This window comes from Vibrio sp. VGrn 2, assembly GCF_009361695.1.
GTDB lineage: Bacteria > Pseudomonadota > Gammaproteobacteria > Enterobacterales > Vibrionaceae > Vibrio > Vibrio diabolicus.
This window is the reverse complement of the sequence record NZ_RBWD01000009.1, coordinates 173,015-230,685: the sequence shown is the minus strand read 5'-3', so window position 1 is coordinate 230,685 and position 57,671 is coordinate 173,015. Positions and strand designations below refer to the sequence as shown.

General features: G+C 43.9%; 43 protein-coding genes and 1 pseudogene (1 of these 44 cut by a window edge). 22 read left to right on the top strand and 22 right to left on the bottom strand.

Annotated features, from left to right (window positions below):
• Positions 1-101 precede the first annotated feature (101 nt).
• Together D8S93_RS16120 and D8S93_RS16115 are read right to left on the bottom strand one after the other, a co-directional pair.
• Positions 102-1,082 carry a GlxA family transcriptional regulator gene (locus tag D8S93_RS16120; RefSeq protein WP_152814243.1) on the bottom strand — a complete coding sequence of 327 codons (981 nt, stop codon included), beginning with the start codon at positions 1,080-1,082 and terminating at the stop codon, positions 102-104.
• A gap of 46 nt (positions 1,083-1,128) precedes the next feature.
• Entirely contained in the window at positions 1,129-4,164 is a 3,036-nt protein-coding gene (locus D8S93_RS16115; protein WP_193621626.1) for a M6 family metalloprotease domain-containing protein, read from the bottom strand.
• 265 nt (positions 4,165-4,429) lie between these two features.
• On the opposite strand from D8S93_RS16115, the gene D8S93_RS16110 reads away from it, so the two are divergent.
• Positions 4,430-6,670 (top strand): M9 family metallopeptidase, encoded by a 2,241-nt coding sequence (locus D8S93_RS16110; RefSeq protein ID WP_152814257.1) that lies wholly within the window; start codon positions 4,430-4,432, stop codon positions 6,668-6,670.
• 179 nt (positions 6,671-6,849) lie between these two features.
• On the top strand, positions 6,850-7,587 hold the full coding sequence (locus D8S93_RS16105) for an EAL domain-containing protein (protein ID WP_152814240.1): 738 nt from the start codon (positions 6,850-6,852) through the stop codon (positions 7,585-7,587).
• 457 nt (positions 7,588-8,044) lie between these two features.
• Here D8S93_RS16105 and D8S93_RS16100 read toward each other — a convergent pair whose 3' ends face one another.
• Together D8S93_RS16100 and D8S93_RS16095 are read right to left on the bottom strand one after the other, a co-directional pair.
• Positions 8,045-10,795, bottom strand: coding sequence for a hypothetical protein (locus D8S93_RS16100; RefSeq protein WP_152814238.1), 2,751 nt, complete (start codon positions 10,793-10,795; stop codon positions 8,045-8,047).
• A 10-nt stretch (positions 10,796-10,805) separates the two neighbouring features.
• Entirely contained in the window at positions 10,806-11,240 is a 435-nt protein-coding gene (locus D8S93_RS16095; RefSeq protein ID WP_152814236.1) for a type III secretion system chaperone, read from the bottom strand.
• An 807-nt stretch (positions 11,241-12,047) separates the two neighbouring features.
• Between D8S93_RS16095 and ylqF the strand changes: the two genes are divergently transcribed.
• Positions 12,048-12,992, top strand: coding sequence for a ribosome biogenesis GTPase YlqF (gene ylqF, locus D8S93_RS16090; RefSeq protein ID WP_005376521.1), 945 nt, complete (start codon positions 12,048-12,050; stop codon positions 12,990-12,992).
• 339 nt (positions 12,993-13,331) lie between these two features.
• Positions 13,332-14,513 (top strand): alpha-hydroxyketone-type quorum-sensing autoinducer synthase, encoded by a 1,182-nt coding sequence (gene cqsA, locus D8S93_RS16085; RefSeq protein ID WP_109169900.1) that lies wholly within the window; start codon positions 13,332-13,334, stop codon positions 14,511-14,513.
• Between the two features lie 102 nt (positions 14,514-14,615).
• Here cqsA and D8S93_RS16080 read toward each other — a convergent pair whose 3' ends face one another.
• On the bottom strand, positions 14,616-16,661 hold the full coding sequence (locus D8S93_RS16080) for a response regulator (protein ID WP_074190596.1): 2,046 nt from the start codon (positions 16,659-16,661) through the stop codon (positions 14,616-14,618).
• Between the two features lie 367 nt (positions 16,662-17,028).
• Between D8S93_RS16080 and D8S93_RS16075 the strand changes: the two are divergent.
• Positions 17,029-17,647 (top strand): annotated as a pseudogene (locus D8S93_RS16075) (HAD family hydrolase).
• Positions 17,648-17,734: 87 nt separating this feature from the next.
• Here D8S93_RS16075 and D8S93_RS16070 read toward each other — a convergent pair.
• A complete protein-coding gene (locus tag D8S93_RS16070; protein WP_005398196.1) occupies positions 17,735-18,283 on the bottom strand; it encodes a GNAT family N-acetyltransferase in 549 nt (182 codons plus the stop codon).
• A gap of 272 nt (positions 18,284-18,555) precedes the next feature.
• On the opposite strand from D8S93_RS16070, the gene D8S93_RS16065 reads away from it, so the two are divergent.
• The 4 genes from D8S93_RS16065 (at position 18,556) to D8S93_RS16050 (ending at position 24,109) form a co-directional block, all read left to right on the top strand.
• Entirely contained in the window at positions 18,556-19,680 is a 1,125-nt protein-coding gene (locus D8S93_RS16065; protein WP_319803019.1) for an acyl-CoA desaturase, read from the top strand.
• Between the two features lie 355 nt (positions 19,681-20,035).
• Complete coding sequence (gene dcuC, locus D8S93_RS16060; RefSeq protein ID WP_005398199.1) at positions 20,036-21,403, top strand: anaerobic C4-dicarboxylate transporter DcuC; 1,368 nt, start codon at positions 20,036-20,038, stop codon at positions 21,401-21,403.
• Positions 21,404-21,629: 226 nt separating this feature from the next.
• On the top strand, positions 21,630-22,220 hold the full coding sequence (locus D8S93_RS16055) for a LemA family protein (RefSeq protein WP_170892618.1): 591 nt from the start codon (positions 21,630-21,632) through the stop codon (positions 22,218-22,220).
• A complete protein-coding gene (locus D8S93_RS16050; RefSeq protein WP_152814232.1) occupies positions 22,220-24,109 on the top strand; it encodes a M48 family metallopeptidase in 1,890 nt (629 codons plus the stop codon). The genes D8S93_RS16055 and D8S93_RS16050 overlap by 1 nt, the downstream gene beginning before the upstream one ends.
• Positions 24,110-24,177: 68 nt before the next feature.
• Here the strand turns inward: D8S93_RS16050 and D8S93_RS16045 are convergent, their stop codons facing one another.
• The gene (locus D8S93_RS16045; protein WP_005398137.1) at positions 24,178-24,534 is read right to left on the bottom strand and encodes a hypothetical protein; all 357 of its coding nucleotides are present in this window, start codon (positions 24,532-24,534) and stop codon (positions 24,178-24,180) included.
• Positions 24,535-25,111: 577 nt separating this feature from the next.
• On the opposite strand from D8S93_RS16045, the gene D8S93_RS16040 reads away from it, so the two are divergent.
• The 4 genes from D8S93_RS16040 to D8S93_RS16025 all read left to right on the top strand — a co-directional run bounded on the left by D8S93_RS16040 (position 25,112) and on the right by D8S93_RS16025 (position 29,189).
• Positions 25,112-26,344, top strand: coding sequence for an OFA family MFS transporter (locus D8S93_RS16040; RefSeq protein ID WP_031780690.1), 1,233 nt, complete (start codon positions 25,112-25,114; stop codon positions 26,342-26,344).
• A gap of 67 nt (positions 26,345-26,411) precedes the next feature.
• The gene (locus D8S93_RS16035; protein ID WP_152814230.1) at positions 26,412-28,025 is read left to right on the top strand and encodes a VRR-NUC domain-containing protein; all 1,614 of its coding nucleotides are present in this window, start codon (positions 26,412-26,414) and stop codon (positions 28,023-28,025) included.
• 165 nt (positions 28,026-28,190) lie between these two features.
• Positions 28,191-28,838 (top strand): AcfA family outer membrane beta-barrel protein, encoded by a 648-nt coding sequence (locus tag D8S93_RS16030; protein WP_152814228.1) that lies wholly within the window; start codon positions 28,191-28,193, stop codon positions 28,836-28,838.
• A 15-nt stretch (positions 28,839-28,853) separates the two neighbouring features.
• Positions 28,854-29,189 (top strand): NirD/YgiW/YdeI family stress tolerance protein, encoded by a 336-nt coding sequence (locus D8S93_RS16025; protein ID WP_104973619.1) that lies wholly within the window; start codon positions 28,854-28,856, stop codon positions 29,187-29,189.
• A 77-nt stretch (positions 29,190-29,266) separates the two neighbouring features.
• Here the strand turns inward: D8S93_RS16025 and yegS are convergent, their stop codons facing one another.
• The 11 genes from yegS to D8S93_RS15970 form a co-directional block, all read right to left on the bottom strand.
• The gene (gene yegS, locus D8S93_RS16020; RefSeq protein ID WP_152814226.1) at positions 29,267-30,169 is read right to left on the bottom strand and encodes a lipid kinase YegS; all 903 of its coding nucleotides are present in this window, start codon (positions 30,167-30,169) and stop codon (positions 29,267-29,269) included.
• A gap of 8 nt (positions 30,170-30,177) precedes the next feature.
• On the bottom strand, positions 30,178-31,083 hold the full coding sequence (locus D8S93_RS16015; protein ID WP_152814224.1) for a LysR family transcriptional regulator: 906 nt from the start codon (positions 31,081-31,083) through the stop codon (positions 30,178-30,180).
• A gap of 173 nt (positions 31,084-31,256) precedes the next feature.
• Positions 31,257-31,682, bottom strand: coding sequence for a bifunctional diaminohydroxyphosphoribosylaminopyrimidine deaminase/5-amino-6-(5-phosphoribosylamino)uracil reductase RibD (locus D8S93_RS16010; protein WP_053806013.1), 426 nt, complete (start codon positions 31,680-31,682; stop codon positions 31,257-31,259).
• Positions 31,683-31,731: 49 nt separating this feature from the next.
• Positions 31,732-33,048 (bottom strand): BatD family protein, encoded by a 1,317-nt coding sequence (locus tag D8S93_RS16005; protein ID WP_152814222.1) that lies wholly within the window; start codon positions 33,046-33,048, stop codon positions 31,732-31,734.
• A complete protein-coding gene (locus tag D8S93_RS16000; protein WP_152814220.1) occupies positions 33,045-34,775 on the bottom strand; it encodes a VWA domain-containing protein in 1,731 nt (576 codons plus the stop codon). Before D8S93_RS16000 ends, D8S93_RS16005 begins: the two co-directional genes overlap by 4 nt.
• On the bottom strand, positions 34,768-35,838 hold the full coding sequence (locus D8S93_RS15995; protein ID WP_152814218.1) for a vWA domain-containing protein: 1,071 nt from the start codon (positions 35,836-35,838) through the stop codon (positions 34,768-34,770). Before D8S93_RS15995 ends, D8S93_RS16000 begins: the two co-directional genes overlap by 8 nt.
• Positions 35,831-36,409 (bottom strand): DUF4381 domain-containing protein, encoded by a 579-nt coding sequence (locus D8S93_RS15990; protein ID WP_134645602.1) that lies wholly within the window; start codon positions 36,407-36,409, stop codon positions 35,831-35,833. Before D8S93_RS15990 ends, D8S93_RS15995 begins: the two co-directional genes overlap by 8 nt.
• Positions 36,410-37,372, bottom strand: coding sequence for a DUF58 domain-containing protein (locus D8S93_RS15985; RefSeq protein WP_085344812.1), 963 nt, complete (start codon positions 37,370-37,372; stop codon positions 36,410-36,412).
• 12 nt (positions 37,373-37,384) lie between these two features.
• Positions 37,385-38,368: an AAA family ATPase gene (locus tag D8S93_RS15980; RefSeq protein ID WP_152814216.1), complete on the bottom strand. Its 984-nt coding sequence runs from the start codon at positions 38,366-38,368 to the stop codon at positions 37,385-37,387.
• 85 nt (positions 38,369-38,453) lie between these two features.
• Entirely contained in the window at positions 38,454-39,755 is a 1,302-nt protein-coding gene (locus tag D8S93_RS15975; RefSeq protein WP_152814214.1) for an anaerobic sulfatase maturase, read from the bottom strand.
• Between the two features lie 114 nt (positions 39,756-39,869).
• On the bottom strand, positions 39,870-41,396 hold the full coding sequence (locus D8S93_RS15970; protein WP_047008268.1) for an arylsulfatase: 1,527 nt from the start codon (positions 41,394-41,396) through the stop codon (positions 39,870-39,872).
• 128 nt (positions 41,397-41,524) lie between these two features.
• On the opposite strand from D8S93_RS15970, the gene D8S93_RS15965 reads away from it, so the two are divergent.
• Complete coding sequence (locus tag D8S93_RS15965; RefSeq protein ID WP_046875995.1) at positions 41,525-42,394, top strand: LysR family transcriptional regulator; 870 nt, start codon at positions 41,525-41,527, stop codon at positions 42,392-42,394.
• Between the two features lie 123 nt (positions 42,395-42,517).
• Here D8S93_RS15965 and D8S93_RS15960 read toward each other — a convergent pair whose 3' ends face one another.
• Entirely contained in the window at positions 42,518-44,065 is a 1,548-nt protein-coding gene (locus tag D8S93_RS15960; RefSeq protein WP_046875994.1) for an arylsulfatase, read from the bottom strand.
• Positions 44,066-44,395: 330 nt separating this feature from the next.
• Between D8S93_RS15960 and D8S93_RS15955 the strand changes: the two genes are divergently transcribed.
• The 3 genes from D8S93_RS15955 to D8S93_RS15945 all read left to right on the top strand — a co-directional run bounded on the left by D8S93_RS15955 (position 44,396) and on the right by D8S93_RS15945 (position 47,421).
• Positions 44,396-44,767, top strand: a complete 372-nt coding sequence (locus D8S93_RS15955) for a winged helix-turn-helix domain-containing protein (RefSeq protein WP_227483998.1) — start codon at positions 44,396-44,398, stop codon at positions 44,765-44,767.
• A gap of 89 nt (positions 44,768-44,856) precedes the next feature.
• Positions 44,857-47,211: a fatty acid cis/trans isomerase gene (locus D8S93_RS15950; protein WP_031780574.1), complete on the top strand. Its 2,355-nt coding sequence runs from the start codon at positions 44,857-44,859 to the stop codon at positions 47,209-47,211.
• A gap of 18 nt (positions 47,212-47,229) precedes the next feature.
• Positions 47,230-47,421: a hypothetical protein gene (locus tag D8S93_RS15945; RefSeq protein ID WP_005376565.1), complete on the top strand. Its 192-nt coding sequence runs from the start codon at positions 47,230-47,232 to the stop codon at positions 47,419-47,421.
• A 49-nt stretch (positions 47,422-47,470) separates the two neighbouring features.
• Here the strand turns inward: D8S93_RS15945 and torS are convergent, their stop codons facing one another.
• Positions 47,471-50,434 carry a TMAO reductase system sensor histidine kinase/response regulator TorS gene (gene torS, locus D8S93_RS15940; RefSeq protein ID WP_152814212.1) on the bottom strand — a complete coding sequence of 988 codons (2,964 nt, stop codon included), beginning with the start codon at positions 50,432-50,434 and terminating at the stop codon, positions 47,471-47,473.
• 43 nt (positions 50,435-50,477) lie between these two features.
• On the opposite strand from torS, the gene torT reads away from it, so the two are divergent.
• A complete protein-coding gene (gene torT / locus D8S93_RS15935) occupies positions 50,478-51,527 on the top strand; it encodes a TMAO reductase system periplasmic protein TorT (protein WP_082244885.1) in 1,050 nt (349 codons plus the stop codon).
• Positions 51,528-51,591: 64 nt separating this feature from the next.
• Positions 51,592-52,047 (top strand): methylglyoxal synthase, encoded by a 456-nt coding sequence (locus tag D8S93_RS15930; protein WP_005376571.1) that lies wholly within the window; start codon positions 51,592-51,594, stop codon positions 52,045-52,047.
• A gap of 77 nt (positions 52,048-52,124) precedes the next feature.
• Here D8S93_RS15930 and helD read toward each other — a convergent pair whose 3' ends face one another.
• Complete coding sequence (gene helD / locus D8S93_RS15925; protein ID WP_152814210.1) at positions 52,125-54,194, bottom strand: DNA helicase IV; 2,070 nt, start codon at positions 54,192-54,194, stop codon at positions 52,125-52,127.
• Positions 54,195-54,517: 323 nt separating this feature from the next.
• On the opposite strand from helD, the gene yccS reads away from it, so the two are divergent.
• From yccS to D8S93_RS15910, 3 genes are all read left to right on the top strand, one after another.
• Complete coding sequence (gene yccS / locus D8S93_RS15920) at positions 54,518-56,671, top strand: YccS family putative transporter (RefSeq protein ID WP_005396670.1); 2,154 nt, start codon at positions 54,518-54,520, stop codon at positions 56,669-56,671.
• Between the two features lie 184 nt (positions 56,672-56,855).
• Positions 56,856-57,086 carry a hypothetical protein gene (locus D8S93_RS15915; protein WP_041853076.1) on the top strand — a complete coding sequence of 77 codons (231 nt, stop codon included), beginning with the start codon at positions 56,856-56,858 and terminating at the stop codon, positions 57,084-57,086.
• A gap of 80 nt (positions 57,087-57,166) precedes the next feature.
• A complete protein-coding gene (locus tag D8S93_RS15910) occupies positions 57,167-57,469 on the top strand; it encodes a hypothetical protein (protein WP_134645595.1) in 303 nt (100 codons plus the stop codon).
• A 159-nt stretch (positions 57,470-57,628) separates the two neighbouring features.
• Here the strand turns inward: D8S93_RS15910 and D8S93_RS15905 are convergent, their stop codons facing one another.
• Positions 57,629-57,671, bottom strand: partial view of a retention module-containing protein gene (locus D8S93_RS15905; RefSeq protein ID WP_152814208.1) — the 3' end only. Its footprint extends 15,332 nt past the window's final position; the window shows 43 of its 15,375 coding nt (coding positions 15,333-15,375); its start codon lies off the right edge, out of view; its stop codon occupies positions 57,629-57,631.

The window sequence follows — 57,671 nt, the reverse complement described above, 5'->3', positions numbered from 1 at the left end:
TATACTCGAACGAAAATATGGATTTAAAACGAATGTAAATATGACTATTCAATTAATAATGTTGTATAGATCATAATTCTGGCCATGAGATATGCTTATCATTAAGCTTTAAGTTGGTTTCTTTTACGATATTCAAGTGGAGAACAATCATTTTCTCGTTTGAATATCTGCCTGAAAAACTGTGTATCAACATAACCAGATCGACTTGCCACTTCATCAATTGACAATTTTGTTGACCTCAACAGTTCTTTTGCAAAAGATAAACGCCCTAACTGAATAAACTTTAACGGACTGATGGATGTCGCCTCTTTAAATCGGCGTTTTAACTGCCGTTCTGATAAGCAAGCTTCATTCGCTAAATCACTGATAGAAACGATGTCTAGATCCGTGGTGAGAATCCATTTTTGGATTTTTAGAATCAGCTCATCTCTGTGTTGCATGTACCGGAAAACATCACAGTATGAATGAGAGTTTCCACTGCTCTCTATTGTACTTAAAAACTGGTTACCAAGGTTTCGAGTGTGCTTTCCAAAATACTCTTCTACTATTTCCAGCATCACACTTGAGTGAGAGTAAGGTCCAGACGAAAGATAGACGTTTCCGTCAATGAGTGCTTTCTGCTCAGTCATGAGCATTATCTCAGGGAACAGTTCGCCAAAGAGGTGGGCGAAGTAAGAATGCATTACAGCTTTGTTTTGCTGCAAAAGACCGGCTTTCGCGACGACAAAAATACCAGTGTCAATTGCAACTATTTTGCTGCCTTTTAGGTGTAACTCTCTGATCCAATCGAACAATGCAGGATCGATCTTATCTAACGATTCTAAAGGATCGCCAATAGAGCCAATGATTAATATGTTTGTAAAATCAAATGATTGCCATTGTGCGGTAGGTTGAACGCTGATTCCCCCTCGACCAATTAACGGCCGATTGTTTGCCGTAACGACGTGTGTCATGAAACCTTGGAACTCTGCAAATTCAGCTGCTGTTTCCAAGATCTCTAATGAGCTTATTATTGATGCAAAATACCTCCCTGTCGGAGCAAGCGCTACGACACGGAGGTTTTTCTTATTGGTTTCCTTCAATCTTCATTCATCCTGCGAATACAAGGCGATGAATTATAATATTTTTCTACCAAATATCATTTCTTATTACGAATATATACAAATTATTAACCTTTGTTCTTAGACTAATCAGGATCATACACAGAATGACCCACAGCCCCATAGAGCCACCTTCTTCACTCTTGCCAGGATCATTTTCCACAACAACTTCTTGCTTAACAACCATAGCAACGTTCTTAGTAATAATTGCACCATCATTGTCGTTTACCGTCACTTCAAACGTCAGCTTTTCACTTTTCTCACTCACTTTTGGTAACGTCACTTCTACACTTATCGTGTCCGTGGTGGCAAACTGGGCTTTAGTCCCAGAAACTTGACGCCATTTGAATGAATGATTGGTTGAATCAACGTCTTTTAAGCCAAGTACAGATAGTGTGACTTTTTCATTTGATAGGCCTTCTTTACGACTCGCTTCGATAGAAAAGATCGGCTCATCATTAACCGCTTCGACCGAAATTACAGCCATAGCTGTATTAGATTCACGTCCGTTCTCTTTAACAATAGAAAACTCAAACTGGTCATTACCAAAGTAGTTTTCCTTGCTTTGGTAGGTATTTCCATCAATCTTGCCGTGCATCGGCGGCTTTTTAATGACGATGGTGTCCCCTTTCTCTAGTCCTTGTTGCTGACGTAAGTTAAGTTCCAGTGGCGTATCTTCTAGCGCTTTGTATTGAAGACTATTGGCGATGATTACTGGAGAATTGATCGTGATGACCACCTCACCTTCTGCTGTCGTCCCAAAATCGTCAGACACTTGATACTTCATTACTGCTCGTTGTTCTGGAATGTCCGAAACAGGAACAGAATAGTGGATTTTTTGTCCTGAGATTTCAGCGCTACCAATCGAAGGCTTTGATGTGATCTTGTCTAGCTTCAGTGTGCTATTCGCATCTGATGAGTGGTCATTCGCCAGTACATCAATCGTAATACTTTCACCGCTTAATACGGTGACGGAATCCGTTTCAACCGTAATACTAGGTTTCGCCTGAGGTTTTTCTAACAACGCAGCAAAAGGATAGTTACGGCCACGCCCTTCGCTTAATCCGCTCGTCTTGTACGAACTGGCATTTCCATAGAACTGCTTCTTTTTCTCTCCGTTAGACAAATAAGCGTCCAAGAATGAATAGCTGTATTCTGGCTTAGCGTTTTCTAGCTCAATGACCAACAACTGCTCACCTTCATCGATATCAAATGGCGATGCAAACATAACTCGACCACCAAACGTAGGAATCACCCCCGATGACACTTCAACTTGAGTGTCAACGTTAATAGCAGCATTCCCCCAACGGTTTGTAGTCAGGTCATATTTAAACATGCGATAACGCATCTCGGAGTTTGGTAGGATTGGCTTAGCAAATAAGTAGAAACCAACCAAAGATTGGTAACCGTCGTTGTTTTCTAACCCAAACCCTATCGTATTGTTGCGGCTGTCTTCATACACGTACGTTCTTGAAAGTGACGTTATCCAAGCCGATTTATTCGTCGATGAAGGAATAGATGCTCGTAACGTGCCGCTTTGATCTGTACTGGCGATATCATTAATCGAGATATTGGTTTCCCGGCCACCGGTGATGAGTTTTAAAGAAGGAGTTGTATCGTCCGAAATAGTGACCACATTGCTTGAGCCCGGGAACACATCACCTTGATCTGACCAACCACGAGTTTGTAGTTCATCCAGACCGTCCGCTTGGAATACCTGAACTTGCATTGGCCCTGTGTCATTGAAACGGTTGTCGATACTTACGGCCGTGATCAAAAGACCTTCACCTGACAACGCACGGTCGTATTCCGTTTTTCTTCTGTTTTCGAAGTAAGCTCTTGGACCTTGCTGTTTCAAATACGGATCGAGATACACCACACCCTCGCCTTGACGAGTCTCGATCGTGCTAGAACCAGACGCTTCAATCACTTTCGGCTTGATGAAACCAGCAGCTTCCTTACTCCATGCCAACATATTGACCGGCGTTTCCCCTGCATACGTATCACCTTGTTTACTTGCCCAGCTTCCGCCACCCATTAATCCCCATTGGCCAACAGAGCCGGAATGTTTGTAGGAGTACAAATCAGGTAGACCAAGCATCAAGTGTCCAAGTTCATGGGCAATCACGCCCATCGTAGATTGATGGTCACCTTGGAAGTCAGCAAACAAGCAGTAATCTCGAATGGTCTTTCCATCGATCTCAATCGCATTATGACTATAACGATGAGGCCAAATGTACGGCGTATTTACTGAACCGGCAGATTTGTCATACCCCGCAAATACAAACATCACAGACAATTCGTCAGGCGTGATTTTGCCGTCGTTATTCAAATCGTAAGTAGACAAGTCCACATAACGGTCTAACTTGTCGTAAGCGGCTTTAAAGGCTTCATTTAACTTACTGTCACAAGTCGCATCATTTTTTGAGTGGCAGTCCGGGTGAGCGATATCCAACGTAAGATCGATGACACCATCGTTCGCCGTACCTTCCGTTTCTTTCGCAGGCTCTACGATGTAACGTCCGTAACTATTCTTACTGAAGTAGTCTTTTACACTTTGCTGATTATCACCAAAAATCACATTGGTGAAGTCATTCACAAAGTCTTGGTTGTTAAAGCTCACCTGAACAACGAGCAAAGGTTGGTGCGTGGGCTCATTTGTTGCGTTTAGTGCTCGAATGGGAGTTTGCTCAAGATATGGCTCATTCATTGGATAAACGTGCTCAGAAGGCAATAAAGAAGACGTCGGGGTGACGCGTTCTTTTAACAGCTCTCTGACTGCTTGTGGCATTTCTAATTTGGCTTCAACCCCAAGAGAAGTGACGACAAAACGCCCATCAACAATTTCATGATTACCATAAAACCATCCTGTCTCTTCATCGTAGACATAAATAATGCCTTCTCTATCTTGATACCAGAAAGATTCTTGATCGCCATAAAGTTTTAATTCTTTCTTTGAACCATCATTTAACTGAAATTGATGCCAAGTTGGCGCAGGCAGCGTATTGGCATGAGCAAAGGAAACCATCAAAGTGCTGATGATTGGAAAATATATTTTTTTCATATACCCGTCGACTAAAATAAAAACCAAGCGTTATGTATATCAAAATCAATTTTTCCTTCCCAATTAACATTTCTACTGAATTTATAAATAATAGTTATTTGTTCAATATCACATAAAAATAGGTGTGTTGAGCATAATACATTTTTATCTAGCCATTAAATTCTATTATTTAACTATGCATCAGTAAAAATATATATTTGACGCCCATTTCAAATACAATACTAATTCTATGAAAAATATTAAAACTGCATGTCTTCTATTATCCATGCTTGGTGTTTTAACTGGATGTGGTGGTGATGATTCTTCCGGTGGAGTCAAGACTGTTCCCGTCGCTGGCGTAGATTCTGGCGACAAAAACGATGATAACGCTGACGTAGATTCAACTGTAGATGACGATACAGATACAGATACAGATACAGATACAGATACAGATGATGACAGTACCGTCGATGATGATTCCACGAAAGACGACGATACCACTGACGATGACACCGTGGTAGATCACGAAACTGAGCTTTTCCCACACAAAGGAAAATGTACTGTTGAAGATTTTACGGTTGACCGAGTCAATATCGCATCAAGAGTCGCAAACAGTGACTACGAGTGCATGAGAACGTGGTTTTCTCCATCGTTAGAGCAAGCAGACGTCGTCTTCAGTACCATGAGCGTGAGTCGAATTACTGGCGGATTAAAAAAGGCAATTGAAGCTTATAAAGGAACAAAAGAGCAAGCTCAGCAAATATACTATTTAGGTGAGTTCATTAAGGCAGCTTACAAAAACCGACACGATTCCTTTGCTAAAAAGTTGCAACCTTTCCCATCCGAATTAAGCGTAAATATTGCCAATACCATTCAACAATTTTTGCGCTCACCACACGCTCTAACTGACGGTCGCGAACAGCAAGAAGCGCTCGCATCCATGTTGATTGTTGTTGATAGTATTCGACAACTCGCCATCGCCGCACCCGATGTTTTCGCTATTCTTGATAGCTTTTCAGCGGATAAAAGCGACAGCTATTACTACCGTAAAGCCATCAACAATATCTTTGTCGCTATGGCTGGGCACTCACAAACCAAAGCGTTTTACGATGTGATTGAATCTGACTCAAGTTATATCCATCGTTTGAGTAGTTTTATTACCAACAACGAATGGGCGATAGGTACGGATTCTGAACAACTACTTGGCAATGCCGCGCGAGAGCTCGCTAGGCTGGTAAAAACTGAAGATGCAGAGACCAGAAAAGTCGTTGTCGACACTTTAGATTCTTTGTTAAAGCGCTACCCGCTAGGCGGTAAGTCAGACAGAATTTGGGTTGGCATCGCCGAAATGGTTGACGCTTATGCATCAGATTATCTTGAGCAGCTAGGGCTAAGTAACTCAAAATCTGTATTAAAGCAGCGAATAATGACATTCAGTTATGATTGTCGCGGACCCGCGCGAATTCTTGCTCAAGAGATGACAGAAGCTCAAGCAATAACAAGCTGCGAAACATTAAACCTCAAAGAAGATGACTTCCACCAAACTGTTAATACCGGATATCAGCCTGTCGCTGATGATCATAGCGATAGTGTCGATGTTATTGTTTTTAAAACCAAAAGTGACTACTCAACCTACTCCAGCTTCCTTTTTGATAACACAACCAACAACGGCGGACAGTTCCTTGAGCGAGACCCATCAAAACAAGGAAATGTACCTCGATTCGTCGCTTATCAAAACGGATGGGACGACGACTTTTCGATTCTAAACTTAGAGCACGAATATGTGCATTATTTAGACGGTCGATTCAACCAATACGGTGACTTCCATGACACAATGCGCGAAGGCAATATTGTGTGGTGGTTGGAAGGTTTTGCTGAATACATGTACTACAAAGAGGGCTACAATGCTGCTCTAGTACTTGGCAAAGAAAAGACGCACACATTGGCAGACGTGTTCAGTACGAACTACAGCGACGGTTTAAACCGTGTGTACCGCTGGGGCTACTTAGCTGTGCGCTTCATGATAGAGAAACACCCTGAAAACGTTACTGAACTGTTAGGTTACTCGCGTACCGGCCAATACAAAGAGTGGGTAAAACTGCTTGAACGATTAGGTCCTGCTTACAATACCGAGTTTCATTCGTGGCTGGATGAGGTGACGAAAGACATTGACGATTCGGATATTTCTCAGCCAAAACCGAAAGAGAAGCCTAAGAAAATCGAACTCAATACCAGTATCCAAGTAAGCGGTAAAAAGTTCTCTGAAACGCTCTTCTTTGTCGATGTTTCAGAAAGTTATAATCAACTGGAAGTGTCTATCTCCGGCACTGGTGATGCCGATCTATACGCTTGTTACGACAAAGTATGCCACTACTTCGAGTACGAATGGTCGAACTACACCCATGGTAGTAACGAAACGATTTCAATCCCAAAAAATGAAGACGGGTCGATCAAAATGGGACAATACTATTTCAGTATCAGTGGTCGTGATGAATTCGACGTAGCACTGTCTGTTGTTGCGAAATAAATTTCTATCATCGTTCATTAGGCACCTGTTTTCACGATGGTGCTTAATGAACATTAAATATTATTTATAGAGGTATTATAATTCTTAATTTCCTGACGTAATAACTTTAGATATAGAATATGAAACGATGTTTAAGTGTGAGTCAAACATAGTAATAGTAAACGGATAAAGTGGATAATATGAAAAGGAATATGCCTTACCTACCTAGCTTCAAATTGACTGACTTTGATATAAAAACGTTAGTACAACCTATCCTCTGTCCTAGAAGCCAAGAAATTCAATATTACGAAACTTTGTCTAAGATAAGCACTTTTGATAAGAGTAACATAAACAACGATGTATTCTTTTCCATTATAGACAACACGTTTATTCAAACTCTCGCTTTACAACAAATTCGATTTTCTCTTGAAAAATACCCTCACCAACTACACTCTTTTAATATTAAACTCTCTTGCTTAGCTGACGAAGATTTTGTCCGTGAGCTTTTAAGCTTCAATGGTGCTAAGTTTGCTCTTGAGATAAGCGAGCTTGATTGTTATACCGAATCAAAAGAAATACGCGAAAACTTATCAGTGTTACAAGCGAACAATATCGAGATTTGGCTGGATGACTATCACCGTAACAACAAGCTGGCTAACATGTCACTTGGCAACATACTTTGGGATCGTATCAAGATTGACAAAAGCTTTCTAAAACACGCCGACCAAGAGTCTATACAAGCACTAGAGTACTTCTTAGCCCCTTTCTGCTTACACGGATTGATCTTCGAGGGTGCTGAGTACATCGAGCATCATAAGATGTTAAAGACAAGCCACTCATTAACTCAAGGTTACTATTACTTTAGACCGTCCCCAATAAATTCTCTCGACTCAAAACCGCGCGCTTCCGCCTCCGGAAAGCTCTCGTATGTAAGATAGACAAAGAGCCCAAAACTTTCAATATAGAGGTCGCACAGGAATCAAACCTTGCATAAACACTGAACTTAAAACGTCTGAACAATGCAACCAACTGATAAATAAAAGCTTAACACTAGATATAATGACTAAAAAACGTGTTTATGAGTAGCTAAAGATAGCTAGGAAAATTTAGAGCTGATGATTTAAAGCAAGCTCTGTAAAATTGTTGATATTTAGACTTTAAAGCTTGCCTAATCACATTCTAAAAGTAGCTCTAATACTCTCCCATTTACCTTACAACTATCCGAACAGGTAGTAAGAATAATGAAACCACTCTCCTTCCAGAGTGTGCCTTATATAAAGACCAAACTGGTTATGTACTTCTTAATTAAAAATAAAGAACTAGAAAACTTTGCCAAAGTAGGACCCTCTTGTCTCTATCGATAGGGCCCTTTTAATTTTTATACAATAAATTAGATTAGCGCTTTTTTGAGTATAGGCGGGATACGGCTTCATCTTTATAGGCGTGATGTTGCCCAGCAAGCACCTTACTGAAACTGTCTAATGCGTTATTGAATGTTGCCTCGGACTTATCTTCAGCCCATTCGCCAATTTTAGAGAGCAGATCGGATTTGAGTGTTTTCATATCCTTCGAGTCTTCAGCCATCTTGGCGAGCTCTTTTGCCGCATTGCTAGAAGGCTCAATCAGTTTATTGAATACCTTCTCCAAACCTTTTTGGTGATTATCGCAATAACGTTGCCAAAGCTGTGGCTCTTGCCCCACTGACCAGCCGTTAAACTTGGTTTGTAAGTAGGTTAACGTGTCATCACCTAACCACTCAGATAAATGCGTATTAGAAGAAACACTCACACCACCACCAAACTTAACAGCACCTGCAGTCACGGAACCTTTGCCACCTAGTGAGCTGGATTCCGTCGCGCGAATGTATTGAATATGGAATTTATTGTCTTCCCCTTTCACCATGTTTAACTCAAGTTGAGCACCGAGTCCAAGTGCACCTTCCAGCCCTAAAGTCGCGTCACTTGGCAACTGAGCTTCGATGGAGTTTCTCGAAAGAAACTGACTAAGCGCCTCCCCTAAAACCGCACGAGCAAAGGTTTTCTTCTCACCTTGTGCTCCCTCTTTTGATGACGGCTCACCTAGCGGGACATTGGCAGTGAAGGCGATATTAAGGTATTCACCATCATTATCGGGGTTGATGTCACCTACAATATTGTTGTATTTGACGACCATTCCAATGTCTTTGCTCACACCCGGAACTTGCACAGATACATTACCACTCAGTTGTACGTTGGTGCTTTGCGCCCCCGACACTAGCGTTAGCTGTTTTTCAATGTCTCGCTTTTGGTCAAGGTTCATCTGAGGGTTACTATAAGCACGGTCGATCTCGGTAAGGAATTGGCAAAAACCTGCTTCGTCTTTATTAAGATAAGGCACCTCTCCCTCAGAGAAGCTCGCCAAGTAAGCTTGGGTTAACGCGACATGACTACAGATCACCGCGCGTAAATACTCTCCTCGACCAACAGCACCGCGGTCACTTTCCATACCATGCTTAATAACGCCCATTTGCTTATCCGCATCGCGGCTTTTACTCGAATCCTTCTGGTTAACGAGGATTGAATAGCTCTCGTACTCTTTGTACAAAGTGGTAATGACGTCTTTGATCTCAGCACGCTTTGCTTTCAAGACATCAGCATTGAGTTCGCCGGTTTTGGGGTTTTGAGCCGTTGGATCTGCTTTTACCTTTTGGGCAAGGTCACTGACCTCCAACGCCGTTTCTTTCATCCACTCTAAACCTTGTGAACCGCTTAGAGTCTGGCGACTGCCAAGAAATTCAGCGTCTTTTGCATATCCTTCAAACGGTACTGAAACAGTAAAATAGTCCGGATTACGAGCCATAAGTCGGACAGGTTGCTGACGCAGTTGTTGGAGCAAATCGGTATGCTTAGTGAAGTAAGTCTCGGTTATCGACGCAGAGCCACCACCGCTGATTTTAGAAAGATCTTTTATCCCTACACCAGCACCGCCAGAAAGACTTCCAGCAAAGGTTTCTGCTTTCACCGGAGCATCGTACTTTCTGCCTTTTACTTCTATTTTGTCGCCTTGTCCTAAGATCCCTTGCTGACGTAAGTCTTGCTGTAGTTTGTGGTTGTTTGCGACAACACTTTCAAGTAATCGGTCAGCTTTACGAGCTTGATGGATACCGCCTAAATTGGTCAATTTCTTAACACCACTTCCTGCAAGCATCGCGATCATATCATTGGCATGATAATCCACAAACGACTTAAGATTCGGGAAGCTTTGTGCTGCGCCCAGCCCCAAATTACCACCAACATGAACGTCTACAGGTACTTCGCCTCCACCCGCTGAGGCATTAACACCAAGAGAGAAGTTATGCTTCGCGCGAATTTTTGTGTCATCACCACCAAACACTTTGAAGTCGTATTTGAGCTCAACGGTTACCGATGCAGCCTCAAGATTAAACAGACCAAGCGCAGGACCTATCTCAAAAGAGGTCGATACGGCTGACTCCGTGCCGCCTTTAGTTAATCCACTGAACTGCTCGGTTAATTGCTGTTTGAATTGATCACGTAGCTGCTCTAGCCCTCCGCTGCGTAACTGTTCTGCTAGTCCGGCAATTCGAGTGTGCTCTGGAGACCCATTTTCCAAGTTTTCGCATATCTTTGCCAGCGCTTGATAAGCATTACTGTAATTTTCTGCGGTCTTGTCGCTCTTTAGTGTGGACACCGCATCACGGGCAATATTGACACTTTCAGATACAGGAAGACGATCCAGCGCTTTAAGTAATAGCGAACTATCGCCAGTTTTAAATACGTTACCAAGCGCCGCGTTGGCAAACAGTTGTAGATTGCTAGAAGAAGAACCTAGATACGTTTCTAAATGTCCTGCCGCAGCAAGCACCTTTCCAAACTCTCGGTTTGATAAGGTATCGCTCTTTTCTTTTAGATAAGGCGTTTCCAATAAAGCCGTTTGGACAGACTGGGGAAAATTAGTGAAGATTTCCCGTTGATTTTGGCTAAACAAGGCTTCAACGCGGTGCGCAGATGATAAGCTAGCATTGCCACTTAGCTGTGGATTGCTCGCTACATTTAGCGCCAACGGACTGTTGGTGTTAGCACCTTCCACTTCCTGTACAGAATTAGTATGAAGAGAACGATCAACGAAAGACGTATTCACTGAAGTCATGGCATCACTCCTAAACAAATAAAGAACTGCGAGGAGAAGAGAAGCCACTCATATCCTGCGCATCAACTGTCGCTGGCTCCGCCTCTAATAACTTTTGCTGCCAGTAGCTAGCTGCATCGACAAACCCGGAAAGAAGTTCAGAAAAACGAAGTTTGTCTTGGTGGCTCACAGACATCGCGAGCAAAACACGCTTCTCATCGAGCAATGAGAGCGTTGCACCATTGGTTGAATTCCAGAGACAGTTCCCTTCAAGAAGCCCCCGCATTTGCCTTTCTTCTATCAGCTCTCCAACCAAGGCATAAATAACAAGTTCATTTACGCGAAGTTCGAAATTGACTATCATTTTAGGCTCTTCAAACATTACCGATGTTAATGAGAATTCGTCGAAAGAGACTGGCTGACCTACTGTGTCACCGAGCACTTTCTCCCACTGCGTTTTTTCCATAACAACTCCAAACTTTTCCGAGAGAGGTTCTGACGCCACGGTTAACAAAATACAGTTTGTTATTATGGCCTCGCTTTTAGCTCATGTTAAAACTCTCAGAAAAAGGGCGTTATCAGTAACAGACTTTTTTTTATCAGTACTCGGCGAAATTTTTTAGGCGTTAAGTTTAGAGCTCTATTTTCTCTTCGATATTTTTTAAATCGGCTTACACTAGTATTTAAGATAACTTACTACTTTATTAATCCTTTATAATAAATATATTTACAGTATGATTACCTTGCCCAAAAAGCATTCCTATAGGAATTTATAATATAAGATATAAAAATGTTATTTATGATGGTCATTTATAAACAACATCAAGCTAACCCACCTAAAACATCAAAAATTAAGAAATTAATAGTCACTTCAAATTGAATCGATATTAGGAGTTCCCTTCGTTAATATGGATACATGATAACGATAGAGTACATATAACTTTATAGGTATTCGGAATAATTCGTTCTACAACTGTGAAATAATTACACTTGATGCATTTAAGTTTTCATCATGATATAAACATGCCTATTTTTTACGCTCACAACACCAATTACTCTGAACTTCAATAGTGCATTTACGCATCATTTTTCGTTGTTAGCAATAGAACTAGAAAGGTTGGCTTAGTAGTTATCAACATTTTAGTACCCAAAATAAAATGTTAAGATGGTCACATCAGTGCTGTTGTAGCTACAAGTGAAGAATAAAATACATTTGGTACCCCACTTGATGCCACACCAGCTTAGCCATAAAAACTAAAGGTATATTTTTCAAATGGTTAATAACTCAATCCAGTGGTTTCCTGGCCACATGCACAAAGCACGCAAAGAGATCGAAGAAGCAATCCCACAAGTGGATGTGATCATCGAAGTACTGGATGCTCGTATTCCTTTCAGTAGTGAAAACCCTTTGATTTCTCAAATCCGTGGTGACAAGCCGGTCGTTAAAGTCTTGAACAAGCGTGATTTGGCCGATCCTGAGTTAACTCAATTATGGATTGAGCACTTGGAGCAAGAGCAACACGTAAAAGCAATGGCGATCACGACGTCAGAACCGCAAGAAGTGCATCGAATCATGGAGCTTTGCCGTAAACTTGCCCCACACCGTGAAGAGATCGGTAAAAACATTCGTACCATGATCATGGGCATCCCAAACGTTGGGAAATCGACAATCATCAATACTCTAGCTGGTCGAACGATCGCGGTGACTGGTAACCAGCCCGCGGTAACACGTCGTCAGCAGCGCATCAACCTGCAAAATGGCATCGTTTTATCCGATACTCCAGGGATTCTGTGGCCAAAAGTGGAAAACCCACACAGTGGCTTCCGTTTAGCTGCTACAGGCGCTGTAAAAGATACTGCGATGGAATACGACGAGGTTGCGTTTTACACCATTGAGTACCTAGCAGCCCACTATGCAGACAAGCTTAAAGAGCGTTACCAAATCGAAGAGCTTCCTGAATCAGATATCGAGATCATGGAAGAGATTGGTCGCCGTCGTGGTGCACTACGCGCAGGTGGACGTGTGGACTTGCACAAAGTATCCGAGATTTTGTTGCACGAACTTCGCCAAGGCACACTAGGCCAAATTACACTAGAGCGCCCAGAAATGATCACTCAAGAGCTGATTGAAGTCGAGATTGAAACCGCTCGTAAAGAAGAAGAAAAAGCGAAGCGTAAAGAAGAGCGCCGCAAGCGCTATCTACGTAATAAGCGATAAACTGATATTATCTTTTCCCAATCATATTTTAAGGCGCGATTTTCGCGCCTTTTTTGTTATTTAATGCGCCCATTTTTCACTTTTCAAACTTTATATTCCTCATACAAAATCCAGACATGAAGCACGAAAAAAGCACCGCAAAATCGCCGTATAAACTTTAAGCACAAACTAGTTTAGACCCCGGGCCCCTATAGAGTTACAGCCACCATCCAACCCTCAAATGTCGAGTTTGCAAGGGTCTGCAAACTTATGCAACCTGGTTAGTGACACTCTCCCCAAAATCCGCAATATGAATAAGTGTCAGCGCTGGCGTTTTTCCATATGAAGAAGAGATTTATTATGAGTGAAACTATACAAAGCAAACCACTTCCTTCCTTTATTGAGGAACGCCTAGATTTTCATATTCAAGATCTAATTGAACCGAACGAGAACAAGAAACACCTTGTTCTTGGTAAACGTCCACCATGTAATGCCGTTGTTATGCAAAGCAATGATTACCTGGCACTGTCTCATAACAAGGAGATTCAAAACGCGCATCGTGATGCGATTTCTCAACACGATGACAACGTCGTGATGTCCGCGATTTTCTTGCAAGATGATGAATCAAAACCTGCATTTGAAACTCAACTAGCCAGTTTTGTCGGCATGCCTAGCTGTCTGCTTTCTCAATCAGGATGGGCTGCGAATGTCGGTTTATTACAGACTATTTGTGCACCGAACATACCTGTGTATATCGACTTCTTTGCGCATATGTCTTTATGGGAAGGTGCACGTATCGCAGGAGCACAAATTCATCCGTTCATGCATAACAACACCAACCACTTGCGAAAACAGATTTCACGCCATGGTTCGGGGATTATTGTTGTGGATTCGGTTTACAGCACTATCGGAACCATTGCTCCTCTACGTGATATCTACGAAATAGCACAGGAGTTTGACTGCGGCTTAGTCGTGGATGAATCGCACTCGTTAGGTACGCACGGTCCGCAAGGCGCGGGGCTACTGCAAGAGCTGGAGTTGACTCATATGGTGGATTTTGTAACCGTAAGTCTTGCAAAGACATTTGCTTATCGTGCTGGCGCGATTTTAGGGGCAGAAAAGCTGGCGAAGACGCTTCCATTTGTCGCGTATCCTGCCATTTTCAGTTCTACCGTGTTACCGCAAGAGATCATTCGGTTAGAAAAAACACTGGACGTCATAAAAAAAGCCGATGACAAACGGGAGATTTTGTTTAAAAGAGCGAAGTCTCTAGCCGTTGGTTTAAAACGTATTGGGTTTACTATTCGCAGTGAGTCGCAAATTATCGCGCTAGAATGTGGCAACGAAAGAAACACTGAGCGAGTTCGCGACTTTTTAGAAGAAAGAGATGTCTTTGGCGCAGTTTTCTGTCGCCCTGCAACAGGAAGAAACAAGAACATCATTCGTTTTTCTGTCAATGCGGACATGACTGCCGCCGAAGTCGATCACGTTCTTTCCGCCTGCCAAGAAGCGTTTGTTCATCCCGATCTAGAGTTTGTATAAGCTAGAGTGTAGGTAAAAATAAAGAGCTCAGCCGTTTGCTGAGCTCTTTATCCGTATTCGCGTGATGATCAACTCGTCTCGAGATAACACAGTTGCGAGTGATTAAATCCAGTTTGCGATTTTGTCGAATAAGCGATTTTTATCCGCTGGTTTCACGATAAAGTCAGACATGCCAGAAGAGCCTATTTTGTCCAGCGTAACAGGTGAGCTATCCCCAGTATGCGCAATAATAGGTACCGACGCATAGTTTTTATCCGAGCTTCGAATTCGCCTTGAAGCTTCTACACCATCCATGATGGGCATCTCGATATCCATAAGAATGAGGTCAACGTTCTCTTGCTCTAATGTATCCAGTGCTTGCTGCCCGTCTTCTTTCTGAATAACTTCAAAGCCCTGCTTTTCGAGTAACATCGCGGTAAACTTTCGCAAAGATTCGTTATCATCCACGACCATAATTGTCCGCTTATTTGACGTATCCAAAGCCACTGAGGCCGTTGGTGTCGACACATAGCTTGAATCATACAAGAGACGGTCAATGGTTGGCTTAGTATTCAATAACCAGGCTTGAGTCTCGACCCAAATAGGCTCATATGCCGCTTTGCATGCTCTCTGTGTCGGGTGATGCTCAAAAAGATAAACGATACGAGCTTCCGTGAAGGACAAAAGAGATTCTAATCTATCTAATTGGTTTGCTCTTGCGTCCAAGCTCTCAAGGTCGATAAAAATTAGGTCGAATTCGAACTCATACTCTTTCTTTTTGAGCACTTGATTAACATCTAAGATCGTTGATTCAAAACCCATAAAACGGCTAATGTCCGTCACTTTCGACACAAGAATATCTTGATTGGTCACCGTTAGGATGGTTTTGAGTTTGGTCAAATCGTTTTTAATTTCAGTCACGATATCAGATGTGATCGGCGGGAAAGTTAACGTGAACTGAGACCACTCACCTAGCTGAGACTGGCATTCAATGTTACCTCCAAAAGAACGCATCACTTTTTTACAAAATGGCAAACCCAAACCATAGCTGCCTGACTTACCAGTTGTGTAAAAGTCCTGAAATATATTACGTAGGACATCAGGAGCAATACCAGCACCATTATCGGTTACAACGATTTGGTTTGAGTGCTCCGTGCTCGTCATGGACACATGTATGTGGAAATCTTCAGATGTGCGATGATGGAAGGCGTTCTTGAAAAGGTTATACATAACGTATTTGAGTAAGGTATCGCTACCAAGAAAATCAAACTCACTTCTCGCATCTAGGGATATAGCAAAGCGATCCGTCGCACGCTTATAACTAAAGCTTTCAATCGCTTTTTCAACCACTGAGTGAGCAGAATGCTTTTGAAAACTGGATCGCGAGACACGGTTTTCGTCTATCGATGTCAGAAGTAAATCTATCGTCTCGTTGCCCGACTGGATGATGTTCATCGCATCCTCACTAACTTCACGCAGCAGGGTGACATCCTCTCCGCTCATTAGATATTGGTCTTTCTCTGCTTCTTTTTTATTGGGTAAGACTGATTGGATAACATCGATTGACGTGCAAAGGCCACTTAAAGGGTTACGCATTTCATGCGCAATTCCGGCCCCGAATGACTTAGCCAACGACACCTTCGCTTCGTGCTCCACTTGGTTCCGAAAATAGAATAAATTGCCAAATACATAAATAAAGAGAAAGATTGGCACATGCGTCCAGTCCATTGTTAAATCGAGATGAAACCCTTTCGCCACCCAAGCAAAGAACGTCGCTAAACCTATTCCGGCAAAAGTTTGAGCGAACATAACTCTTGTGACATGAACCAATAGAATGTGCAAGAAAATCGCGGACATAAAGGACATGACCCAAACATTGGACCAGTCATTCATCAGTAACATATAGAAAAAGAAAAACGGTAAGCAGATCGTTATCGTCACTTGGTAGTAAATATGGATATATTTTCGCCACGTTGACGACAGGCGATTTCTAAAAATGATGCCAAAGAACAATAGTGAACAAAACAATCTGAGCGGCAAGTTTTCATAAGCCTGTGGGAAAACAAAATCCCAAACAAAGTAGTACAGCGGAAAGCCAAGAAACCCCATCCAACCAACGAGAGTCAGGTTGGGTTCTGCATATTGATAAACCTTACGTATCGAGTCCATATTATCTATTTTGCCTACTCCGCCTGACGTCCCAATAGTGTGATTTGCATTCATTCTTATCGTTTTATTATTAAGTAATTATATATTACTTAACGCTTATAAGCAGCGCGAAATGGCGCAAATATTTCGCGACGCTTGTCTTTAATTTCAATCTTTTAAGATAGCGACACTTGATTTACAACCAAATAAATGAAGTTGCATATAGTTTAGTGTAATTTTGCGATAATCGCGTTGTATCCTAAGGGATGTTAGTCTCATATACGTTCGAGACATTTAAACAGCGCCTTTGGCTCGAACTTCCAAAGATTTTACGACAGCACTCACTGTGGATGTAACGCGGTGATGAACAATTGGCTTGGGGTGTGTTATGGAACCTTTACAAATAAAAAACGTAATTTTTGATGTGGGAAATGTATTAGTACGCTGGTCTCCGGTAGAGATTGTTCGCTTAACATTTGGTCACTCAGTAGAAGCGGAAAAAATGGCCCAGTTGCTGTTTTCATCACAAATCTGGAAAGACTTAAACAAAGGAATCATTTCCGAAAAGGAAGCCAAACTGTGCTATCAACGTGAGCATCAGGTGACAGCGGAAGAAATGGACCGCTTTTTTTTACTATGTCAAACATACACAAATATTACTTTACGGCAGTGTCGAACTGCTAAAAAGAGTAAAAAGTGCAGGATATCGCGTTTATGCGCTCACAGACAACGTCAACGAAATTGTCGAGCATCTGCGTGCTACCTATGAGTTCTGGCCGCTGTTTGATGGTGCAATCATCTCTTCTGAAGTGCAGTTACTAAAACCACAAGCTGAGATCTACCAAACCCTACTTTCAACATATCAGCTTCAGGCTGAGGAAACGGTATTTCTTGATGATATGCCATACAACGTCGAAGGGGCCCGAGCGGTAGGCATGGAAGCCATTCAATTTGAAAATGCTCAGCAATGCGAGTCAGAGCTAAAAGCCATGGGGCTTTGCTTTTAAGTCGCCAACTGAAACACGAAACTTTAGGACAGGCACAAAAAAGAGCAGCTTTGATGCTGCTCTTATTGCTGAGCTAAAACGTCAAGACTAGGAGTAAATAACGTTTTCTTCTATCCCACTAACTAATGACTGAGCATTCTTCCAACGGAATACCTTCTCCAATACTTCTGTACCACCTGGCGCACGCCAAGTTCGCTCTTGACATTCTTGACCTCCAATATGGCGGTAGAATTCAATTGCAGAAATGTTTTGCGATACGACTTCTAGATAAAGACCAGTGTCTTTAAAATACTGTTGCTGCCATTCTGCGACAGCAAGTAATAGCTGTTTGCCAATACCACGACCACGGTAGCTGTCATCAACATGCAGTGCGTCAATAAAGGTTCCACGCTCGAAGTCATGGTTGCCAAACACACAAACGAAGCCGAGCAACAAACCACCCTCTTCCGCCAAGACAATGTGCTGGTTGAATGGTGGGTTGGTCAGGCGGGTTTGCCAGATCAGTAGTTTGTCGTCAATCGCCTCTTTATCAAGATAGTTATCACTAAGAATGCCACGGTAATGACGCTTCCAACTATCCGCATGAAGATGCGCAATGCGCTCGTAGTCCTTATATTCCGCTAATCGTAAATCCATTACGTATTCCTATTTTCTTACATTTTTTACTTCTTTATAGAGTCTCGGCATATTCCACCTTTATAACACTTGTTTCTTGGCAGATTTTATACACCTTAAGCCAGAGCTCATTTTTTAATACTACTCATTATTCAATTAAAAGCAAAATATCCCATCAAGTTCCTTAATGTACATCCAAAGGAACAGTCACATTTGTCTAACTTTAATTTGACTTACACGTGTACGCTGATATTCTGGCAAACAGTTGTTAGCTCAAAGTTAGGAATACACCTGTGACTCAAAACAAACCACCCATTATCTGGTTGAATACATTGATATTTTCTTCCAGTTTTGTTCTGACTTTTATTGTAATGCCTTGGTATGCATATCATTTTGGACTGGGTTGGGAGCATCTAGTTTGGGGAGTGATGGCATTCAGTTTTACGAATCTTTCTATTACAGCAGGCTATCACCGACTCTGGAGCCACAAAACATACGAAGCTCATCCAATTTTACGTGCTATTTTTGCGATTGGAGGAGCATTTTCTTTGCAAAATAGTGCATTACACTGGTCTTCTGATCATCGTGTACACCACAAGCATGTCGACAATAACGACAAAGATCCTTACTCAGCGAAACGTGGCTTTTGGTATTCTCATATTGGTTGGATGTTACGCGACTACAACAAATCGCAGGAAAACGAATACACCAACTGCCGCGATTTAAAGCGTGACAAAATCGTCATGTGGCAACATAAGTACTATGTTCCACTTGCTCTACTCACCAATATTGGCTTTCCGGCCGCTCTTGGTGTTATCTACGGCGATATTTGGGGTATGTTATTAGTAGTTGGTGCCGCTCGACTCTTTATGAGCCACCACACGACCTTTTTCATTAACTCACTTGCGCATGTTTGGGGAAAACAGACTTTCACGGACAAAAACACCGCTCGCGACAACGGCGTGTTAGCCTTTTTCACATTTGGTGAGGGCTACCACAATTTCCATCATATCTTCGAGAATGACTATCGTAATGGTGTGTATTGGTGGCATTACGACCCGACCAAGTGGTTGATTAAGTCATGCTCTTGGCTTGGACTCACATCTAAATTACGCACAACGCCAACATTTAGAATAGAAAAAGCTCGCGCAACTCAACTCTTGAAGAAAGCAAAAGAAAAACTGGGAGCAAAACCGAATACGCAGACGATTCTCGATCAGTTACAACACGAGTTTGATGCGCTAGTTCATCACATGCAGGAATATTATGAGATGCGAAAGGAAGTACTCGGTGCAAAAACAGCCAGTGTGGTAAAAAAATACGAGTGTTCTGTGACAAAGATAAAGTATCAGCAAATCAAAGCGGAGTTCGAGCGGCAACAACGCAGTTGGAACCTGATGGTGCGCCGATACGCTTAACTTAACCTATCCTTACGATTTAGCTTCGCTTCGGCGAAGCTTTTATGTTGCAAGGATTATTACCCTCTCCCAACTCACTGAGTTGTTTCTTTTTCTCATTTTGAATCAATTCCCTCACTATTTATTCAAATTTCTGGTCATATTTTCCTTCCTGCAAACAGCTTAAAACCAGCACATAACACTTAGAAAACCAAATTCCAACAATACAATCTAACGAAATTAATTATTAAATTATTATTTGTCTCAGATCATGCAAGCCCCATATTTGTCTCGTGCCACAGTTAAGAATTCTGTAAATTCCTTGTCATAAACTGAAACAGTTTCTTTCTTTTTTTCATAACATTCGGAGATCCCTATGTTAGAGCTCTTAATTGGCTTAGTTGTCACCATTGCTGTGGGTTACTTTATCGTCAAAGGCTATAAAGCAGCGGGCGTGTTACTGACGGCTGGTATTGCTTTACTTCTTATGACTGGCGTATTGGGGCATGACGTGCTGCCCTCAAAAATCACCTCAACCGGTAACATGGTGACAGACGCGCTAGAATACGTTAAATACATGCTACAATACCGCGGCGGCGGCCTTGGTATGCAAATCATGTTGCTATGTGGCTTCGCTTCCTATATGACTCACATCGGCGCGAATAACGTTGTAGTGAAACAGTTCTCTAAACCGCTTTCTGTTATCAAGTCTCCTTATGTCCTTTTGGTAGCGGCTTACATTGTGGCGTGTTTGATGTCTCTTGCAGTAAGTTCTGCAACCGGCCTTGGCGTACTATTAATGGCGACATTATTCCCAATGATGGTCGCAATGGGGATCTCTCGTCCAGCAGCGGTTGCAGTTTGTGCCTCTCCTGCGGCAATCATTCTTTCTCCAACCTCTGGTGATGTGGTGATCGCCGCCGAAAAATCTGGCTTGGCGCTTGATGTGTTTGCGGTACAAACAGTGTTGCCTGTTTCTATCTGCGCAATCATCGTGATGGCTGCCGCGGCTTTCTTCTGGAACAAATACTTAGATAAGAAAGAAAATACGCCAATGGAAAAAATTGACGTATCAGAGATCAAAGCCGATGCGCCAGCGTTTTATGCGGCACTGCCATTTCTACCTATCATCGGCGTGTTCCTATTCAACGGTCGTACCATTCCAGGACTTAGCCTAGACATTTATACTATTGTGGTCGGTTCGATTTTCCTTGGCGCTCTGATCCATTACGTTGTAAATAAGTTTGATGGTAAGAAATCACTAGAAGATTTAGATTCTTGTTACGCTGGCATGGCTGACGCGTTCAAAGGCGTTGTGATGCTTTTGGTTGCAGCGGGGGTTTTTGCGCAAGGTCTAATGTCTATCGGCGCTATCGATAACCTACTTCACCTTGCAGACAATGCAGGTGCAGGCGGTGTTGCTTTAATGCTTATCCTTACTGCATTGACAGTTGCAGCAGCAATTGCAACGGGGTCTGGTAACGCGCCTTTCTATGCATTTGTAGAGTTAGCACCATCTTTGGCTGCGAAAATGGGACTAAACCCAGCGTTCCTAATTATCCCGATGCTTCAAGCATCAAACCTAGGTCGTACTATCTCACCAGTGTCTGGCGTAATCGTTGCGACATCCGGTATGGCGAACATCAGCCCGTTTGAGGTTGTAAAACGAACATCTGTTCCGGTTCTTGCAGGTCTTATCACAGTTATTATTGGTACTATGGTACTTGTTCCAATGAGTGCCTAGCGGCATCGCCAATATTGCTTATCGACAAGGCCCGGCTTCTAGCTGGGCCTATTTCTTTCATCTCTCCAGTGCCATTATTCTTTCTGTATTGCTTTGTAAATGCATTTTAATTGTTACTCAACTCGTGACATATTTCTCGGTTATTACATCGCTTCTTCAGAAGCATTTGCTTAATATCTCAACAGTTTATATAAGAACTGAATACATTAAGAAAATGGGATTTATTATGACTGCATTTATTGTCTTTATCGTTATTGTCCTGCTCATTGTGGTGTACGCCGTCAGTATCTACAACAAGCTCGTTACTCTACAAAACCGTTTCAAAAACAGCTTCGCTCAAATAGAAGTTCAATTAAAACGTCGATACGATTTGATTCCGAACTTAGTTAATACTGCAAAAGGCTATATGGAACACGAAAAAGAAACATTTGAACGTGTCATCCAAGCTCGTAATCAAGCAATTGCTGGCCTGAAAGCAGCCAGTGACGCACCTGGTAGTGATGCAGCAATTAGCCAACTAAACCAAGCGGAAAGCATGCTGCAAAGTGCGTTGGGCAAACTTAATGTGGTAGTGGAAGCCTACCCTGAGCTTAAAGCGAATGAAACCATGAGTCAGCTTCAAGAAGAATTAACCAGCACTGAGAACAAAGTTGCGTTTGCTCGCCAAGCATTTAATGATGCGGTAACCAGCTACAACACATACAAACAAACGTTCCCGCCAGTGTTGTTTTCCAACGCATTCGGATTCCAAGATGGCAAACTGTTAGAGTTTTCTGACAGTGCTGAAATACAAGCGGCCCCGAAGGTTGAGTTCTAATGAATTTCTTTGACCATCAAGATACCGCGCGTCAACGCACTGGGCTTTTGGTGTTCCTGTTTTCCTTAGCAGTTGTCACCATCACTGGTTTGGTAAGCGTATTATCGATTGGTATCTATTACGGAGTAACAGGCGAACACTTTGATCAAGAAACCGCACTTACCTACGTCTTGTTGTGCTTTGCCGGTGTATTGCTGGTTGTTGCGATAAGTTCAACGGTTCGCTTATCCGCCCTCACCTCCAATGGAGGCCGAGGTGTTGCTGAGAGCATAGGCGGCAAGCTGATTTCCTCAAACACCTTGGATGCAAAACATAGACAACTGCTCAACGTTGTGGAAGAGATGGCAATTGCATCTGGTATTCCGGTTCCTCCCGTCTATGTGATGCAGGAAGAGCGCGGTATCAATGCTTTCGCAGCAGGCATGAGCATTGATGATGCCGTCATCGGCGTCACACAAGGCGCACTGGATAGCTTCACGCGAGATGAACTACAAGGTGTCATTGCTCATGAATTCAGCCATATCTTAAACGGAGATATGCGTTTAAATACACGTCTTATCGGCGTACTGTTTGGCATCACTTGCATTGCACATTTTGGACACTTGGTCTTAGATAACACTCATCATACGAGCCGCGTATCAAGAAGTTCTTCCGATTCCGATAAAGGCTTTGCGGTTATCATGCTGATTGCGATTATCTGTTTGGTTCTGGGCTGGATTGGCACCTTGTTTGGCTCGATGATCAAAGCTGCAATCTCTCGTCAACGTGAATTTCTCGCTGATGCCAGTGCCGTTCAATTTACTCGAAACGATCAAGGCATTGCTGGTGCACTCAAGAAAATTGGTAGTCATATGGCGGGTTCTTCATTGAATACAAAAGCAAGCGATGAGATGAGCCATATGATGTTTGGTCAAAGCAAACTCTCCGGCTTTTCTGGCCTATTTGCGACTCACCCTCCACTAGAAGAACGGATTCGCCGAATTGAACCTGGTTGGGATGGAAGTTTTTCTCAAAGTTCGCATCGTCCAACGACAAGCTTTGAGAATGATAACGTTAGTGGATTCACATCAGGGACATCGACACAACCTGAGAAACCAACCACCGCAGAACTCAGCGAAGTAGGTCAACAACTACTTAACCAACTTCCTTCCGAACTTGTCGACATCGCTCGTGAACCATACAGTGCGCGCTTTATTGCTTTTGCCTTGATATTTGATGGCAGTGAACTCCAGCGAGAGATGATAAAAAGTCATATCCCAAAGGTGTCTCAAGCACAATTATTACCATGGCTGGATTATGATTTGCCTCTTCATCTACGCTTTCCATTACTCGAACTCTCCATCCCTGCCTTGAAATCGCTGAGTGAGGGTCAGAAAAACAGACTGTGCCAGGTGCTACGTGAACTCTCTCAAACTGATGACCACTACTCACTCGCAGAATGGTGTGTCATCAACTTATTGGAGAAGCAACTACTCGAATCGTATGGATGTACAAAACAGATCCAATCTTTAAAGCAATTAAAAGAGAGTGTGTTTTGGCTACTGCGCGAATTGGCTTGGGTTAGTCACTCTCAACCGGAAGACGCTCAACGTGCATTTAGCAGCGCCCTAACCTGTTTGGGCTTTAATGATGCAGAGTTACAACCCGCAAATAAGAACTGGGGCCTAAATCGCGCTGCTTTAGAGCTCCTACTGCAACTCAAACCGAAAAGTCGTCGCTTGTTCGTAAAAGCGTGTCGATTAGCGATTGAATCGGATGGAAAGGTTACCGTTGCGGAAGGAGAACTCTATAGGGTAATCGCCTGCTTCTTAGAAGTTCCAGAGCCGCCACTAACAGTATCAGTCAATACAGGACAAACCCTACCGAGCCAAACACAACAAGCTAACTGACTTAGCTTTAAACAAAAACGCCAGCAAAAGTGCTGGCGTTTTTTCATTATGTTTTCTTATTTGACGATTTACGCTGACTTAAATCGATCAGGGATCTTAGTGATACTCTCTCGATAACTAAACCATAAGTAGGTCACGGCGAGAGAGAAGAATAAATACGAAAGTGCGAATACGATTGGAGATGTAATTAATTCAGCCGACATTCCCCACATCACACCAACAACCGTTATCGTCAACTTAGAAAGCATGCCGCAAATTAGTAAGAATAAAGCAAGCTGTGGAAAGCGCGAGCTACGGAATGCAAAGAAATAACAGCTCCCTACCGCTAGAGAAGCAATAGATAGACCCAACATAAATGAATGGATGTGATCTGCAGATGCGACACCAGCAGATACCGAAGCCATGAGTAATAGGAACAGTTTCATAAGTCACCTCACAACAAGTCTAAAAAAGCATCCCTTCATAAATGAAATCTCATTTTTCGCTATATTCTGCTCCTATAATCTGCAATTACAAGTGACTTTTTTGTTCACTTAATGCACAAAAAACCTAATCAGCCCTAGTTATTACAAAAGGTTAACAATTTAAATTTAAGAAACCCTTTACATCCAATACTTACGGCAACAAGACGATATTTCAGTCATTTTTGTTACAGGGAGTTAACACGGTAACATTTTGAAATTTTTTATATGAAATGTGAGCTGTGCACCCAACTGCGCACTGAATTCTCTATTTTGACTAGTTCCTCATTCCCAACAACAAAAATCATCACCTTTTGATAACACTAAAACCACATACAAAACCATGAATTCACATCCGCTTTTAATGTTTCAAATTATTTTATCAGTAACGGTAAAAAGAGATTCCAATCACATATTTATTGGTTATAATCCGCGCTCATTGCGTTAATCGTTGAAAAACGCAAACTAATTTTGAGAAAAAACATCTTTAAACCAACCCTCTTTGCGGCATTGCCAACAAGAGGAAAAACTGAGAATGAAAATGAGCAAGATTGATAAAGCTATGCGCATCCTGTTAGCAGGGTTCTGTATCAACCTTTGTCTTGGCATCCTGTATGCTTGGAGTGTATTCAACAAGGCACTGGTAACTGAATCAGGCTGGAGTGCTGCAGAAGCTTCTGCACCTTACGCAACTGCAACCATCACTTTCTCTATCTGTCTTCTTGTTGCAGGTATTCTTCAAGACCGCATGGGTCCGCGTATGATCCTTATCCTAGGTACTGTTCTTACAGGTCTAGGCATGATCGCATCTGGCTTTGTTGACACTCCACTCATGCTGAACATTACCTTCGGTGTGATCACAGGTGCAGGTATCGGCTTTGGCTACGCATGCCTATCACCTTCTGCAATGAAATGGTTCCACGCTTCGAAGAAAGGCATGGTTAACGGCATTATTGCGGCTGGTTTCGGTCTAGCGGCTATCTACCTAGCACCAGTAACATCATCATTGATCGACAGCATGGGCATTCAAACGAGCTTTATGGTTCTTGGTGTTGGTATCCTGGCAATTGCAGTTCCTCTTGCAGCAACCATCAATAACCCACCAGCAGACTACACGCCTGCAGAACCGAAAGTAAAAGAAGGTCAAGCACCTAAAGCGGTTAAAAAGTCAGATGATCTAACTTGGAAAGCAATGCTGAAGACGCCACAGTTCTACTCTCTATGGATCATGTACGCGTTCGCAGCTTCTGTTGGTCTAATGATCATCGGTAACATCACGACAATCGCAAGCGTTCAAGCAAACTTGCCAAACGCGGTTTACCTAGCGTCCATTCTTGCTGTATTCAACTCTGGCGGTCGTGTTGCTGCGGGTATGCTTGCAGATAAAATCGGCGGTGTTCGTACGCTTCTACTTGCGTTCGTCTTACAAGGCGTAAACATGGTGCTGTTCGCAACGTTCGACTCTGAGTTTACTCTGATCATTGGTACTGCGATCGCAGCGGTAGGTTACGGTACCCTTCTAGCGGTATTCCCTACGCTAACGGCCGAGTTCTACGGTTTGAAAAACTACGGTACTAACTACGGTGTGCTTTACACTGCATGGGGTATCGGTGGTGCAATCGGCGCAGCAGTTGTTGGCTTCTCTATGACGAACGGCGAAGGCTACACCTTGGCTTACACTATTTCATCAGCAATGATGGCAGTATGTATCGTACTTGCGTTCATCACTAAGCCACTGTCTGAAGCGAAAGTAGCGCAGCTAAAAAACGCATAATTGCGAATTGATTTGATAGCGAAAAGGCTTAACCTATGAGTTAAGCCTTTTTTGTTACAGGTCGTTTATGGAAAGCCCTATCGAACTTGCACCAGACTACTATCTAGAAAACTTCTTTAAGCTGACTCACCACGCAGTAACCTGGTACAGCGATTTACTGGCTGAGGAAGAACACGCTTGGCTTTGCTCGTTTGATTCCTTGAGCAAACACGCCCAGTGCCTGTTAGTGCGTTTATACAGCCGAAAAGGGTGTTGGTTTCGAAGTGATAAGCTGAGTTATCAAGAAATACCTTCAATCAATGAAGCACTGGCAGAATTGAGTCAACATGAGTTTGTGGCCCTTTCCCCCCCACTCTCTCATCAAGAGTTAGCGTCTAACTTACTGACGAAACCGGAGATCTCTGCACTTTACCCAGAGCTACCGAAGTCATTAAAGAAAGATGCCTTTGTGGAGCGTTTAAGCAACACGGAATTTGATCGTTTTGAGCAGCTTGAGTTTACGATCATCAAACTCAATTCCGCCCACATGATCGACGTTTTACTCACCCTATTTTTTGCCAACACTCATCAAGACTTAAGTCAGTTTGTGCTTGATGACTTAGGTCTACATCAGTTCGAGCAATACCAATTGAGTAAAGTGCGCCGTTTCTTTGATTCACGTGAGCAAATAGACCGCTTAATTGAACTAAGCCAACTGGCCAACCTGTACTGGCAATTTGATCGAAAAGACAAAGCGAACCTCGACTTATTAATTGAGGCAATGCCTCATCCAGTTAGTCACCATTACGTAGATCGTAAACGCGAACACATGTTGAATGACATTGCGCGAGACTATGAGCGTATTAATGAGCTAGAGACCGCCCTATCTCTATTTAGCCAAACTCAGCTCGCTCCGAGCCGAGAACGACGAGCACGTATCTATGACAAACTAAACCAAGATGATTTATTTAGTGACATTGTCACAGAGATGCTGCAGTCGCCATTTGATGTGTCTGAGCTCGAAGTCGCACAAAAACTTGAGCAACGGTTGAAGCGAAAACAAGGCGCGAAAGTACCAAGAGTAGCGAAGCCACTCTGCTCCGAATATCATATTGAACTGGATTTATCTCAACAACGAGTCGAGCTTGCCAGTAAAGCGTATTTTGAGTCCTTAGGCTGGAATGTGTTTTACGCTGAAAATGCGTTGCTCAACTCGCTACTGGGGCTTACATTCTGGGATGCGATTTTTGCTCCTATTGAAGGGGCATTCATTAACGCTTATCAACACCGTCCTTTAGATTTATATCACTCAGATTTTGTTACCAAGCGCCAAGCTTTGATAGACACCGCTTTTGCCGAACTAGAAGCGGGCAACACCCAGACGTTATTGACAAAATACGATGAGAAGTTTGGCATTAGTAATCCATTTGTACATTGGAATTTAATAAGTAAAGAGCTACTCGAAACAGCGCTCAACACCATCCCAACCAATATGCTGATGGCGCTGTTCAAAATACAATTGAGCGACCTTAAGCTTTACCGTAATGGGATGCCGGATCTCATTGCTTTTAAAGAAAATGAGTTCGAGTGGATTGAAGTGAAAGGCCCTGGCGATAAACTCCAGGATAACCAATGGCGTTGGATCAAAGAGTTTACTCGCCTTAATGTCCCGTTTGCGGTGTGTTACGTCGCAGCAACTTAACTTACTCTATATAAAGAGCTTGGTGTTTGTTCACTCAAACCGCCCCTCGGTTATCGCCCCTTGCTCTTTTTTCTAAACATTTTTTCGTTTCTTCACGATCGCTTCACGCTTCTTCACACAAAATGCGCTTCTACTCACTAAGTTGATTTGAAGAGGCAAAATAAAATGAACAAAACACTTCTTGCGTTACTTGTTACCTGCTCAGTTTCGGTATCTGCGGCTCCTTATGTAGGTCTGGAATATGGACTAGGCACCACTGACCATGATTTGGAACCTCACTTTTCAACTGACAACGTAACACTCAACCCTGAGCTTGAAGACGGTATTTTCTCAGGTTTTGTCGGTTACGCGTTCAATGACAACTGGGCGCTAGAGTTGGGCTACAGCCAATTTGACCTTGATGATAATCGTTCAAAGAACCTTGGTATCAAACAAATTGATGGCAAAGATTACCATCATGAAATGGATTGGGATGCGTCAATCAAAGCCAAGCAAGTGTCGCTGTCTCCAGTGTTTAGCTATGCATTAAATGATAAGTGGACTACAAAATTCAAAGCCGGTTTAACTTACACACAATACGATGCCAAGGTTTCTAAACATCAAGAATATGAGCTTGTCGCGAATGACGATGTGGAAATGAACAACACGCTTTTCCACAACACAGAGCAAAACAACGAGCTAGGCGCAATGTTCTCAGTGGGTGCGGAATACAGAATTTTCCCGCAGCTCACCATAGGTGCAAACGCAAAATATCAACTAGACCGATACGTGAACACTGCATCCTTTAACGTAGGCACAACTTACTACTTCTAATTTAAGGAAGCGATAATGAAAAAAATGATTTTAGCATCCATGTTTGCCCTACTTTCAAGCTCAGCTTTCGCCGCGTTTAATGGTCCAGAAATAAGCGTAATTAATTCGGTGAAAGAGGCGCACAACGCAACCGACGACAGCGCAGTCATGTTAACCGGGCACATTGTTCAATCTCTTGGTAACGAGACTTACTTGTTCAAAGATGAGACTGGTGAAATCGAAGTGGAAATCGACAATGAAGATTGGATGGGGCTAGACGTTGGTCCAAACGATAAAGTAACGATTCGAGGCGAAGTTGACTCAGAGTGGACAACCACGCAGATTGACGTAGAAACCATTCAAAAGCTTTAATTCGCCTGACACCTCAACATAAACAACACAGCCACATATTGGAGGCTGTGTTGTTTATGGGCCTTGAAACTACTCGTTTAGCTGGTCAAGCAAGGACAATCTTGCGGCAAGACTAATCGTATACTCTTAGGCTGAACATCAAACCGTATTGTTCTCGAATGATATGGTTCGCCATCTAAATTGAGCGGAAGTGGATTTGGGAAGTCTATCTCCAACCAGCTTGCTCTTGTGTGTTTTACAAACTCACCTTTCTCGCTAGGATTATTGATCTCTTCGATAACTTTTGGCAGCTCATGAGGTAAGAATGGACGCACCAGTGTTAGATCCATCAAGCCATCATTAATCATCGCTTTCGACGCTAACTCTTGCCCACCTCCAGCTAAGCGACCATTGCAGAAAGCGCCAAGCAACATTTCTCCCTGATAAGCCCCACCTTCAATTTTTATTGTTCCGTCATAAGGTTTAAAGCCGAGCGCTTTTACAACACCGGTTAGTGTATAAGCGCCGCCACCAAGAAAGTTTTTAAGTTCAACAGGCGTTTCTGCCGTAACTTCTGCGCCAAACCCTGCTGTTGCTACGTTAATAAAGTAGCGATCGTTAGCCTTGACACAATCGACCAAAGCAGACTGCCCTTCTACGGCGAGAGATAAAGACGCCTTGATAGAAGCTGGCACTTGAATCGCGGTGGCAAAATCATTTGCGGTACCAAGAGGGATAATGGCTAACTCAGGGCGTTTTTCTTCTTCAATTTGGATAATCGCAGAAGCCGCCTCATTGACGGTCCCATCGCCACCAGCGACAACAATACGTTCAATCCCTTCATCAACCGCTTCTTTCACCAAGCGCGGCATGTCTTGAGATTCCCAAGTCACTCGCACTTGCAGATCGACGCCCTTGTCTCTCATTTTCATGATTGCATCTCTTAACTCTGGGTTCCCAGCTTTTTTGCCGTTAAGGATGGCACGTATTGTCTTCTTCATTGCACTTCCTATTGGTTGATGGTTTTCCCTGCTCGTTTAATCTGTGATCGCAACCATTGATGGGCACTGTCGTTTGTCCGACTAGGATGCCATATTGTGCAGAGCTCATAGGTTTGTTCATCAAATGGCATAGATAAAGATTTAACATGATAGGTGTGGTTGAACAAGTTGATCATCGACTCGGGCATTAAACCAATATATTCACTACCGCAGATAACAGGTAGCATTTCCAACACGCCAGAAGCTCGATACTTTATCTTTCTTTTGTCCAAGTCGACAATATCATCGGCGTTTAACAAGCTCTTACGACTCTGCCACTGCGAAACCACCACATGTTCTTCTTCAAAAAATTGTTCAGCCGTAATCTCGCCCTTTAAGCGTGGGTGCTCCTCGCTACACACCACCACCAAGCGCTCAGTAAGCACAGTTTCAACTTTTAAAACCGTTCGTGCTCTTGGCGCGATATCAATGATCAAGTCGTAACGTTGCAAACGTAGATCGCTTTCAAAATCTTCCGTAAAGAGTGGATGAACCTCTAAAGCAATATGTGGTGCTAACTCACGGATCTGTTTCATGACTTGAGGGAGCAACTCAAAACTTGCAACAGAGACACAAGCAATGGAAAACACTCGATTCGACACTTTAGGGTCAAATTCGCTAGAAGCCGCCAGAGTTGAAGTAAAGTTTTGCACCGAAGTAAGCAGCGCAGGGTAAATATCCATAGCAAAAGAGGTAGGTTCTACCCCCTTGGTACAGCGATGAAATAAAGGTTCGTCATAAATATCACGAAGGCGTGCCAACGCTTTGCTGACTGCGGGCTGCGTGATGCTGAGACGTGCTGCTGCTTTAGATAAGTTCCCCTCTTCATAAATGGCAATAAAGATGGGGATAAGATTCAGATCGGTCGGTTTCATGCTATTAAATTTTTCGAAAATCACTTTCTCTATTTTAATCTAACAGCATGATAGTTAACGTAGCCAAGTACAAGAAATGGGCGGTACGACCTGTTTTAATGAGTTTTAACTCAATTTTGACGTGCTCCATTCACCTCATAAGTGAGCAGCTACCGTGCAAGCCAAAGCTTACATTAAGATTTGCCTAAATATGGGGTAAGAAACTCGCTGACTTCCTCGCCGCATAAACCAATTTCTACCTCAATACCGGCTTGTTTTAGAATCTCGATACCTCGACCACTGTTGCGCGGATCTGGATCCAACATGGCTACGACGACTTTGCCAATACCGGATTTTACTAATGTCACCGCGCAAGCTGGCGTACGACCTACAAACGAACACGGTTCGAGCGTAACGTATGCCGTCACCGCTTCTAACGAGCCTTGATATGCATTCAGCGCTTCTACTTCCGCGTGGTTGCCACCAATAGCTTGAGTATGACCTTCTGAAACGATTTGATTGTCTTTCACTAACACGCAGCCAACCGGCGGGTTTGGTTGACATTCAGGAAGCGCATTTTTGGACACTTCCAATGCGCGGCGCATAAACTCTTGGCTCATTTGAACTCTATTCTCTAATAAAAACGAGGCGCTATATTAGCGCCCCGTTTTATTCATTGCCATCTCTTCCAATGACTTTGTCCAGTTCTGGTAACGCTCGCGGTATACGGAATTTAAAGCGTTGTTGTTTGGTCTGGATCTTGCGCCACATCGACTTCATTAAATGAGCGCTATTTTCACCATTTTGCATTCGCGACGCACTTTTTTGCCACGATTCACTCGTATCGGCTTTGGTCATTTCCAGCTCTGCCGTATTTAAACGCAATTGTTTGTACAATACGGCCCTTGCTTCAGACCAACGTTTAGCCTTTAACAAACGGTGGAACATCAACCATGCTGGTGTCGGTCTGTTGCGGTAGTAACGTTTAATAGCTACCAATGAAATAACCACAAAACCCAGCAATACAAGCGTGGAAACAATCCATACAAAATACGTTTTGATGAAGGATTTCAACGTGTGCTTCGCAGCAAATGTTTTGCCCTCTAACACCACCGTTTCCACTTGTTGAGTCTTACTGTTCCACCAACGGAACTCATAATCTGGCAGGGTTAATTCACCACCTTGTTGAATCACGTACACGCTCTCTTCTGTGCGTGTTGACTGGTAATCACCACGTGTTTGCGTATCTGTCAGACGGTGGGGTTGAGGATACGCTTGGTAACGGGTTGTTGATTCTCCTTTCAACAAGTCTGGTAGCAACACAGATAGCGAATCTTGAGCTGAAATAGTGATTTTACGCGTGATTGCATCCCCAGCTTTGAGTGTCTCAGTGGAGGTTTCCCACTCTTGCTTTACGTCTACGCGCGTTGCAGAAAACCAAGGCGTATCACCGCTCAACAATCCCGAAGGCAAGACAGTTTTGAACTTAATCGGCTGCGTGTAAAGGGTGCCTGACACCTTCTCGCCGTCCGGCGCTGACACCTGAACGCCCACTGCGACAGGTGGAATCACAAAATCACCAGATGCTTGCGGATACAAAGTCACTTCCCAGCGTTGACGCGACCAAGTTTGTCCGCCCTTGCGCTCCGTGAAGTTAGTGGCTAACTGATTACGCTGTTTGGCGATAACATTGGGCATTTCAATACTGGCAATTCGCGTCCCCCCCGTAAACCAGCGCGGCGTTGCCACTTCGATGGTTAAAATGACTTGCTCGTTGACACTAAAACTTGGCGTTTTACGCTTTTCTCCAGCCGTTGGTTGTTGACCAACCCACGCTTGCAACTCAACACCATGATTGCGTTGAAGATCGTAAATATCCTGAGCGAAAACGTGACGACTTACGAACAGACTCAAACAAACCACTAACCATGCCACTATCCGTGCAGGAAGTGTAAAAGAGGTAACGCGATGGGCATTCATCATCATTGAGCAGCCTCCTCTGTATTGTGTTCCGTTGTCGTAGTTGAGCTACCCGTTGTTGGCGAGCGTAATTGAATTTGGAATTTAGCGCGTAAGAAATACTTCGGATCCGCTTCGACTCGCTTTAGCCACTTGTCGGCTAATTCTTGGCTACCTAAAATGTCGTCTGCGCTTAACGTCTCTTTAATCATCAACTCTGCTGACGTTTGTTCATCCGCTCCTTCTGCGGTTTGAGGGTTGTCGCCTAGCTCGGTTGACGCCTCTTGCTCTGTTCCGGCTTGACTTTCACTCATCTGATTTATCTCATCGACGATGCCAGCAATCACTTTCAAGTTGTGCTCAACATCAGGTCTTAACGACTCGTTCAACGTTGGCTTGCTGGCTAAGGATTTTAACAAGTCGCGAGCAGCCAAATATTCACGCTGACGCGCCAACGCGCTCGCCGCATTGTAAAGACCGTAATCTCGAACCTCTTCGGACGGGTCGTTTTGCATTTCCAAAAACGCACTGTGCGCGAGCTCAAACTCGCTAGCGTAGTAGTACGCCGTGCCTTTGCGTAATGGATCGACAAAGTGTTTTGCAGCTTCTAAATACGCTTGTTGGTTGAACAAACGCTGTCCTTGTTGGTCTGGCGTCAGCCACAAATCCCACCACCATTGCGCCACTTTGTCGAAGGTCGTCACTTTTTGCACAACTTGTGGCTGTTCGGCTTTAACAGAAATGTTCTCCGCCATTGCACTGGTCGGCATCAACAGTGTACCGCTCACCATTGCAATCACGCACCACTGCACTAACCACCCTTTTCTAAACCACAGCATCATGATTAACGCGATTGGGAACAGCAGTTGATAACCCATGTCTTTCCAAGGCATTGAAGATTCGCCATTAAGCTGCATATTGCGCTCAACGTATCGATTCAGTTGTTCGACATCACTGTTATCGACCGTCACTTCCACCAATCGACCGTTGGTTTGGCTGGTCAGTTTTTGCAGAGAATCCAAATCCATCGGGTTGTTACTCACGATGTCTGTATTCCCCGCAGCAAGAATTAACAGTTGATAAGGTTTACCTGCAAAATACGCTTGGTATTGCTTAATCGTGGCCGGGTTCACGCCATCGCTCACCAACAAAACGGTGGAGCCTGGTTGACCTTGCAATTGTTGATCAATTAACGGTAAGGCTTTTTCAGCAAGCTTACCTTGCACGGGCATGATTTCTGGCGTAATGGCCGCCAAAAATGGGTCAAATACTTTGCTGTCTTGAGTCACAGGCATCGCCACATGAGCACTGCCCGCAAACACGACTAAACCCGTTTTTCCGCCTTTTCGCGCAACTAACAAATCGCGTATTTTCTGTTTGGAACGCTCAAGGCGGCTTGGTGGGAGATCTTTTTGCAGCATCGAGTCGCTGTTATCAAGCACCACAAGCAGAGAGGCTTTATCTTCACCAAAGGGAGAGGATTCTCGCTGCCACGTTGGGCCTGCACAAATCACAATGGCGATTAGCACAATCAGCATCAAGAGCTTAAGCGGCAGTTGCTTGCGCCAACCTCGCTCGCCAATCGTCAAAGCATTGCGTAAATGTTCGGGCAGAATATCCTTCCAGCTTGGTTTGCTTTCTTCTCGCCAGCGCAACCACACCAAGAAAAACATGGGGATCAAAGCCATTAACCATAGCGGTCGAATAAAATGAAACTGCGTAAAGAATTGCGTCCAACTAAGAGAATCAAACATCGCTCTCTCCTAATGATGATCGTGTTGCAGCCCTTCTTTTGAGTGTCGCGACGCTGAACGCGAGTAAATGCATGATGACCACTAACGCCATCAAGTAATGGTGAAGACTTTGTTTTGGGCGGTATGTGGTGCTTTCGTAAAGTTGAGGTTCCAGTTTGCCAATCTCGTCGTAGGCAGCTGACAGTTCATCACGGTTGAGAGCTTCAAACGCTTCACCGCCGGATTCTTTCGCAATGCGATGAATCGTGTCCATATCCAACGCGGTTTCACCTATCGTTTCCGGATCACCCATCGCAATCACGTGCACTCGCACGCCTTTGGCTTTCGCAACTTTCGCCGCATCAATCGGTTCGACAAAGCTGCCCGTGTCGTTACCATCGGTTAATACAATCACGACTTTTTCACGGTTTTGATCTTGCTCTAAAGCACCACGCGACTTATCGCTTTGCTCAAAAACTTTAATCGCTAAGCCAATCGCATCACCAAGATGGGTACTCTGCCCTGCCATCGCCACATCGGTCTGGTTAAGCAGTTCGAGCCACACTTTTTGGTCTGCGGTGAATGGCGTTTGCACAAAAGCGGCATCACCAAAAAGAACCAAGCCTAATCGGTCACCTTTACGAGACTGAACAAACTCCGTCAGCACTTCTTTCGCCGCATCAAGGCGAGGAATTTTTTCACCTGTACGAGACGTGAAATCAGGCTCAGCCATGGAACCCGAAAGATCCACCACGACCATCACATCGCGCCCTAAACTCTCGCGAACTTGAGGCTCGCCTAACACCGTAGGTTTGGCCATCGCACACACCACCAAAAGCCATGAGAGAATTAATGTTGCTCGTTGCCACCAGCTTGGGGTTAACTGGCTTGCACCTTCTGATGGCGTCTCGCCAATCGCTTCCACCAACTGACTAAAAAACGGCACTTTGATCGCCATTTGCTTAGTGCGATATGCAGGCACCAAGTAGTACACCATCAATGGCAGCGGCAAAATCAGAAACCACATTGGGTGAGCAAATTCAAAACCAGACAAACCAGTTAGCGATGCAAGAAGATCATTCATGTTGACCTCCCTGATTTGCTTTGCGTTTCAATAATGGAGATTTCTTTACCGCGCTTTTTTGAGCATCACAACGGTGTTCACTCACCCAGTTTTTCGCACGAGCAATAAGCGTTACTCGTTCTTCATTGGTTAGCGTAACGCTGGGGTCAACAATACTTTGTAGCCAGCGCTTTGAAAGCTCATCGTTAAAGACCACTTGCGAGTTTGCTTGAGAATCTCCGGTTTGCGGATATAGCGCATCAAGCTTGCGCAAAAAGGCAGTATCAAACAATTTTGCGTTACGGCTATCAACATGAATCAGCACAATTTTAAGCACAGAGAACAATGCTTTAGGCATGCCTTTGTCGCTCGGTTTGATTTGCGAAATCGTCAACAGAGCTTCTTGTCGGTAGCGGTTACACCACCACTGTTGAGCCAAACGATACGCGACATACACCAATGCAATGAGCGCAACCGCCGCTAAAATCTTCCAGCCAATAGTTTGCGGATACCAACTCACGCTTGGTGGCACGGCCACATCATGTAGGTCTCTGAGTATGTAGGTACTCGGAGGCGTAGGAAGACCACTCATTTAACGTCCTCCTACCAGTTTTTGAAATTGTTTAATGTGCTCGCCTGTCGTATCGAGTTCGATGTGCGGAAGGTGTTTCATCGCCATAAGTTGAGAGAGTGATTGTCGCTGTAAGCTAGTTCGAGCCTCAAGCTTTGCGCTCGCGGCTTCTACCTTTGCTTTGCTGTCTAAATTGAGTTGATACTGCCCATCACCAACCACCCATTTCGATTTTGCCAAATCGTCTGGTAGCGCTTGTTCTAATGGGTCACTGACCATCACTGCGAGAACATCGTTGTGCTGTTGTAGCTGTTTAAGGTGATCAAGGTGATGCTCCTCGCAGTCGCTCCAGTCGCTGATAAAAATCAAAGTGGATTGTTTGAGCTTCATGCGTTTAATGAGCTCAATCCATTGACTGAACGTCACTTTTTCGGAATTGCGGGAGTCCACATTGAGCGATTGATTGGCTTTAGCGAGGCGCTTAAGTTGCGCCAGAAGATCGTTTTGCGAACGCTGTGCCTTGCTGTGAAACAACGCCTGTTGGGATGCGATGACAAAACCAACTCGGTCGCCATCTTTTAACACGCGCCACCCGCACATGCCCGCGATTTCTGCCGCGACAACCGATTTCATTACTTGTGTCGAAGCAAAAAACATTGCGCTGCGCTGGTCGACACACACGATCACGTTGCGATCTTTTTCTTCGGTGTAGCTACGCACATGCGGTTTGCCTGTGCGCATCGTAACTTTCCAATCCAGATTACGAATGTCGTCACCCAATTGGTAATGACGCAGCTCTTCGAAGTTCAATCCACGACCACGAAACAGCGAATTGTGGCGGCCTGAGAGTACGCTACCCGCTTTTAGGTGAGGAAGTAAACTGAATGATTCTGCTTGTGCTTGCAAGCGTACTAAGCGAGCGTAATCGCAGTACAAACGGGGATCCATCCCCTGTGATTTTGGCGCAAGAGTTGGCTTAGCCATAATGCCTCCCGCTTACCCAATTTCTACACAATCTAGCAGCTCTTGCACGACGCGTTGGTGATCGACTCCGTCTGCTATTGCATCGTAGGTCAAAGAAAAACGGTGGCCCAGTACAGACGGAACCATGGCTCGCACATCGTCAGGAGTGACATGGTCACGTCCTTGCATCCACGCATACGCACGAGCGCATTTGTCTAGTGCGATGGAAGCACGGGGACTAGAGCCAATCTCAATCCATTTTGCTAAGTTTGAATCGGCATAACGCTCTGGCTTACGAGTCGCCATCACTAACGCGACGATGTAGTTTTCCACTAGATCTGACACAACAATATCAGGTAGTTGACGACGTGCTTCTAGCACCACGTTAGGTTCGATGTGTTTTGGCGTAATAATTTCGCTGCTGGTTTCCGCGCCTAATTCTTCACTGCGCACCAAACGAATGATGTTACGTTCGGCTTCATCTTCTGGGTAATCGACGGTAACCTTCATGATAAAACGGTCCATTTGTGCTTCTGGCAGCGGATACGTGCCCTCTTGTTCTACTGGGTTTTGCGTTGCAAGCACCATAAACAAGTCTGGCAATACGTGAGTTTTATCACCTACCGTGATTGTGCCTTCGGCCATGGCTTCAAGCAGTGCTGCTTGTACTTTGGCTGGCGCACGGTTGACCTCATCGGCAAGCACTATGCTGTTAAAAATTGGCCCTGGCTGAAAATGGAGTTGCGGCTTGCCATCCAACTCTTGATAAACCTCGGTTCCCGTCACGTCCGATGGCAAAAGGTCCGGCGTAAACTGGATTCGACCAAAACTGGTGTTTAACAAGTTGGCCAACGATTTTACAGAACGTGTTTTTGCCGTTCCCGGCAAACCTTCTAGAAGAATGTGCCCGTTCGTTAATAACCCGATGACTAAAGCTCGAACCACGTGGCTTTGTCCAATGACGCTTTTTTCTGTTTGTTCGATGAGTTCTTTTATCGCTTGTTGTGCGTGGTTCATAGGGTACCTTTTCAGTGGTTTAAGCCGTCTTTTCAATAGTTAAGTATAAGAACAAATGAAATAACTTAAGGTTATATTCACTATGTTATCTTTGCGGTTCTTCAGATTGGAGAAGCTGCGCAAGACCAACCAACATCGGTAACGAGTAATCAAAGAACATTTTGATTCCCGAACACAGATAGTTTAGTCCAGCCTCGCCATTCGGCGTTTTGATCAGACGGTTTTTCGGACACTCGCCCCAGCAATAAGTCAAGTAGGGACACTGCTTACAATACGCCGGCAAAGATTCGCGTTTTGCCATGCCAAAGGTGTATTGTCGTGTAGAGAAGGCCATGTCATTCAATGAGTGTTCATGAATGTTGGCGAGTTTGTATTCTGGGTACACATAGTGGTCGCAACTGAACACGTCGCCATTGTGCTCAATCGCCAAGCCTTTGCCACAAAACTCAGCTGTCACGCAAAGTTGGGAAGGTTTCCCCATTACTTGCGCTACCGCGGTTTCAAACAGGTTAACCAGTACACGGCCAAGATCGTTATTCACCCACTCTTCAAAGGTCGCCATTAAAAAGCGTCCCCAGTCTTCAGGATCAACCGACCAATCCGTCACAACAGACATTGGATGACCCGGTTTTGCCAGATCACTGCCTTTGGTTGGGATCATCTGTTCGTTCCAAAACTGCGGTGCGGTTGTTTGGAAGTCGCTCGCTTCAACCACCGGTGCAAACTGAATGTATGTCACACCCAATTCTTGGGTTAAAAATCGATACACTTCGAGCGGGTATTTCGCATTGTGACGATTCACCGTCACCAACGCGTTGAATTTCACGCCATGCGCTTGGAGCTTATCTACCGCTTTCATCACCAGATCAAACGTCGGCTTACCGCTGCGGGTTTTGCGATATTTGTCGTGTAGCTCTCGTGGCCCATCAATCGATAAGCCAACTAGGAAGTTGTGTTCTTTTAAAAACGCACACCACTCATCGTTTAGCAAAATGCCGTTGGTCTGAAGGTCGTTTTCAATGCGAACGCCTTTCGGCTGATGTTTCTTTTGCAGAGCTACGACATTGCGGAAATAGTCCAACCCAAGCAGCGTTGGCTCCCCCCCCTGCCATGAGAACACAATTTCTTCGCCATCCTGACTTTCGATGTAGCTTTTCACGAACGCTTCCAATGTTGCGTCGTCCATTTTTGGCTGCTTTTCTTGGTGCAGTAGATTTTCTTTATGCAGATAAAAGCAGTACTGACAATCAATATTGCATTTTGCTCCGCCTGGCTTTGCCATCACATGGAATCGACGGTCGTACGCCTCCGGAACCGGTGATTTAGACGCCGTTTTAAGAGGAACAATAGGCATGGTAGTAGAATGGCGAGGGGAAATCTTACTCATACGTTTCTCACTATTAAATATACCCAAATAACCTCGTGAGCTTTGTACCACAAGAGTGAAGCTATTTGGGTATATAGCGCTCCGAAAAGCGCTATGGATTATCGATGTTCTTTATTACTTAGAAGACTTAGGTACGAATGAACCTGCTTCCATGCGAGGTGGGAACTCTTTAAACGTACCCATTACCTCTTTCACTTTCTCTACCGCTGGCATCATTAGGAATGAACGCTCGTACATCCAACGAGAGTAACCCATACCTTGGTCACCACGTTCGAATGGGTCGATACTCAAGTCGAAGATCAATGGAACACGAAGTTTAGTAAACGGCTTGCGCCATACATCCATGCCCGTTTCATTCTCTTGAATCATAAAGTGGAACTTGTACTTTCCTTGGCGTAATGCCACAAGATCGCCGTCATCGCTCCAGTAAACGAACTCATTACGAGCAGATTTGTCTGATTTACCCGTTAGATATGGCAGTTGGTTATAACCATCTAGGTGAACTTTATAGTCCATATCACCAACTTTCTTGCCTTTTAGTAATTCATCTTTAACTTTGGTGTCACCCGCTGCAGCAACCAATGTCGGGAAGAAGTCCTCTAATGACATCATGCCGTTGAACGTTTTACCTGCTTCGATGTTTCCTGGCCATTTAATCAACATCGGCACACGGAAACTGCCTTCCCAGCCAGTGTTTTTCTCAGAGCGGAATGGTGTCATCCCTGCATCAGGCCACAAATCAACCATAGGACCGTTGTCAGTGGTGTAAACAATGATTGTATTGTCATCCACACCCAACTCTTTGATCTTATTAAGTAGCTGACCGATTTGATCATCGTGCTGCTTAACACCATCCGCGTAGAAACCAGCACCTGTTTTACCTTTGTATTCTTCAGGAACATGCGTGAAGTTGTGCATGCGAGTGGTGTTAAACCAAGTAAAGAACGGCTTATCCGCTTTTACTTGTTTTTCTATGAAGGTTTCCGCAGCATCAAGGAATTCACCGTCAACATTTTCCATACGCTTACGCGTAAGTGGACCGGTATCTTCAATTTTACCGTCAGCGTAAGAGTGGATTACGCCACGAGGGCCAAATTTCTTCTTGAACTCTGGATCTTTAGGATAATCCACGTTCTCTGGCTCTTCTTCCGCGTTCAAGTGATATAGGTTGCCGAAAAACTCATCAAAACCGTGGTTGGTAGGAAGGTGTTCGTCTCGGTCGCCTAAATGGTTCTTACCAAATTGTCCGGTTGCATAACCCATTTGCTTAAGCACGGTTGCAATCGTTGGATCTTTTTCCGAGATACCTTGCGGAGCGCCTGGTAAGCCCACTTTTGATAGACCAGTACGTTTTGGCATTTGACCAGTAATGAATGCAGAACGGCCTGCTGTCGAACTTTGCTGTGCGTAGAAGTTAGTGAACTTCGCACCTTCTTTAGCAATGCTATCGATGTTCGGCGTGTTGTACGCCATCATGCCTTGGTTGTAGGTACTAAGGTTCCAGTAACCAACATCATCACCAAAGATGACAAGAATGTTGGGTTTGTCCGCTGCGTGTGCAACTGCAGATGCAGCGCCTAATGCTAACGTACATGCGTTAAGTACGAGTTTTTTACTGCTCGTTTTGGTCGCATTTTTCATATTATCTCCAAGAGTTCGCTAGTGCGTAAAAATGGTATTCGCTTTTCAATACCATTGTTGATATAAGATAAAGCACTAATTTCAGGCGATAAATGCAGTCAGAATTAGTTAACCTATAAATTAAATTTATGAGTAACGTTATGGACTTGAATTTGATCCAAACTTTTCTTGTTGTCGCGGAGTTCCAATCTTATACGAAAGCCGCGGAACAATTGGGGCTTACACAACCCGCTGTGAGCGCTGCAATAAAGCGTTTAGAACAAGTGGTCGATAAGCAATTATTTGTCAAAAAAGGGCGAGGTATTGCACTAACATCCACCGCTTATCAACTGCTACCGCAATTCCAGCAAGCGGTTAATATCATTGATAATGCGATATCCGATAAGAATCATTTTGAAGTGTGTTGTTCCGAAATTTTATTGCACATTATGGACCCGATAAAGAACACTATTTTTTATGAATCACCACCCGAAAAGTTCTTATTATTTGAGCTTCTAAGACAACAAAAAGTCGATCTTGTCATTGATACTGTTATCACAAAAGATGCCGCATTTATTATTGAAGATGCCTACGAAGAAGAGGCGGTGATTATCTGTCGTGAGAATCATCCCCGCGTGCAAGGCTCGCTCTCAAAAGAACAGTTTTATGAGGAAACTCACTGTTTGTTTTCAGGGAAATGGAACAACATGAGCGGTTTTGAACAGCTATCCCAAGAAACTATTCAAGAGAGAAAAGTCGATTTGATCACATCTTCGCTTGCTGGTATGGCGTTGTACGTCGCGCAACGCGATTGTTTAGGCTTAGTGTCTCAATCTTTTGCAAACAAATGGAGTAAAGCCCTTAAGCTTCAAGTTCTGCAATGCCCTATTTCTATATGCGCTATCCCTTACAAGTTTGTTTACCACAAGCGAGAGATGAACAACCCTGCTCATATTGCGCTACGTGAAAAAATTAAAGCGAACTTAACGGCTGCGCACTACGAGCCAGTTTCCTTGTAGGCCTTGTTGATTCGCATTTTCTTTGCCATTCGTTGCTCTGAAAGCTTTTATTAGACGGAAAAAAGAGGCTCATATGAGCCTCTTTTCTATATGGTTGCATGGTATTGCTTACGTAGCACTAGCCTACTTATTTGGGTTCTCTTTTAATTTCTCCATCACTTGATCGAGCGAGAAGCTTGCCGCTTTTTGCCTTGGTGGAAACTCTTTAAACGTTTCGAGGAATCTGCCTACGTAAGCTTGTGCAGGAACCAGCATGTAAGCACGGTCTAACATCCAATCATAGTAGGTGTTGGAAGTGATATCAGCCACTTCGTAAGGGTCCATACGTAAGTTGAAGATCTTAGGAACTCGAAGTGTGGTGAATGGTTCCGCCCAAATGCGCAGCGTACCTTTTGCTCGTTGCTCCATGAAAACCAGTTTCCACTTGTTATAACGAAGTGCGGTTAAGTCTCCATCATCCGAGAAGTAAAAAATCTCTTCACGCGGTGCTTTCTCTTCTTTGCCAGTTAAATATGGCAGGAAGTTGTAACCATCGAGATGCACTTTGAATTTCTTACCATTCGCACTATAGCCTTTGAGTAATTTCTCTTTGATACTGTCATCACCCGCGGCAGCAACGAAAGTTGGCATCCAGTCCATATGGTGCATGATATCATTCGAGACAGAGCCAGCTTTAATTTTACCCGGCCAACGTACCATCGCAGGGACTCGATACGCACCTTCCCAGTTAGTATTTTTCTCTCCACGGAATGGCGTTGTACCTGCATCTGGCCACGAGTTCATGTGTGGACCATTATCGGTTGAATAAAAGACTATCGTGTTGTCTTTTATGCCCAAATCGTCCACTTTTTTCAGTAGTTGGCCGACATGATTATCATGCTCGACCATGCCATCTGCATACTCACTGATGCCTGTTTTTCCCGAATTCTCTTCTTTCACGTGGGTGCGGAAATGCATACGCGTTGCGTTCCACCAAACGAAGAAAGGTTTTTCAGCTTTGACGGCACGATCCATAAAATCGAGAGCCGCATCCAACGTCTCTTCATCCACGGTTTCCATACGCTTGCGAGTCAGAGGTCCGGTGTCCTCGATTTTGCCGTCAGCGTACGAGCGAATAACGCCTCGTGGACCAAACTTTTTACGAAACTCTGGATCTTTAGGGTAATCGACGTTTTCTGGTTCTTCCTCGGCGTTCAAGTGATAAAGGTTGCCAAAAAATTCATCGAAGCCGTGGTTAGTAGGCAGGTGTTCGTCTTTGTCGCCTAAATGATTTTTACCAAATTGACCCGTCATATAGCCCATCGGCTTCAACATTTCGGCAATGGTGGCATCTTCTTCCTTCAAGCCAAGATCCGCGCCAGGAAGCCCTACTTTACTTAAACCCGTTCTAAGGACGGTCTGGCCGGTGATAAAAGTAGAACGGCCCGCAGTACAAGATTGTTCACCGTAATAATCCGTGAACATCATGCCCTCTTTCGCGATGCTGTCTATGTTTGGTGTTTTGTATCCCATCAAGCCGAAGGTGTAAGCACTGAGATTGGACTGGCCAATATCATCACCCCAAATGACGAGAATGTTAGGTTTCTCTGCCGCGATACTGCTACTTGTCGCGCCAATTAAGGCGGCGGCAAGAATCGCTAATCGACGTTTTACGCCATATTTCGCTGTCATATAAACCTCTGTGTGTATTAGAAAAGAGCTTCCTGCAACAGAATGTATAGTCTAGAAATAGTGGATAAGCGAATCTTAGAAATAAGAACTTTAGAGACATTAACAGCTGCTCTAGTCCCCAAAATAGCTGATTATTTACTTTAGAAATTGTGGTAGTACTTATTGATTTGGCGATTTAAATTGGTGCTCGTTCCCTCGTAGAGTTATTTCTTCCATATCAGAATTTTGATATGACTCCGACATATTGCATTACAAATAAAGTACAGCATTGATTTCACGCCAACATTAATGATAATAGTTTTTACTATCATTAATAATTAAAATGCCAATATGTTTGAGTCTACCCTTTCGTCTGCTCCTAAGACGGCAGCTTCCGATAACGGTCTCAATAATGAATATGAGCTCGTACTGGACAAGCACAGCCATACTGTGATGATAAATCGTCCGCCAGACAAAAAGTTAGTTCAGCTTACAAGCGTTCAATTCGAGCTGCTCCGTACTCTGACTCATTATCAAGATCAAGTACTTAGCAAACCTTTCCTTTATGAAACGGTACTGAAGCGCACGTTCTCAGAGCATGACCGCGCACTCGATATGCACATTAGTAGAATAAGAAAACGACTGGTTAGCGAAGGGATTAACGCGGATCGAATTCAGACCGTTCATCGACAAGGTTATGTATTTAAGCATGCGAAAAAGTAAAGAAATCGCGGCGAATTGCTCCAACTTTTGGTAATTGACCGCTTATTTTGCTTTAATTAATGCAAATTCTAATCACGTAAAATAACTCAATGAATTTGCGCTTAATTTTTATACTTTGCATTGCTACATTGTTTGCTGGCTGTGCAACCTATGCGGGCCTTAACTATGACCAACTGTTTGGTCCACAGCTCGTTCGTGAACGTACGGCGGACGTAGCTACACCTCAAGCAAACTTCTTCCAAAGCGAAGTCAAACCCATTATGGATAACCGCTGTGTCGTCTGTCATGCGTGCTACGATGCACCATGTCAGCTTAAGCTTTCTTCCGTTGAGGGTATTGACCGTGGCGCGAGCAAAGCACTGGTATATGAAGGAACAAGACTTACTGCCGCCGCGCCAACACGCTTATTCGAAGATGCAGAAACAACCCAAGAGTGGCGCGATGCGGGTTTTCATCCGGTACTTAACGAACGTGATCAGAGCATGGCGGCCAACATTGATGCAGGCCTCATTGCACGTTTGCTACAACAAAAAGAACGCCACCCGCTGCCTGATCAAGTCCAGTTAGAAGGTTTTGATTTTTCGATAGACCGAGAACAAACCTGTCCAACAATTGAAGAGTACGAACAGTACGAAAAAGATAACCCAACCTGGGGAATGCCTTTTGGTATGCCAAACCTATCAAACAGTGAATACCACACACTGATGACTTGGCTGGAAAACGGCGCGATAATGAACGTTCACCAACCAATTAGTGAACAAGAGCAAGCTCAAATCGACAAGTATGAAACTTTGCTCAATCGCGCTGATCTAAAAAATCAACTGATGGCTCGCTATATTTACGAGCATTTGTTTTTGTCTCACCTCTACTTTTCAGAGCTCACTGAAGATCCTCGATTCTTTACATTAGTTCGTTCTTCTACTCCACCGGGGCAACCAGTAAAACGTATTTCAACACGTCGCCCGTACGATGATCCCGGGGTTGAGCGCGTGTTTTATCGAATTATTCCAGAACAAGGGACGATTGTAGATAAAACACACATGCCGTTCGCGTTAAACAAGCAACGTATTGAAAACTGGAACACATGGTTTATCGATGCTGATTACACAGTTAATCAACTACCGAGTTATGAACCTGAAGTTGCTGCAAACCCGATGACATCATTTATCGATCTTCCGGTTAAATCACGCTTTAAGTTTATGTTGGACAATGCGCAAAACACGATCATGGCTTACATTAAAGGGCCTGTTTGTCGTGGCCAACTTGCACTGAATGTTATCAATGATCGCTTTTGGATATTCTTTCTAGATCCAGATAAAGCAGATATCCCTGAAGTAAATGAGTTTTACCGCTCTCAGGCTGATAACCTAAGACTGCCAGCAGAGCAGGAAAGCAACACGCTACCTGTTACCAACTGGGTTAAATACGCGCGTCAGCAAGCTCGCTACCTAGAAGCCAAGTCTGAATTTACCAATAACTGGTTTAAGGAAGGCGAAAACCTATCCACCGACGTAATTTGGGACGGTAATGGCACCAACCACAATGCGGCATTAACGATTTTCCGCCACTTTGACAGCGCATCTGTCGTACAAGGGTTAGTTGGCGAGCAGCCGAAAACGGTATGGATTCTTGACTACGCGTTGCTAGAACGCATCCACTATTTGCTCGTTGCTGGGTTTGATGTGTACGGCAACTTCGGCCACCAACTCATGACACGAATGTTCATGGACTTCTTGCGTCTGGAAGGCGAAAGTAACTTTATATCTTTGCTGCCAACCGACATGCGTCATGAACTGCAATCAAGCTGGTATAAAGATCAAAGTCCACAGTTAAGTGACTTTTTACAACGCAACGTGAAGCCATTTAACCAACCAACCAGCGTCGAGTACAAAACTGACGATCCAAAAACAGAGTTAGTCGAGTTGCTTAGAGAACGAGTTTCAGATGTTCTTCTTCCGCGCTACGAGGTTAAAGATACTGAGCTTTCTGCTCAAAGTGAAAAACAGCTCCAACGTATTGGCCAAGTTCGTGGAGAAGGCCTGAAAACCGTTCCGCAAATCACCATGCTTATGGTGAGAAGCCAGTCTGGAAAAGATGAGTTATTCACCCTACTTCACAATAATGCACACACGAATATTTCTAGCTTGTTTGATGAAGAAAGCAACCGCGACTTTGCTAACGATGATATGACCATCGTACGTGGCGTTGTGGGAAGCTACCCAGCGGCATTTTTCTCGATCAACGAAAATCAAGTAAAAGAATTTGTCGATCAATTTAGTGCCATCCAAAATGAATCCGATTACGTTAAGTTGTTGGATAATTTTGCGATTCGCAGAAGCTCAGAAAAATTCTGGCCGTTTAGCGATCGTCTGCACAATTGGTACCGTACAAAACAACCGATCGAATTTGGATTACTTGACTATAATCGTTTTGAGAATCGATGATGATTTAAGGGGGTTCTCATGGGTATCCGAGATAACATTGCCGCTCTTGAACAACAGATTTACGTTGCTTGTTCTGAGGGAGACTACGAAACGGTCAACATGCTTGAGCATCAACTCGAATACTTGCGTGGCAAAGTGGAGCATCCTTTTGATGACGACCCTTATGCCCTAGACACTCGATTCGAGTGGGAAGATGACATGACCGAATAGAAAAAACCTCCGGCTTGCCGGAGGTTTTTGTTTTTGGGATGCAATTGATTTACTTCGCCATCAACTCATCAAGAGCTTGAATTGATTCAGACACTTGAGACGCCAATTGATCTTTAGTCGCCATATAGGTTTCTAAAGGTTGAGGCGCAGCTTCAATTGCTTGGCAAGAGTTCATTAATGCCGTAAGCCCTAAACTCCCTGCGCTGCCTTTTAGTTTGTGAGCAAGGTTCTTCACTTCTTTACTGTCATTACCACCAGCAGACGCTTGCAGCTTGCTTAGTACATCGGCACTGGTCGTTCTAAACAGATTAATGATGTGCAACATCTTCTCTCTGCCCAAGATTTTCATATCGGACTCAATCACGCTCGGGTTAATGATGACCACATCTGATTCCTCTGTTTTAGGGACTTGAACAACCTTTGATTGTATCGCTTGTTCTTGAGGCGAAGTTTGATCAAACGGGGTACAGTCGGCATTTTGTGGCAACAACAACGGTTTTCCATCCAGCACGTCCTGAATCAATGCCGCTAGAGCTTCTTTTGCCAATGGTTTAGGTAAATACCCGTCAAAACCTGCAGCTAAATAGCGCTCAACTTCTTCGGCAAAAACGTGCGCAGACACTGCGATCATAGGCGTAGCAGCAAGGGCTTTATTGGCTGGTTTGTTACATTCAATTTGTTTTAAACGTTGGATTAACTCGGTTCCATCACAGTCTGGCAAGTTGATGTCGACTAAAGCGATATCAAAATCCTGCGTGCTGATCAGTTGCTCTGCCTGTGAGCCGTTTTCTGCCATCACGACCTGGTGGCCCATGCTTTCTAAAAAGCCTTCCGCAACCACTCGGTTTACTTCATTGTCTTCTACCAACAAGACTTTCGCTTTCACTTTGCAGCGCGCGGTTGCCACTGCACCGGTTTCAACAGGCTCACTTTCCTCTAATGGAATGGAAAACCAGAATCGACTGCCATCTCCTTCTTCAGAATCGACTTCTAAAATACCGCCCATCGCTTCAATGATTCGTTTACTGATGGCCAAGCCAAGCCCCGTTCCTCCAGTTTGACTCATCCCACCTTCGGCTTGCGTGAAGGCATCAAACAACGTTCTCTGATCTTTTTTGGCAATACCTATCCCGGTGTCTGATACTTCAAATAGGACTTGCGACTCATCCTCTGGGTTGAGGCTAACGTAGATATCAATTTCACCTTCGTCAGTAAATTTAATCGCGTTTCCGACAAGGTTGTTAAGCACTTGACTGATTCTGGTGACATCCCCTTTCCAATAGCGACTTACATCACTTTCAATATGATAGGAAAACAACAGCTTCTTCTCTTGAGCTCGGCTGTTCATTAACTGGAAAGTGTCTTCAACCATTTGGTGTAAATCGAAGCCCATGTGGCGAATCTCTAAATGCCCTGCTTCAATCTTGGAGTAGTCCAGCACATCATTCAGAATCGCGAGCAACGTTTTACCACTGCGGTTGATGATTTCCGCATAACGCTTTTGAATAGGGTTGAGGCCGGAGTCAATCAACAGACGTGCTGTTCCGAGCACTCCATTCATCGGCGTTCTGATCTCATGGCTCATGGTCGCCAAGAATGCTGATTTAGCTCGACTCGCTTGCTCTGCTTGCTTACGAGCTTTCGCGTGATTCAAAACCTCTTCATTCAAACGGCGGTTCGCTTGTTTTAACTGTGAAGTGCGTTGCTCAACGAGCTCTTCCAAATGCTCTTTGTGCTCTTCGAGCTCTCGCTTGGCTTGAGCTTCTCCCTCTGCGACCACTTTTAGCGCTTGCGCTGTATTTCGAGCCGTGATGATAGCTTGCCCCATATGCGCTAGCTCATCTTTGCCTTTTACCTCCAGCTCGACGGCTAAGTTACCCTGCGCCACAGAAAGCAGCGCAGCAGAGTACTCTGCCAATCGCTTAACCACAGAAAGGTATACAACACGCCATAAAATCAGCACCAACACAATCAAACCAACAATTGAAATCACCGTTAGAGACCACTGAGCGAATTTCAGCGTGCTCGTCAATTCATCCACAGCGACGGTTGTTGTTTTGTTTGAATCATCAACCAATTTGTTTACGGTACCATTCAGCTCCGAAAACAATTCCAGTGTCTTTTGCATCAGTTGTTGAGATTGTTCGTTATTCTCATACTGCTGCATCAAAATAGTGAACACGACCTGACGCTTACCGAGCTCTGTTAGTAGTTGGCTCATTTGTTTAGAGCGAGTGGGATCTTCTACGGCAAGCACACGGCGCTTCATGATTTTGAGATTACTTTCAAAATCACTTTGCACCTGCTGGATTCGCTCAATATTGGTTAATGTGCGAGCTTCTTCAATTTGATTCAGCATTTTAAAAGCCAATAAGTGCAGCTCATGCAATCGCTCTGTCAGATCTAGATCCACTTCCACCAGCGCATCTAGTGCCTGATAAACTTGCGATTTTTTATTCGATTCTAATAAGTCATAGATATGTGTGACGTTAGCAACGGCAATGGTGCTCGTGTTCTGAACTTGCGTGCGAGTTAGCTGTTCCAACTCTTCACTCAGTAAGCGCATCTCTTCGACACGAGTATCAATCTCTTTTGCCAGCCACAGCTTTCTTTCAACCGAAACACCAAGTTCTGCCAAGTTGTCGATAACGTTCTGGACGTTATTCTCGAGATCTTCTAGCAATTGAGAATCAAACGACTCACTCCCCAGCTCTTTGATATGAGTAAGCAATGATTCGAGCTGTTCGAAAAGCACACGCCCAGACTCTTTTCTTTCCTGCTCGTTTCTTGCGTTTGATAACAGTTGTACAGACGAAATGATGCGAGTACTCAACTCAGAGACTTGCCTCGCTTCAATCATGGCGGGAATTGCAGAATCCACGACATTTCTTTCCGTCTTGGCAACTAAAGAAAATCCAGACACACCAATAAGTGCCGATAACATAACCAGCATTGCCATCGCAATGAAAGACAACAAGAGTTTACGACCGATGCTTGCGGTTGCTAGCAACATATTTTCATGACCTTAATGTTCGTGTTCAGCGACATATTACGTTATATTTTGCAGTGTTTACTTAATCTATGCCAACGAACTTCATTTCATGGTTAAAAATCAACACGCATTTCGCACAATTTTCAAACATTCTGCAGTCACATTAGCCCTTGTCGCTTCTTTACCAGTGGTTGCAGCAGAAAAAGTATGTGCCATTTACCCTCACCTAAAGGATTCATACTGGTTATCAGTAAACTATGGAATGGTGTCCGAAGCGAAAAAAGAAGGCGTCGAGCTGAGAGTCCTTGAAGCGGGTGGCTACCCAAACAAAACGCGTCAAGAGCAACAACTCGCACTGTGCAGCCAATGGGGAGCAGATGCGATTGTCCTTGGGACAGTGGACCCACAGGCCTATGAACATTCGCTTAAGAATTGGGTCGGAAACATTCCTGTCTTTGCTACTGTGAACCAACTCGATCTGGATGAAGAGCAAAGTGAGCTGTTAAAAGGTACGGTCGGTGTTGACTGGCACTGGATGGGATACGAAGCAGGAAAATATCTGGCTGCTCGCCACCCAAAGGGATCAGGAAAAACAAACATTGCCTTACTTTTGGGGCCGCGTACTCGTGGAGGTACGAAGCCCGTGACTGCCGGGTTTTATGAAGCGATCCAAGGAAGTGATATCAACATCGTTGACTCGTTTTGGGCAGACAACGACAAAGAGTTACAGCGTAACCTGGTTCAGCGTGTGATTGATATGGGAAATATAGATTATATCGTTGGCAGCGCGGTTGCGATTGAAGCCGCTATCAGTGAACTGCGTAGCGCAGGCAAAGCTGAGGAGATCGGTTTGGTTTCGGTGTACTTAAGTCATGGTGTTTACCGAGGACTATTGCGTAACAAAGTGCTCTTCGCACCAACAGATAAAATGGTACAGCAAGGCAGGCTTTCCGTCATGCAAGCAGCGCATTACTTAAGGGGCAAAGAGTATGACAAACATGCCTCCCCAACGATCAAACCACTGACTCCGAAGACACTTCATGACGATACGATCGAAGAATCGTTATCTCCGTCAGAATATAGGCCGACATTCCGTGTTAAGGCTGTTGATTGAAAGACAAAAAACGTGTTCTATTGAATAACAACAATTTTAAAATCATATAAACGGAAACATCTTGATGCAAAAAACCATTCGTACCATGCCAACCCACAAACATGTGGCTTTGGTTGCCCATGACAACTGCAAACCTGAGCTACTTCGCTGGGTAAAAGAAAACAAAGAAAAACTGCAGAGTCACTTTCTTTACGCGACTGGCACAACCGGACACATGTTGAGCAAAGAAACTGGACTGGCGATTAAGAGCATGATCAGTGGCCCAATGGGCGGTGACCAACAACTTGGCGCGCTCATTTCAGAAGGCAAAATCGACGTTCTCGTTTTCTTCTGGGATCCGCTAAACGCCGTACCTCACGACCCAGACGTTAAAGCGCTTCTTCGTATTGCTAGCGTTTGGAATATTCCTGTGGCAACGAACCGAGCCACCGCTAAGTTCTTGTTTAACTCCCCTCTTCTTGAGCAAGAAGTGGATATTGAAGTACCGGATTACGAAGCGTATCTTGCTGAACGCATGTAAGCTTTGATTCCAACCGAATAACGTAAAGGCGATACTGAGTATCGCCTTTATTGTTTCTAAAATTCAGAAATCCGCCTTCAACGCGAAGTGATGATCGGATAATCGCCATTGACGAGCTCTTGAACAAATGCGGACCCAGCGCCAGTGTGCGTAATCCAAACCTTCTCTTTCGCACGCGTAATCGCCACGTAAAACAGCCTGCGCTCTTCTGCGTGAGGGAATTTGTCTTTAGACTCGGTCAATGCACCATCAATGTGAATTTGTTTCTTCTTCGCAGGGAACTGCCCTTCATCCACAGAAAGAATAATGACAAAATCAGCCTCTCGCCCTTTGCTCGCATGGCAAGTCATAAAACAAATATCGAGATTAGGAAAACGTCGCAACCAATCGTCATACAAGTCGGGCTTGTGATAATGATTACGTCCTAACAATAAGACTGACTTGGTTTGCTTGGCTTGTTGATTCAATTGATCCAAGATCTTTTCAACTTGGTTGCTCGGTGCGGTATGCACACTCTTCTGCTTACGTTGCTTGTGGCTATTTAGTGTTTTCGGCAATTGCGATGGGTTTTGCTGAACAAAAGTGTTTGCCACATCACCAATCTGATTGTTGAAACGATAAGTCGTATCTAGGTGATGAACGGTAGAGTGAGCAAAGCGCTCTTTAAACCCAGTGATAAGATCGACGTCCGCACCAGCAAACTGATAGATGGCCTGCCAGTCATCACCAACCGCAAACAACGTCGCACCCGCTTGTTTCTGTGTGGATTCACACAGTGCTTCAATCAGTGCTAAACGGTCTGGAGAGATATCTTGGTACTCATCGACCATAATGAAGCGCCATGGGGAGACAAATTTCCCTTTATTTACATAATCTGTCGCACGACTGATCATGGTAGGGAAATCCACTTGATTGCTTTCTTTAAGCATTTTCTGCCACGCCGTAAAACATGGCCAACACAAGGCGAGTTCGCTGTTTAAACGAGTATAGTCTTGGTGATTTACCAACTTTTCTTGCACTTGCTTTTTGGTTAGCCCTACCGCAGCTAAGTGAGACAACTGAGAGTCTAGCCACGCGATCAGTTTTGGGTTTTCTGAGTGACTTCCTAACTCATCGTCCCCTTTTAAATAGGCAATCGGCCATTTGTCTAAATGTTTTTGCCAACGTTTAAAGTTAGTAGGCGTCATCCAATGCTTTTTCAGCCAATCTACACACCATGCTGTTCGCTGGTTGTCATCTAACGCCAACGGACTGATCTCAACAGGCTGTTGCTCAACTTGATTGAGTATATATAAGCCTAGTTGATGGAACGTATTCACACGCACACCGTCTGCTGCCATGCCTACTTTATCCACTAAACGCTCTTTCATTTCAGTCGCGGCATCACGACCGAAAGCCAGCATAAGCAACTCTTTTGCTTGAGCCTGGTGGCTTTGCAACAAGTATGCAACTCGAGCCGTTAAAACACTGGTTTTGCCAGAGCCTGCGCCAGCAAGGACTAAGTTGTGATCATCGTTAAGCAACACCGCATATTGCTGGGATAAGTTTAAAGGCGAAGATTCTATGCGATTAAACAGCACTTCCCAATTCGGACGTTCTTCCTCAAGCCAATCACGATTACGCTCACCAAGCGTCGCAGACGTATCAATAAGCCAAGGTTCTATTTCCGCCATGCGATTCGGCATCCGCATTTTGGCTTCTTCTAGAGTGGTTTTCATTTCGCTTAACTCTTGGTTAAGACTTTCCACCCAGGAGACCACTTGAGAGTGCGATAGATAGGCAGGAAGATGCTTAAGTTTGTAGAGCTCTTCTTCCCACTTAGGTAGATACTCAGCCAGTTTTCGGCACTGAGTATTGTGCCATTCTTGATACTGACGAACAGCTTCAAGAGCAAACTTACGGCATTGTGGCCACGGTAGCCCTTGTACTAGCCAACTTTGTTGTTTGCCTTCGTGCTCATGAGCAAAAAACTGCAAAGAGCTCCATAACAACCCACGCTTTACGCTAACTTTGCCATTCCAGATCGTAAAAGGAATATGTTCTTCACTGCCTATTGAGCTTAATAAAACACTGTTCTCTTTTATTTCGACGTGATGGTACTCATTTTGAATAAAAAACTGTGCTTTGCTAGTGGCAGTGAGCTGCATGAAACGTGCGCCTTTTAATTTAGAAGTTGTCGATTTATATCATTTTAAGGCGCCAAATTGTAGCAATGGCGAGCACCTAAGTAAGCATCTTCTTTTATTCTTTAATAAAATTCACATTACTGTCGATTTAGTAACCTAAAGCTCATTCTATTTGAAGCTGACTTTATAATTATAGACACATTGCGAGGCTGCTTTAGTATAAGTCAATGACATCCCTGTTGATTTTATCGACAACAACGAATTTTTCTTAAAGTAAATCATAAACGCGCTATAGTGGGTTTGGTAGTATTCCCCCGTTCTTCATCGGAAACATAAGGCGCATTGTGCAAGCAACTTCTAAATTTCGGCTCTATTGGGCAAACAAGACCATAAATTACAGCGTTCTTATCCTAATCACCTTACTGGGTGTGGTTATCCCGACTTGGTACTTCGAGCAAAACACGCTGATCACGCCGCTAATATTGGGCGTTATTGCTGCTGCTTTGGCAGAGAGTGATGATAGTTTCACAGGGCGAATCAAGGCGCTGATTCTGACCTTTCTCTGTTTTGCGCTCGCCGCTTTCTCAATTGAAATCTTGTTCGACACCCCTTGGGCATTTGCATTAGGGTTATTTATCTCAACCTTTGGTTTTATCATTCTTGGAGCGATAGGTCCTAAATACGCGAGCATTGCTTTTGGCTCTTTGCTGATCGCCATTTACACCATGCTTGGTGCGCATGAAAGTACTAACATTTGGTTTCAGCCACTACTGCTTTTAACTGGTGCGGCTTGGTATTACTTCATGTCGATGATTTGGCAGATATTTTGGCCTCTTCAGCCTGTGCAACAAAGCTTAGCCAATGTGTTCTTTCAAATGGCAAATTATCTCGATGCGAAAGCCAAGCTTTTTCACCCTGTCACCAACCTAACGCCACAGCCACTTCGGATTGAAGCCGCAAAGTGCAACGCAGCGACGGTGATGGCGCTAAACGCTTGCAAAGCCACATTACTAAACCGCTCGAAACGCGGCCACATTGATGGTCCTAGTGACCGATTCTTAAATATCTACTTCATCGCTCAAGACATCCACGAACGAGTCAGCTCTAGCCATTACCGCTATCAAGATTTAGCAACTGAATTTGAACGTTCTGATGTGCTGTTTCGCTTTAAATATCTTTTGGAATCTCAAGCCCAAGCGTGTCGTGATATTGCATTAGCGATTCAGCTAGGGAATGAATACTCACATACCGATCAGTCCATCTTGGCCTTAGCTGAAGTGCAAAATTCACTTGCTTACTTAGAAGAACAAAAGCAAGGACACTGGAAACGTCTGCTAATGCAGTTAACATATTTATTCAATAACTTAGCGACGGTAGAAAAGCAACTGAATAACATTAACAACCCAGATGTCGAGGGCCTAGAGGAAGATACGCTCGCCGATACTAACCCGCACACATTAAAAGCCATGTGGCAGCGTATATCCGCGAATTTACACAAAGATTCGATGCTGTTTCGACACGCATTGCGTATGTCGATTGCCTTGACGATTGGTTATGGAATCATTCAAGTATTCAACATCGACCGAGGTTACTGGATACTCTTAACCACTCTCTTCGTGTGTCAGCCGAACTACAGCGCAACACGTCAAAAACTGACAGCGCGAGTCATAGGCACATTAGCCGGCTTGTTAATTGGCGTACCATTACTGACTTTCTTCCCTTCTCAAGAAAGCCAGTTAGTATTCATCGTTATTTCTGGCGTGATGTTTTTCGCCTTTCGGATGAACAATTACGGATACGCAACCGGATTTATCACACTACTGGTCCTCTTCTTATTCAACCAGTTAGGTGAAGGTTACGCGGTTGTGCTTCCTCGACTGGCTGATACCCTCATCGGGTGTGTGCTTGCTGTAGGAGCCGTACTGGTTATTTTGCCAGATTGGCAATCGAGAAGGCTGCACAAAGTCATGTCGGATGCGATAGATGCTAACAAACAGTATCTCGATCAGATCATTGGTCAGTATCGAATTGGTAAAAAGGACAACTTGAGCTATCGCATTGCTCGTCGTCAAGCCCATAACAGTGATGCCTCACTTTCTTCTGCCATCAGTACAATGCTAGCGGAACCTGGTAAATATCGTGCTGCCGTTGATGAGAGCTTCCGCTTCTTAACGTTAAATCACGCAATGCTGAACTATATTTCTGCTCTTGGTGCGCACCGAACTCGCATTGAAGATGAGTCAATTCATAAGCTCGTTTTAGATGCACACCGCTGTATTCATCAGCATTTAGACGTTCTCCATAAACAGCTTCACCAGCATTGCGAAGAGTGCGATTTATCTAATATTGACGACGCGGGACTTGAGCAACGCTTGAATGAGTGGCGAGATGAAGATGATAGTTCCGCTCGCATGGTATTGCAGCAACTTCACCTTATCTATCGCATGCTCCCAGAGCTACATTCACTCGCCAGTAAGTTTGCAGTGAGGGTTAACTAGTAACACACGCATATAAAAGGGAAGCGGATTGTCGCTTCCTTTTTTCTTTCTACTTTTCTATCTACCCCAAAGTGGGTAATTATGTACCTTCATAGGAAAAATCTGACGTATCACTTAACACACCTTGACAATATTCGGACAAAAAGCAATCGATCAAATTCTAATCTGTCTAGGTTGAATAAATATGTTGTATCCAAAGGACGAAGAATTTCGGGAAATGAAGGATAAACCGAATTACAACGAGGGTATTGAGATGAACGCACAACAATTTAATGAACTTAAACAAAAGCTCAGCGATTTAACGGCGAGTCAGTTGAAATCATTACAGGGTGAGATAAGCGTAAAGTTAAACAAAACGCAAAACCCAGTACTTTCTGTTGAAGAGCGAGAAATGCTTTCCAAACTGTTTGCTTAATCAAATCATTGATATAAAACACTTGAACGTTTTATAAACTCCACCTATGCTCTCATTAGCATAGTATTGGGGGTGGTGATATGCCTGTATCAGGAATTCAATCTGGGCACCAAATTCTTCATATGTCACAGCAGATGGCTGAAAAAGCCGCGCATGGCATTAATGATAATTTAAGTAAAGTGAAAGAAGAGATCGCTTCTCACAACATCGATTTGGCTAAAGTGGCAGATGTCGCAATAACCGCTTCAACTCCTAGCCTCCCCTCTCAAAAAGTTGAATCACTCATCAACCTTACGCAAGCTGCAGGTTACAACCGAGTGGGTGCATCCGTCATTGAGAAAAACAATGAAGTCATTGGCAGCTTACTCGATATCCACGTCTAAAACTTCTTAGTTCCGACCTGTCACTACAAATCCGTAACAAGCCCTCTTTTGCTACCTAATGTTGTGCTATTTCGATTCAATAAGTCTCGATAAAAATCAATAACTCCCAATAAAAACGGACGCCTTGTTAAAGCCGCCCGTTTTATGTTGAATCCAGATTTATCCGTTATCAATAACACCGTGATTCAGCAATGACTCTACA

Bases quoted from the DNA above. Each gene is read 5' to 3' on its own strand.
- D8S93_RS16115 (WP_193621626.1), bottom strand. From the start codon at position 4,164: ATGAAAAAAATATATTTTCCAATCATCAGCACTTTGATGGTTTCCTTT.
- D8S93_RS16110 (WP_152814257.1), top strand. From the start codon at position 4,430: ATGCTTGGTGTTTTAACTGGATGTGGTGGTGATGATTCTTCCGGTGGA.
- D8S93_RS16105 (WP_152814240.1), top strand. From the start codon at position 6,850: ATGAAAAGGAATATGCCTTACCTACCTAGCTTCAAATTGACTGACTTT.
- D8S93_RS16100 (WP_152814238.1), bottom strand. From the start codon at position 10,795: ATGACTTCAGTGAATACGTCTTTCGTTGATCGTTCTCTTCATACTAAT.
- D8S93_RS16095 (WP_152814236.1), bottom strand. From the start codon at position 11,240: ATGGAAAAAACGCAGTGGGAGAAAGTGCTCGGTGACACAGTAGGTCAG.
- ylqF (WP_005376521.1), top strand. From the start codon at position 12,048: ATGGTTAATAACTCAATCCAGTGGTTTCCTGGCCACATGCACAAAGCA.
- cqsA (WP_109169900.1), top strand. From the start codon at position 13,332: ATGAGTGAAACTATACAAAGCAAACCACTTCCTTCCTTTATTGAGGAA.
- D8S93_RS16080 (WP_074190596.1), bottom strand. From the start codon at position 16,661: ATGGACTCGATACGTAAGGTTTATCAATATGCAGAACCCAACCTGACT.
- D8S93_RS16070 (WP_005398196.1), bottom strand. From the start codon at position 18,283: ATGGATTTACGATTAGCGGAATATAAGGACTACGAGCGCATTGCGCAT.
- dcuC (WP_005398199.1), top strand. From the start codon at position 20,036: ATGTTAGAGCTCTTAATTGGCTTAGTTGTCACCATTGCTGTGGGTTAC.
- D8S93_RS16055 (WP_170892618.1), top strand. From the start codon at position 21,630: ATGACTGCATTTATTGTCTTTATCGTTATTGTCCTGCTCATTGTGGTG.
- D8S93_RS16050 (WP_152814232.1), top strand. From the start codon at position 22,220: ATGAATTTCTTTGACCATCAAGATACCGCGCGTCAACGCACTGGGCTT.
- D8S93_RS16045 (WP_005398137.1), bottom strand. From the start codon at position 24,534: ATGAAACTGTTCCTATTACTCATGGCTTCGGTATCTGCTGGTGTCGCA.
- D8S93_RS16040 (WP_031780690.1), top strand. From the start codon at position 25,112: ATGAGCAAGATTGATAAAGCTATGCGCATCCTGTTAGCAGGGTTCTGT.
- D8S93_RS16035 (WP_152814230.1), top strand. From the start codon at position 26,412: ATGGAAAGCCCTATCGAACTTGCACCAGACTACTATCTAGAAAACTTC.
- D8S93_RS16030 (WP_152814228.1), top strand. From the start codon at position 28,191: ATGAACAAAACACTTCTTGCGTTACTTGTTACCTGCTCAGTTTCGGTA.
- D8S93_RS16025 (WP_104973619.1), top strand. From the start codon at position 28,854: ATGAAAAAAATGATTTTAGCATCCATGTTTGCCCTACTTTCAAGCTCA.
- yegS (WP_152814226.1), bottom strand. From the start codon at position 30,169: ATGAAGAAGACAATACGTGCCATCCTTAACGGCAAAAAAGCTGGGAAC.
- D8S93_RS16015 (WP_152814224.1), bottom strand. From the start codon at position 31,083: ATGAAACCGACCGATCTGAATCTTATCCCCATCTTTATTGCCATTTAT.
- D8S93_RS16010 (WP_053806013.1), bottom strand. From the start codon at position 31,682: ATGAGCCAAGAGTTTATGCGCCGCGCATTGGAAGTGTCCAAAAATGCG.
- D8S93_RS16005 (WP_152814222.1), bottom strand. From the start codon at position 33,048: ATGATGATGAATGCCCATCGCGTTACCTCTTTTACACTTCCTGCACGG.
- D8S93_RS16000 (WP_152814220.1), bottom strand. From the start codon at position 34,775: ATGTTTGATTCTCTTAGTTGGACGCAATTCTTTACGCAGTTTCATTTT.
- D8S93_RS15995 (WP_152814218.1), bottom strand. From the start codon at position 35,838: ATGAATGATCTTCTTGCATCGCTAACTGGTTTGTCTGGTTTTGAATTT.
- D8S93_RS15990 (WP_134645602.1), bottom strand. From the start codon at position 36,409: ATGAGTGGTCTTCCTACGCCTCCGAGTACCTACATACTCAGAGACCTA.
- D8S93_RS15985 (WP_085344812.1), bottom strand. From the start codon at position 37,372: ATGGCTAAGCCAACTCTTGCGCCAAAATCACAGGGGATGGATCCCCGT.
- D8S93_RS15980 (WP_152814216.1), bottom strand. From the start codon at position 38,368: ATGAACCACGCACAACAAGCGATAAAAGAACTCATCGAACAAACAGAA.
- D8S93_RS15975 (WP_152814214.1), bottom strand. From the start codon at position 39,755: ATGAGTAAGATTTCCCCTCGCCATTCTACTACCATGCCTATTGTTCCT.
- D8S93_RS15970 (WP_047008268.1), bottom strand. From the start codon at position 41,396: ATGAAAAATGCGACCAAAACGAGCAGTAAAAAACTCGTACTTAACGCA.
- D8S93_RS15965 (WP_046875995.1), top strand. From the start codon at position 41,525: ATGAGTAACGTTATGGACTTGAATTTGATCCAAACTTTTCTTGTTGTC.
- D8S93_RS15960 (WP_046875994.1), bottom strand. From the start codon at position 44,065: ATGACAGCGAAATATGGCGTAAAACGTCGATTAGCGATTCTTGCCGCC.
- D8S93_RS15955 (WP_227483998.1), top strand. From the start codon at position 44,396: ATGTTTGAGTCTACCCTTTCGTCTGCTCCTAAGACGGCAGCTTCCGAT.
- D8S93_RS15950 (WP_031780574.1), top strand. From the start codon at position 44,857: ATGAATTTGCGCTTAATTTTTATACTTTGCATTGCTACATTGTTTGCT.
- D8S93_RS15945 (WP_005376565.1), top strand. From the start codon at position 47,230: ATGGGTATCCGAGATAACATTGCCGCTCTTGAACAACAGATTTACGTT.
- torS (WP_152814212.1), bottom strand. From the start codon at position 50,434: ATGTTGCTAGCAACCGCAAGCATCGGTCGTAAACTCTTGTTGTCTTTC.
- D8S93_RS15930 (WP_005376571.1), top strand. From the start codon at position 51,592: ATGCAAAAAACCATTCGTACCATGCCAACCCACAAACATGTGGCTTTG.
- helD (WP_152814210.1), bottom strand. From the start codon at position 54,194: ATGCAGCTCACTGCCACTAGCAAAGCACAGTTTTTTATTCAAAATGAG.
- D8S93_RS15915 (WP_041853076.1), top strand. From the start codon at position 56,856: ATGTTGTATCCAAAGGACGAAGAATTTCGGGAAATGAAGGATAAACCG.
- D8S93_RS15910 (WP_134645595.1), top strand. From the start codon at position 57,167: ATGCCTGTATCAGGAATTCAATCTGGGCACCAAATTCTTCATATGTCA.